The 57,671-nt window shown below is 51.3% G+C and carries 49 protein-coding genes and 1 pseudogene (1 of these 50 running past the window's edge); 46 read left to right on the plus strand and 4 right to left on the minus strand.

Going from position 1 to position 57,671, the window contains the following annotated elements; genetic code table 11:
* Positions 1-122 precede the first annotated feature (122 nt).
* The 17 genes from LIZ87_RS09740 (at position 123) to LIZ87_RS09825 (ending at position 20,381) form a co-directional block, all read left to right on the plus strand.
* On the plus strand, positions 123-1,286 hold the full coding sequence (locus tag LIZ87_RS09740; RefSeq protein ID WP_227146665.1) for an aminotransferase class V-fold PLP-dependent enzyme: 1,164 nt from the start codon (positions 123-125) through the stop codon (positions 1,284-1,286).
* A gap of 43 nt (positions 1,287-1,329) precedes the next feature.
* The gene (locus LIZ87_RS09745; RefSeq protein ID WP_178317072.1) at positions 1,330-2,556 is read left to right on the plus strand and encodes a dicarboxylate/amino acid:cation symporter; all 1,227 of its coding nucleotides are present in this window, start codon (positions 1,330-1,332) and stop codon (positions 2,554-2,556) included.
* Positions 2,549-3,352 (plus strand): aspartate dehydrogenase domain-containing protein, encoded by an 804-nt coding sequence (locus LIZ87_RS09750; RefSeq protein WP_227146667.1) that lies wholly within the window; start codon positions 2,549-2,551, stop codon positions 3,350-3,352. Before LIZ87_RS09745 ends, LIZ87_RS09750 begins: the two co-directional genes overlap by 8 nt.
* 194 nt (positions 3,353-3,546) lie before the next feature.
* A complete protein-coding gene (locus LIZ87_RS09755) occupies positions 3,547-4,530 on the plus strand; it encodes an NAD(P)-dependent oxidoreductase (RefSeq protein WP_178317070.1) in 984 nt (327 codons plus the stop codon).
* A 378-nt stretch (positions 4,531-4,908) separates the two neighbouring features.
* Positions 4,909-5,880: a reverse transcriptase family protein gene (locus tag LIZ87_RS09760; RefSeq protein WP_178317069.1), complete on the plus strand. Its 972-nt coding sequence runs from the start codon at positions 4,909-4,911 to the stop codon at positions 5,878-5,880.
* An 18-nt stretch (positions 5,881-5,898) separates the two neighbouring features.
* A complete protein-coding gene (locus LIZ87_RS09765) occupies positions 5,899-6,363 on the plus strand; it encodes a C-GCAxxG-C-C family protein (RefSeq protein WP_330664578.1) in 465 nt (154 codons plus the stop codon).
* Between the two features lie 145 nt (positions 6,364-6,508).
* On the plus strand, positions 6,509-7,516 hold the full coding sequence (gene plsX, locus LIZ87_RS09770) for a phosphate acyltransferase PlsX (protein WP_178317068.1): 1,008 nt from the start codon (positions 6,509-6,511) through the stop codon (positions 7,514-7,516).
* 44 nt (positions 7,517-7,560) lie between these two features.
* The gene (gene acpP, locus LIZ87_RS09775) at positions 7,561-7,791 is read left to right on the plus strand and encodes an acyl carrier protein (RefSeq protein WP_021870576.1); all 231 of its coding nucleotides are present in this window, start codon (positions 7,561-7,563) and stop codon (positions 7,789-7,791) included.
* A gap of 153 nt (positions 7,792-7,944) precedes the next feature.
* Positions 7,945-8,676 carry a ribonuclease III gene (gene rnc, locus LIZ87_RS09780; protein ID WP_178317067.1) on the plus strand — a complete coding sequence of 244 codons (732 nt, stop codon included), beginning with the start codon at positions 7,945-7,947 and terminating at the stop codon, positions 8,674-8,676.
* Positions 8,667-12,224 (plus strand): chromosome segregation protein SMC, encoded by a 3,558-nt coding sequence (gene smc / locus LIZ87_RS09785; RefSeq protein WP_227146669.1) that lies wholly within the window; start codon positions 8,667-8,669, stop codon positions 12,222-12,224. The genes rnc and smc overlap by 10 nt, the downstream gene beginning before the upstream one ends.
* A gap of 90 nt (positions 12,225-12,314) precedes the next feature.
* Positions 12,315-13,241: a signal recognition particle-docking protein FtsY gene (gene ftsY / locus LIZ87_RS09790; RefSeq protein WP_178313574.1), complete on the plus strand. Its 927-nt coding sequence runs from the start codon at positions 12,315-12,317 to the stop codon at positions 13,239-13,241.
* Between the two features lie 236 nt (positions 13,242-13,477).
* Positions 13,478-14,710 (plus strand): threonine ammonia-lyase, encoded by a 1,233-nt coding sequence (gene ilvA, locus LIZ87_RS09795; protein WP_227146671.1) that lies wholly within the window; start codon positions 13,478-13,480, stop codon positions 14,708-14,710.
* Between the two features lie 60 nt (positions 14,711-14,770).
* On the plus strand, positions 14,771-16,024 hold the full coding sequence (locus LIZ87_RS09800; RefSeq protein WP_178317237.1) for a chloride channel protein: 1,254 nt from the start codon (positions 14,771-14,773) through the stop codon (positions 16,022-16,024).
* Positions 16,025-16,036: 12 nt separating this feature from the next.
* Positions 16,037-16,327 (plus strand): hypothetical protein, encoded by a 291-nt coding sequence (locus tag LIZ87_RS09805; RefSeq protein ID WP_178317236.1) that lies wholly within the window; start codon positions 16,037-16,039, stop codon positions 16,325-16,327.
* Between the two features lie 341 nt (positions 16,328-16,668).
* Positions 16,669-18,366, plus strand: a complete 1,698-nt coding sequence (locus LIZ87_RS09810) for an ammonium transporter (RefSeq protein ID WP_319638576.1) — start codon at positions 16,669-16,671, stop codon at positions 18,364-18,366.
* 200 nt (positions 18,367-18,566) lie between these two features.
* Positions 18,567-20,009, plus strand: a complete 1,443-nt coding sequence (locus tag LIZ87_RS22580) for a DUF4454 domain-containing protein (RefSeq protein WP_227146673.1) — start codon at positions 18,567-18,569, stop codon at positions 20,007-20,009.
* Between the two features lie 30 nt (positions 20,010-20,039).
* Positions 20,040-20,381 carry a hypothetical protein gene (locus LIZ87_RS09825; protein ID WP_227146675.1) on the plus strand — a complete coding sequence of 114 codons (342 nt, stop codon included), beginning with the start codon at positions 20,040-20,042 and terminating at the stop codon, positions 20,379-20,381.
* Between the two features lie 183 nt (positions 20,382-20,564).
* Here the strand turns inward: LIZ87_RS09825 and LIZ87_RS09830 are convergent, their stop codons facing one another.
* The 3 genes and pseudogenes from LIZ87_RS09830 to LIZ87_RS22870 form a co-directional block, all read right to left on the minus strand.
* The gene (locus LIZ87_RS09830) at positions 20,565-20,837 is read right to left on the minus strand and encodes a DUF3795 domain-containing protein (protein ID WP_178317414.1); all 273 of its coding nucleotides are present in this window, start codon (positions 20,835-20,837) and stop codon (positions 20,565-20,567) included.
* A 113-nt stretch (positions 20,838-20,950) separates the two neighbouring features.
* Positions 20,951-21,847 carry an RNA polymerase sigma factor gene (locus tag LIZ87_RS09835; RefSeq protein ID WP_334300999.1) on the minus strand — a complete coding sequence of 299 codons (897 nt, stop codon included), beginning with the start codon at positions 21,845-21,847 and terminating at the stop codon, positions 20,951-20,953.
* Positions 21,821-22,132, minus strand: a pseudogene (locus LIZ87_RS22870) (winged helix-turn-helix transcriptional regulator); the annotation flags it as partial. The pseudogene LIZ87_RS22870 and the gene LIZ87_RS09835, both read right to left, overlap by 27 nt.
* Before the next feature lie 286 nt (positions 22,133-22,418).
* Here LIZ87_RS22870 and LIZ87_RS09845 point away from each other — a divergent pair.
* From LIZ87_RS09845 to LIZ87_RS09870, 6 genes are all read left to right on the plus strand, one after another.
* Positions 22,419-23,294: a DUF368 domain-containing protein gene (locus LIZ87_RS09845; protein WP_319638577.1), complete on the plus strand. Its 876-nt coding sequence runs from the start codon at positions 22,419-22,421 to the stop codon at positions 23,292-23,294.
* Between the two features lie 16 nt (positions 23,295-23,310).
* Complete coding sequence (locus LIZ87_RS09850; protein WP_227146676.1) at positions 23,311-24,831, plus strand: serine hydrolase; 1,521 nt, start codon at positions 23,311-23,313, stop codon at positions 24,829-24,831.
* Positions 24,832-24,844: 13 nt separating this feature from the next.
* Entirely contained in the window at positions 24,845-25,495 is a 651-nt protein-coding gene (locus tag LIZ87_RS09855; protein ID WP_227146678.1) for a precorrin-2 dehydrogenase/sirohydrochlorin ferrochelatase family protein, read from the plus strand.
* Entirely contained in the window at positions 25,488-26,417 is a 930-nt protein-coding gene (gene hemC / locus LIZ87_RS09860) for a hydroxymethylbilane synthase (RefSeq protein WP_227146680.1), read from the plus strand. Before LIZ87_RS09855 ends, hemC begins: the two co-directional genes overlap by 8 nt.
* A gap of 2 nt (positions 26,418-26,419) precedes the next feature.
* On the plus strand, positions 26,420-27,970 hold the full coding sequence (gene cobA / locus LIZ87_RS09865) for a uroporphyrinogen-III C-methyltransferase (protein WP_227146682.1): 1,551 nt from the start codon (positions 26,420-26,422) through the stop codon (positions 27,968-27,970).
* A 188-nt stretch (positions 27,971-28,158) separates the two neighbouring features.
* Entirely contained in the window at positions 28,159-29,832 is a 1,674-nt protein-coding gene (locus LIZ87_RS09870; RefSeq protein ID WP_227146684.1) for a carbon starvation CstA family protein, read from the plus strand.
* A gap of 116 nt (positions 29,833-29,948) precedes the next feature.
* On the opposite strand, the gene LIZ87_RS09875 is transcribed toward LIZ87_RS09870, so the two are convergent.
* Complete coding sequence (locus tag LIZ87_RS09875) at positions 29,949-31,409, minus strand: aminotransferase-like domain-containing protein (protein ID WP_227146686.1); 1,461 nt, start codon at positions 31,407-31,409, stop codon at positions 29,949-29,951.
* A gap of 174 nt (positions 31,410-31,583) precedes the next feature.
* Between LIZ87_RS09875 and LIZ87_RS09880 the strand changes: the two genes are divergently transcribed.
* From LIZ87_RS09880 to minE, 23 genes are all read left to right on the plus strand, one after another.
* Positions 31,584-32,204, plus strand: a complete 621-nt coding sequence (locus tag LIZ87_RS09880) for a LysE/ArgO family amino acid transporter (protein ID WP_178314966.1) — start codon at positions 31,584-31,586, stop codon at positions 32,202-32,204.
* 337 nt (positions 32,205-32,541) lie between these two features.
* Positions 32,542-33,990: a Wadjet anti-phage system protein JetA family protein gene (locus tag LIZ87_RS09885; RefSeq protein ID WP_227146688.1), complete on the plus strand. Its 1,449-nt coding sequence runs from the start codon at positions 32,542-32,544 to the stop codon at positions 33,988-33,990.
* Positions 33,974-34,684, plus strand: coding sequence for a DUF4194 domain-containing protein (locus LIZ87_RS09890; protein ID WP_178317369.1), 711 nt, complete (start codon positions 33,974-33,976; stop codon positions 34,682-34,684). Before LIZ87_RS09885 ends, LIZ87_RS09890 begins: the two co-directional genes overlap by 17 nt.
* Positions 34,674-38,063, plus strand: a complete 3,390-nt coding sequence (locus tag LIZ87_RS09895) for an ATP-binding protein (protein WP_227146797.1) — start codon at positions 34,674-34,676, stop codon at positions 38,061-38,063. The genes LIZ87_RS09890 and LIZ87_RS09895 overlap by 11 nt, the downstream gene beginning before the upstream one ends.
* Positions 38,064-38,200: 137 nt before the next feature.
* The gene (locus LIZ87_RS09900; protein ID WP_227146690.1) at positions 38,201-39,754 is read left to right on the plus strand and encodes a nitrite/sulfite reductase; all 1,554 of its coding nucleotides are present in this window, start codon (positions 38,201-38,203) and stop codon (positions 39,752-39,754) included.
* A 191-nt stretch (positions 39,755-39,945) separates the two neighbouring features.
* Complete coding sequence (locus LIZ87_RS09905) at positions 39,946-41,304, plus strand: citrate/2-methylcitrate synthase (RefSeq protein WP_178314614.1); 1,359 nt, start codon at positions 39,946-39,948, stop codon at positions 41,302-41,304.
* Between the two features lie 100 nt (positions 41,305-41,404).
* Complete coding sequence (locus LIZ87_RS09910) at positions 41,405-42,880, plus strand: SseB family protein (protein ID WP_227146692.1); 1,476 nt, start codon at positions 41,405-41,407, stop codon at positions 42,878-42,880.
* 70 nt (positions 42,881-42,950) lie between these two features.
* Complete coding sequence (gene ylxM / locus LIZ87_RS09915; protein WP_178316506.1) at positions 42,951-43,295, plus strand: YlxM family DNA-binding protein; 345 nt, start codon at positions 42,951-42,953, stop codon at positions 43,293-43,295.
* 27 nt (positions 43,296-43,322) lie between these two features.
* Positions 43,323-44,699, plus strand: a complete 1,377-nt coding sequence (gene ffh, locus LIZ87_RS09920; RefSeq protein ID WP_227146694.1) for a signal recognition particle protein — start codon at positions 43,323-43,325, stop codon at positions 44,697-44,699.
* 68 nt (positions 44,700-44,767) lie between these two features.
* Positions 44,768-45,010 (plus strand): 30S ribosomal protein S16, encoded by a 243-nt coding sequence (gene rpsP / locus LIZ87_RS09925; protein WP_178316504.1) that lies wholly within the window; start codon positions 44,768-44,770, stop codon positions 45,008-45,010.
* 19 nt (positions 45,011-45,029) lie between these two features.
* The gene (locus tag LIZ87_RS09930; protein WP_178316503.1) at positions 45,030-45,257 is read left to right on the plus strand and encodes a KH domain-containing protein; all 228 of its coding nucleotides are present in this window, start codon (positions 45,030-45,032) and stop codon (positions 45,255-45,257) included.
* Between the two features lie 104 nt (positions 45,258-45,361).
* Positions 45,362-45,874 carry a ribosome maturation factor RimM gene (gene rimM / locus LIZ87_RS09935; protein ID WP_178316502.1) on the plus strand — a complete coding sequence of 171 codons (513 nt, stop codon included), beginning with the start codon at positions 45,362-45,364 and terminating at the stop codon, positions 45,872-45,874.
* Between the two features lie 32 nt (positions 45,875-45,906).
* Positions 45,907-47,862: a DNA mismatch repair endonuclease MutL gene (gene mutL / locus LIZ87_RS09940; protein WP_227146696.1), complete on the plus strand. Its 1,956-nt coding sequence runs from the start codon at positions 45,907-45,909 to the stop codon at positions 47,860-47,862.
* A 44-nt stretch (positions 47,863-47,906) separates the two neighbouring features.
* Complete coding sequence (gene miaA / locus LIZ87_RS09945; protein ID WP_178316500.1) at positions 47,907-48,866, plus strand: tRNA (adenosine(37)-N6)-dimethylallyltransferase MiaA; 960 nt, start codon at positions 47,907-47,909, stop codon at positions 48,864-48,866.
* 313 nt (positions 48,867-49,179) lie between these two features.
* Positions 49,180-50,475, plus strand: a complete 1,296-nt coding sequence (locus tag LIZ87_RS09950) for a methionine gamma-lyase family protein (protein ID WP_227146700.1) — start codon at positions 49,180-49,182, stop codon at positions 50,473-50,475.
* Between the two features lie 64 nt (positions 50,476-50,539).
* Entirely contained in the window at positions 50,540-50,791 is a 252-nt protein-coding gene (locus LIZ87_RS09955; RefSeq protein WP_227146703.1) for a DUF4321 domain-containing protein, read from the plus strand.
* A 76-nt stretch (positions 50,792-50,867) separates the two neighbouring features.
* Positions 50,868-51,563: a RadC family protein gene (gene radC, locus LIZ87_RS09960; protein ID WP_227146706.1), complete on the plus strand. Its 696-nt coding sequence runs from the start codon at positions 50,868-50,870 to the stop codon at positions 51,561-51,563.
* 93 nt (positions 51,564-51,656) lie between these two features.
* Positions 51,657-52,502, plus strand: a complete 846-nt coding sequence (gene mreC, locus LIZ87_RS09965) for a rod shape-determining protein MreC (RefSeq protein ID WP_227146709.1) — start codon at positions 51,657-51,659, stop codon at positions 52,500-52,502.
* Complete coding sequence (gene mreD / locus LIZ87_RS09970) at positions 52,499-53,029, plus strand: rod shape-determining protein MreD (RefSeq protein WP_178315370.1); 531 nt, start codon at positions 52,499-52,501, stop codon at positions 53,027-53,029. The genes mreC and mreD overlap by 4 nt, the downstream gene beginning before the upstream one ends.
* A complete protein-coding gene (locus LIZ87_RS09975; protein ID WP_227146712.1) occupies positions 53,022-55,943 on the plus strand; it encodes a penicillin-binding transpeptidase domain-containing protein in 2,922 nt (973 codons plus the stop codon). Before mreD ends, LIZ87_RS09975 begins: the two co-directional genes overlap by 8 nt.
* A 50-nt stretch (positions 55,944-55,993) precedes the next feature.
* On the plus strand, positions 55,994-56,662 hold the full coding sequence (locus LIZ87_RS09980; RefSeq protein ID WP_178316854.1) for a septum site-determining protein MinC: 669 nt from the start codon (positions 55,994-55,996) through the stop codon (positions 56,660-56,662).
* Positions 56,663-56,744: 82 nt separating this feature from the next.
* Positions 56,745-57,536, plus strand: coding sequence for a septum site-determining protein MinD (gene minD / locus LIZ87_RS09985; protein WP_178316853.1), 792 nt, complete (start codon positions 56,745-56,747; stop codon positions 57,534-57,536).
* A 15-nt stretch (positions 57,537-57,551) separates the two neighbouring features.
* Positions 57,552-57,671: the beginning of a cell division topological specificity factor MinE gene (gene minE, locus LIZ87_RS09990; protein WP_178316852.1), read on the plus strand. Its footprint extends 162 nt past the window's final position; only the first 120 of its 282 coding nucleotides appear in the window; it begins with the start codon at positions 57,552-57,554; its stop codon lies beyond the right edge, outside the window.

Raw genomic sequence — 57,671 nt, forward strand, 5'->3', positions numbered from 1 at the left:
ATAGACCATGTCTATTTTTATGAAATTGAATTTGCGAAACTAATTATACGTTATCAAGATATAATTGTGACAACAGGATGCTGCCCAGTATTATTTTAATGAAACTTGAAAGGAGGAAAAATGTGCTGAATGCAGAATTAATCGAAGCGGAATATGGCTATTTGGGAGATGCCATATTTTTAAACACCAGTTCTGTAGCTGTGCCGCCATCCAGAGTGCGGAACGCATGCCGCAGATGTATGGATGATCTTGCGCAGGCTTATGGTATTCCGGCTTATGATGAATATGATAATATTCGCAGCCAGACAAAAAGTTTGCTTGGAAGTTTGATTCACTGTCAGCCGGACGAGATTGCTTTTACGAAAAATACTACCGAAGGAAATTCCCTTTTGGCCAGAGGTTTGGACTTAAAAGGCGGGGATAGTGTGATTATCTGCGATATGGAGCACCCGTCGCTTCTCTATCCATGGCTTTACAGTCAAAGAAGGGGCATTGATGTCCGCATTGTGAAATCACACAACGGTTCTTTTTCGTTGGAGGATATCGCCGCATTAACCGACAAAAGTACCAAAGTAATTGCTGTCTCAGCGGTTCAATATGGCAGCGGTTATTTGGCGGATCTGAAGGGAATCGGAACGTTCTGTGCAGAGAATCATATCATTTTTGCTGTAGATGGGATTCAGGCTGTAGGAAAAATTCCTATAGATGTTCAGAAAATGCATATTGATTATCTGACCTGCGGAGCCTTTAAAGGGCTTTTAGGTTCTCTTGGTATTGGATTTTTGTATTGCAGACGTGACCTGATCCCGCATATTGAACCCTGTAATATTTCATATCATACTGCAGAAAACTACGTTGACGCCCCCGACATTTTGCAGGATTTTTCACCTCCTCTGCTGAGGACAGATATCCATCGTTTGGAGGCCGGTTCTTCAAATACATATGGAATTATATCCCTCAACAAAGGTGTTGAATTGATTCTTGAACTTGGAGTCAGCAACATCTTTTTTCATATTATGGAGCTGGAAAAGCAGCTGCGTGGCCGGCTTTATGGTTCTGGATATGAATTTTATGAACATGATCCTAATGTGGGTTTTTCAGGAATTATCAGTTTAAGATTCCCGGAAAACGGCACAGAATTGCTGAAAAAGGCCTTTGCTGAAAATAGGGTTTATGCTACCGTAAAAAAGGGATATGTACGTATGGCACTTGAGTTTTTTAATACAGGGGAACAAATGGATCGATTGGCACACATTCTGTTGGATTGCAGGAAGCAAATGAAGTGAGTATAAAAACGGCGCAGAAAATGCGCAGAAAAGAGGAATGAGTATGAATTTATATCAAAAGTACAAGGCTATTTCACTGACTACAAAAATATTTGCCGGTATGTTTGTCGGTTTGGTATTAGGGGTTCTCTTTGGTCCTCGTATTCTCGTTATTAAAACAGTGGGAAACCTATTTTTAAGCCTGCTGATGATGGTAGCGATTCCTATGATTGCCGTAAATATTATCTATGGTGTTTCTTCACTGGGCGATGCGAAATCCTTTGGGCGTATGGGTGCTAAAATATTAATTTATTACAGTGTGACAACGCTGTTTGCGACTGGCGTAGGAATTGCAGTTTCCTATTTTGCTAATCCCAGCAAAGGATTTGAAGTGCAGGGCACTGCTTATGAGGGAATTATTTCGGAGGTACCCGGTTTTGGAGATATTATTCTTTCCTTTATTCCTTCTAATATTTTTGCTGCATTTTCCAATGGAGAATTGCAGAAGGTTGTAGTCTTCTGCGCATTTTTAGGTGTTGCTGTTATGCTTCTTCCAGAAAAGGAACGAGTAAAAACGTACAATGTAATTGAAACATTGGTGAAGCTTTTCGGAGCTTTTATGGGTATTGTTCTGGGCTTTTCTCCATTTGGTATCTGTGCTTTGATCGCATGTACAGTAGGGGAATACGGATCTATGCTCTTTGGCTTTGCATTTAAATATATTGCAGTCAATTACATTTCTTATGGAATTATGATGATTATTTATGGTATTCTTTTATTTGTGTTTACCGGAAGGGAGGCCGTATCCCTTTACAAAAAAGCTCTTCCCGGATTTGCTATGGCTTTCAGCACCAGCTCCAGCGTGGCAACCATACCTACGAATCTGAAATGTGCTGAAGATATGGGAATCCCCCACTCTGTAGCCGATTTTTCGATTCCCTTAGGTGCCCAGATCAATAAGGATGGGACTGCGATTATCTTTGCATCAAATCTGTTTTTTGCAGCTGCCCTGGCTGGTATTTCCCTGACCCCATCTATGATAGCCAGTGCGCTGTTCATGATTCTGGTGCTGACAGCAGGCCAAAGCGGCGTCCCGGCCAGCGGTTCCTCCTCAACTGTTATCATGCTGAATGCTTTAAATCTTCCTCTTGATTTGACAGGTGTATTCTCAGGCCTTGTTCCCGCAGTAGATATGGGCAATACGGCAATTAACTGTTTCGGTGATCTGGTCGGATCCGCCATTGTTGCCAAAACAGAGAAAAAGCATGGGAAGGATGGAAAGCATGCATAAGGTGGGTTTTTGGGGATGTGGAAATCTGGCAAAAATCATTGCGGAAAAATTGTCGGATGGAACTGTGACAGGATATCAGATCGTAGGAGCATATGATATTGATCCTGACGCTGCTGGTAAATTATCCCAAATATGCGGCAGCAAGGCCTGCGGCTCTATGGATGAGCTTATAGAATTAATGCCTGAATATATCATTGAAGAGGTTTCTCCTGTTGTATTAAAGAAAGAGGCATTTCGTATCATTAGGAGAGGAATAAACCTGATCGTCCTTTCCTGTGGTGCGATGGCCGATGACTCATTTGCCAGCCGCCTGGCAGAATATGCAGAAAAATCAAAGGCAAAGGTTTATCTGGCTTCCGGTGCTATCGGCGGTTTTGATATTATGGGTGCAGCCAGACTGATGGGGAACCTGAAAGCTTCCGTTATCAATGAGAAAAGTCCGGAGGCTCTCAACGGGGCTCCTTATCTGAAAGGGCGGCTTCTTGACAAAGAAAAGGAGGAGCTTCTATTTTATGGTACGGCCAGGGAAGCCATTGATTTTTTTCCGCAAAATTTAAATGTAGCCGTAGCTGCTGCAACAGCTACCAGCGGAGTGGACAACACATCCGTTTGTTTAAAAAGTGTTCCCGGTATGGCATTAAATACTCATATTATTGAATTGGAGGGGAATTTTGGAAATGCTTCGTTAAAGATTTCTTCTTATCCGTCGGCAAACAATGCGAAATCAAGTGAAATCGCGGCTTGGAGTGTCCTATATATTCTTTGGAAGCTGCGGCGTTCTATTGTGTTTTATTAATGTGTCCCGGCAGCGCTGGATATCTTTGAATGGTGCTATAGTGTTGCTGTGAACAGTAATGTTATCGTTTTATGCTTCCATGCCCTCTTCGTAAATATTCTTGTGAGAGGAATAAAACTGTTATATAATGGGTGAAGAAGGTATTGTACTGGCGGAGTTTTAAGCCTGAATCTCACAAATGAAAGGAACTGGACATGAAGCTGATAGCATACGATGTAATTGATTTTGAAGAAAAGGTGTTGGAGCAGGTAAGGGAGGAGCTGGGAGTAGAGCTGATCCTGGAACACCGCTCCCTGACGCCTGAGACACTGGCGCTGGCTGAAGGGTGTGAGGGTGTTTCTGTGATCGGCTACAGCCGCGTGACAAGGAACATACTGGAGGGATTGAAGTCCATGGGAATATTCCAGCTGTCCACCAGGACTGTCGGCTTTGACCATATTGATGTAAAGGCGGCAAAGGAGCTGGGGATCCATGTCAGCAATGCCAGGTATGAGCCCTACAATGTGGCTGACTTTACGGTGATGATGATGCTGATCCTGCTGCGCAAGGCAAAGATCTCCATCTGCCGTGCTCTTGTAAATGACTTTTCACTGGACGGCTTAAAGGGAAGAGAGCTGCGCAGCCTGACAGTGGGGATTATCGGCACGGGGCGCATTGGCTCCACTGTGATCCATAATTTAAGCGGCTTTGGCTGCCGGATACTGGCCTGCGATTCCTATATGAACCCTGCGATCAGAGATATGGCGGAGTATGTGGATCTGGATACCATTTACCGGGAGGCTGATATTATTTCCCTTCATGTGCCCATGACAGAGGAAAATTATCATATGATAAATAAGGACTCCATCGCCAAAATGAAGGATGGTGTGATACTCATTAATACAGCCAGAGGCGCGCTGATCAATTCCGAGGATCTGATCGATGCCCTGGAGAAGGAAAAGATAGGCGGAGCCGGAATTGATACCGTTGAAGATGAGGAGGGTATTGTCCATGTACACGTGGGAACCAATATTGTGGAAAAGCGATCCCTCCTCTATCTTAAGCAGTTTCCCAATGTGGTATTTACACAGCACTATGCGTTCTTTACGGAGGAGGCTTCGGAATCCATGGTGCGCTGCGGCATCCAGTCGATCTATAATGGAGCCTCCGGCATGGAAAATCCTTTTGAAATCAAATGACGGCAGTAGATAATTTCCACACAATATGTTAGAATAGCCTTCAGGGCAGCTTTATGCAGCAGCGAAGCCGGTTAAGCCAGGAGAAATTGTACCGGAATGACCGGACGGACGGCGAGTCGCCGCCCGGAAGAAAATAGTAATGGGACAGACCGTAATCAGCTCCGAGGTACATCAGCACATTTCATGTGCTATGCTGCTGACGCAGCTTGTACATCTGCGCAGCTTACGGTATCGGGAATCAGTGCTGCGGGCTGCCCTTTTTTGTCTGCGGCCTGATGGGGCCGGGCAGACGGGATCTCTGCAAGGTCCGGGACAGGCGGAATCCTCACTGCTGGCCCTTGATCGGATAATCTATGTGACGGAAAGGAAGACTGCAACATGCCTGAGCATTTGGGGCTGTGGAAATATTGTGATAAAGAGCAATGTAAGGACATGCTGTTATCTTTTCGCCTGGTTGGCAGTGATAGCTGGACGGACGGGAAGATCATAGCATGTCTTTATGCGCTGAGTAACCATGCAAAAGAGCATTACCATAAGACAGAGCTTCCGAAAAAAAGGGGCGGAAGGCGTATCCTTATGGTGCCGGATCCGCTCTTAAAGCAGGTTCAGAGGAATCTGCTCCATCATGTACTGGAGGGATTTTCGGTGTCACCAGCTGCCTGTGCCTACCGAAAAGGTGCATCGCCCCTTGCCAATGCTTCCCTGCATACGGGGAAGCGTCTGGTGCTTAAGCTGGATATCCGTGATTTTTTCGGCAGTATTACCTTTCCTATGGTGCTTCACCATGTATTTCCCAGTACCTATTTTCCGCCGGCAGTGGGGACGCTTCTTGCCAGCCTGTGCTGCTACAGGGACCGCCTGCCCCAGGGCGCGCCCACATCTCCGGCTGTTTCTAATCTGGTGATGAAGCCCTTTGACGATCATATGCTGGAATGGTGCAGAAGCCGCCGGATCACCTACAGCCGCTACAGCGATGATATGACCTTTTCCGGGGATTTTGATCCGGGAGAGGTTATCAGGAAGACAGAAAGCTTCCTTCGTGCCATGGGCATGGAGCTGAACCGGGAAAAGACAAGAGTGTGCGCCGCAGGCGGACGACAGAGCGTAACAGGAATCGTAGTGAATGAGAAGCCTGGACTTCCCAGAGATTACAGGAGGGCGCTGCGCCAGGAGCTCCATTATTGCATGATATATGGGGTGGAGGAAAAGAGCGCTGCCTGCCTTCGGTCCCTGTTGGGAAAGACGGTATATCTTCTGTCAGTCAATCCGGAGGACCAATGGTTTCAGGGAGCGGAAGCCTTCCTTCGGGAGGAATTAAAGAAAATAGAGGAAAAGGGAGAGGAAAAATGATTGGGAGGGTATCACACAATGATGGAAAACACAGATCATGAGAAAAAGGCAAGGGAGCTGTTCCTGTCAGGCTGCAGCTGTTCCCAGGCACTGCTTTGTGCATTTTCAGAGGAAACAGGACTGGATAATAGCCTGGCACTAAAGCTGTCCTCCTCCTTTGGCGGAGGCATGGGAAGGCTTAGGGAGGTCTGCGGGGCCGTGTCAGGCATGTTTATGGTTGCCGGGATCCTTTATGGCTATGATAATCTGGAGGACAAGGCCTTAAAAACTGCTCATTATAAGCGCATCCAGGAACTGGCCGCCCGTTTTAAGGAGGAAAACGGCGCCATCATCTGCCGTGAGCTTTTGGGGCTGCGTGAAAAACACAGCAGGCCGGAGCCGTCTGACCGCACAGCTTCCTACTATAAGTCCAGGCCCTGCGCCGATATGGTGGGGAGCGCTGCCAGGATTTTGGAGGAATATATGAGGGAACATCCACTTTAGATCGTTCCATATGCAGGAAGGACCAGACCGAAATCTGGGAAAACCATCCAAAAAAACCCCCTGTTTCTCGTCAAAAATCTTATTGATTTATAGGGGGATATCTAGTATATTATAAAATGTATATGGGACCGAAAGGAGAGTCTTTATGATTAGAGTAGCGGTAGACGCCATGGGCGGTGATTACGCGCCGGACCAGATGGTGGCGGGAGCCGTGGAAGCGGTGAACAAAAAGCCTGGGATCCAGGTACTGCTTGTAGGACAGGAAGAGAAGGTCAATGCAGAGCTTTCGAAGCACACCTACAAGAAGGATCAGATACAGGTAGTGAACGCCACGGAAGTGATTGCCACGGAAGAACCGCCTGTCAATGCGATCCGAAAGAAGAAGGACTCCTCCATTGTGGTCGGCATGAACCTGGTTAAGAAAGGGGAAGCCGATGCCTTTGTTTCAGCCGGAAGCTCCGGCGCCATCCTTGTAGGGGGGCAGGTGATCGTTGGACGCATCAAGGGCGTGGAACGGCCTCCTCTGGCGCCGCTTATTCCTACGGAAAAGGGCGTATCACTGTTGATCGACTGCGGTGCCAATGTGGATGCAAGATCCTCCCATCTGGTACAGTTTGCCAGAATGGGCTCTATTTACATGGAGCATGTGGTAGGGATCAAGAATCCGCGGGTAGCGATCGTCAATATCGGTGCGGAAGAAGAAAAGGGCAATGCCCTGGTAAAGGAGACCTTCCCATTGCTGAAGGAATGTCAGGACATCAACTTTATCGGAAGCATTGAAGCCAGGGAGATCCCCCACGGAGGAGCCGATGTCATTGTCTGTGAGGCATTTGTGGGCAATGTCATTTTAAAGCTCTACGAGGGAGTGGGTGCCACTCTGATCAGCATGGTCAAGAAGGGCATGATGGCAAGCCTCAGGAGCAAGATAGGAGCGCTGCTGGTAAAGCCGGCGTTGAAGACAACGTTAAAGGCCTTTGATGCCAGCCAGTACGGTGGTGCGCCGCTCTTAGGACTGAATGGCCTGGTAGTCAAGACCCACGGAAACTCGAAGCACACAGAGGTGTGCAATTCCATTATTCAGTGTGTGACCTTTAAGGAGCAGGAGATCAATGACAAGATCCGTCAGTCCCTGACCATCAGCAAGGAAGCATGAGCACACGGTGAAAAGAAAACGATATGAGAAAGAGGAGCTAGGATATGGAATTTGAGAAATTACAGGGTATTATCGCAGAAGTGTTGAACATTGAGCCGGAGGATGTGACAATGGCAGCTACATTTGTAGATGACCTTGGCGCTGACTCACTGGACATTTTCCAGATCATTATGGGAATTGAAGAGGAGTTCGATATCGAGATTCCAAATGAGGCTGCAGAACAGATCGTAACAGTTGGTGACGCTGTAGAGCAGATCAAGAATGCATTAAACTGATGAAGGTGCACGGGGGCTGTAGGAACAGCCCTTTTGTGCGCTTTATTACGAAGTATCCAGTAAAACGCGCCAGTGACGCGTTTTATCGGATTTGCCAAGCATGCCGAAAAGCCGCCAGTGGAGGGTTTTTCGGTTGTGAAAGAAGGAGACAGCATGAACGCCCATTTAAAAGAACTGGAAGAAAAAATCGCATATGAGTTCCATGACAAGCATCTGTTTGCCCAGGCGCTGACCCACAGCTCCTATGCCAATGAGCACCGCCTCGATCACAGCAGGTGCAATGAGCGTCTGGAATTTTTAGGTGACGCTGTGCTGGAGATCGTCACCAGCGATTTCTTGTACCATAAGTATGAGAGTCTGCCGGAGGGAGACCTTACAAAGATCCGCGCAAGCATTGTATGTGAGCCCACTCTGGCTTACTGCGCAGGGGATATCCATCTGGGAGCTTATCTCTATCTGGGAAAGGGAGAGGACGCGACCGGAGGACGGAACCGCAATTCCGTTGTGAGCGACGCCATGGAGGCGCTCATCGGTGCGATTTATCTGGATGGTGGTTTTGCTAATGCAAAAGAGTTCATTCACCGCTTTATTCTGAATGACATTGAGCACAAGCAGCTCTTTTATGATAGCAAGACTATCTTACAGGAGATGGTGCAGAGCCGTCAGGCAGCGCCTTTGTCGTATGAGATCCTGAAGGAGGAGGGACCGGACCACAACAAGACCTTTGAGGTATGCGCCCTGATGGGTGAGGAGGAGATCGGCCGCGGAACGGGACGCACCAAAAAGGCGGCAGAGCAGGTGGCCGCCTACAATGGCATCCTGAAGCTGAAAGCTCAGGAGGAGCAGCTGCACAGACAGAATGAAGCAGGTGAAATATGTATTTAAAAAGTATAGAGATCCAGGGGTTTAAGTCCTTTGCCAACAAGCTGGTGTTTGAGTTCCACAATGGCATCACAGGCATTGTAGGGCCAAACGGAAGCGGCAAGAGCAATGTGGCGGACGCCGTCCGCTGGGTGCTGGGCGAGCAGCGCATCAAGCAGCTGCGCGGTGCCAGCATGCAGGATGTGATCTTCGCAGGAACGGAGCTCAGGAAGCCCCAGGGCTTTGCCTATGTGGCAATCACCCTTGACAACAGTGACCATCAGCTTGCCATTGCATACGACGAGGTAACGGTGTCAAGAAGGCTTTACCGCTCCGGTGAAAGCGAATATATGATCAACGGCAGCGCCTGCAGGCTGAAGGATATTAATGAGCTTTTCTACGATACGGGTATCGGAAAAGAGGGCTACTCCATTATCGGCCAGGGACAGATCGATAAGATCCTAAGCGGCAAGCCGGAGGAGCGCCGAGAGCTCTTTGACGAGGCGGCCGGGATCGTCAAATTTAAGCGCCGCAAGGCCATTGCGCAGAAAAAGCTGGAGGATGAACAGGCAAATCTGGTGCGTGTAAGCGACATCCTGTCGGAATTGGAAAAGCAGGTAGGGCCTCTGGAGCGCCAGTCAAAGGCGGCAAAGGAGTATCTGCAGTTAAAGGACAGCTTAAAGATCTGCGATGCCAACCTGTTTTTGATGGAGACAGAGGGCATACAGCAACAGTTAAAGGAGACAGAAGGGCGCAAGAGCCTTTTGGCAGGAGACCTGGAGGAGAGCCAGAAGGAGTCTGACCGCATAAAGGAGGAGTACAGCCAGCTGGAGACAGCCCTTTCCCTTTTGGAAAGCCAGATATCGGCTGACAGGGAGGCTTTAAACCAGGAGGCCATGAAGAGAAGCAGCCTGGAGGGCCAGGTCAATGTCCTGAAAGAACAGATACATACAGAGGAGATGAACCAGGAGCATCTGGAGAACAGAAAGAAAGCAGTCCTTTCGGAGCAGAAGGAGAAAAAGGAGCAGCTTTCTGCCTATGAGGAGGACTTTTCCTCCATGGATGACCAGGTCCATCTGGTAAAGGAACGTCTGGACAGCGCCCAGTTTAAGCTGAACACAGAGGAAGGACAGATACAGAGCTTAGAGGAGGAGATCGAATCCGCCAAAAGCGGCATGATCCAGTCCCTCAATGAGCGGGCTTCCATCACAGCAAAGCAGCAGCGCTACGATACCATGCTGGAGCAGGTGAACCTGCGCCGCAGCGAGGTGTCCCAGAAGCTCTTAAAATATAAAAGCGATGAGTCTGTCCAGGACGAACAGATCGAGAGGGAGCAGGCAGCCCTTGCAGAGATCCTGGATCAGCTGGAGGAGAACCAGTTTAAGGCCCAGGAGGCGGAAGAAAGCCTTCAGGCAGCAGACCAGGAGGTGCGCCGCTTAAACCGCAGGCTGAACGATACCCAGCAGGAATACCACATGGCCTACACCAAGCTGGAATCCTTAAGGAATCTGGCAGAAAGATATGACGGATACGGAAACAGCATCCGCAGGGTCATGGAGGTCCGGGGACGGGTCCATGGGATCCACGGAGTGGTGGCCGATATCATTACAACAAAGCAGGAGTATGAGACAGCCATTGAGACTGCTCTGGGCGGAAGCATCCAAAATATTGTAACGGATTCTGAGACAACAGCAAAGCAGCTGATCGAATATTTAAAGAAGAACAAATACGGAAGAGCCACCTTCCTGCCCCTCACAAGCATGAGCAGCGGCCAGGCCTTCCCGAAGCCGGAGGCATTAAGGGAAAAGGGCGTATTAGGCCTTGCAAGCGAGCTGGTGCAGGTGGAAAAGCAGTACGAAGGCCTGGCGAAGTACCTGCTGGGCCGTGTGGTAGTGGCGGACAACATTGACAACGCCATTGCCCTGGCAAGAAAATACCGCTACAGCCTGCGCATTGTCACCCTTGAGGGGGAGCTCTTAAGCGCAGGAGGCTCCATGACAGGAGGCGCATTCAAAAACTCCAGCAACCTCCTGGGACGGCGCAGGGAGATCGAGGAGCTGGAGGGACGCTGCCAAAAGTTCCTGGTGCAGGCAGAGGAGATCCAGAAGGATCTGAACCTCCAGGAGAACCTTTCCCGTGAGAAGAAGGAGGAGTTAGAGCAGCGAAAGGGCGAGATCCAGAGGCTGGCTTTAAGGGAAAATACGGTCCGCATGAACATTTCCCAGCTGGAAGATAAGAAGGCGGAGATCGCAGAGTCTTCCTCCGACCTGGTGCGGGAGCACGGGCAGCTGGAGGAACAGGTGCGGGAGATCAATGAAAGCCGTGCCTCCTTAAAGGTAGACCGGGAGGGCCTGGAGGAGCGCAATGAAGCGGTCAGCCGGGAGATTGAGGAAAAGACTGCCCTTTTAGAGCAGTCCAGGCAGTTTAAGAATACCTACGCCTCCGAGCTGCTGTCCATTCAGATGGAATACGCCAACTTGCGCCAGAAGCAGGATTTCATAAAGGAAAATGCAGGACGTGTAAAGGGAGAGCTCTCAAAGCTGTCAGAGGAAGAGCACTCCCTGGAGTCCGGCAAGGAGCAGGCAAAGGAGGCCATCGGAGAAAAGCTGAGAGAGATCGAAGCCATTGAGAAGCAAATGGAAGAGGCAGGATCCCACAGGGAGGAGCTGGAGGGAGCCATTTCCAGCCGGACAGCGAAGAAGGAGGAACTGGCGAAAAAGCAGAAGGGCTTTTTCGAGGTGAGGGAAGAGCTCTCCGCCAGGATCTCTGCCCTGGATAAGGATATGTTCCGCCTCCAGGCTCAGGAGGAAAAGCTGGAGGAGCGGCTTGAGTCTGCCACAAGCTATATGTGGACAGAGTATGAGCTGACGTTTTCCAGCGCCCAGGAATATAAGCGGGAAGAGTACCAGTCCATGACGGAGGTGAAACGCCAGATAGAGGATCTGAAGGCAAAGATCAAGGCGCTGGGCAACATCAATGTCAATGCGATCGAGGATTACAAGGAGATATCTGAACGGTATGAGTTTTTAAAGAGACAGCACGAGGATCTGGTGCAGGCCCAGGCAGAGCTTGAGAAGATCATCGAAGAGCTGGATACCGGCATGAGGCGGCAGTTTGAAGAAAAGTTCTCCGAGATACGGGCGGAGTTCGACAAGGTGTTCAAGGAATTGTTTGGCGGAGGCCGGGGTACACTGGAACTGATGGAGGATGAGGATATCCTGGAGGCAGGTATCCAGATCATCGCCCAGCCGCCAGGGAAAAAGCTTCAGAACATGATGCAGCTTTCCGGCGGTGAGAAGGCCCTGACAGCCATTGCCCTGCTGTTTGCCATCCAGAACTTAAAGCCATCCCCCTTCTGTCTGCTGGATGAGATCGAGGCAGCCTTAGACGACTCCAACGTTGACCGCTTTGCCGGCTATCTTCACAAGCTGACAAAAAACACACAGTTCATTGTCATCACACACCGAAGGGGAACCATGGTTTCCGCTGACAGGCTTTACGGTATCACCATGCAGGAAAAAGGCGTATCCACACTGGTTTCTGTGAATTTAATAGAGAATGATCTAAAGTAACAGTTCAGGACGGCTTATTGACCGGCTTTTTGGTCAGGGAGATGGGCCGTCATGAACAGATGCAATTAAAAAAGGAGAGGAGAGAGCATTATGGCTGAAGGAAAAAAGGGGTTTTTTGGCCGCCTGGTAGAAGGACTTACAAAGACCAGGAACAACATTGTGTCAGGGATTGATTCGATTTTCAGCGGTTTTTCTGCCATTGACGATGATTTTTATGAGGAGATCGAGGAGACCCTGATCATGGGAGATCTGGGCATTGAGACCACCATGTCTATTGTAGAGGATCTGCGCCGGAAGGTGAAGGAGCAGCACATCAAGGAGCCGGAGGAGTGCAAGGAGCTGCTGATAAGCAGTATCAAGGAGCAGATGGATCTGGGTGAAAATGCCTATGAGTTTGAGAATAGGAAGTCTGTTGTGCTGGTGATCGGCGTCAACGGTGTGGGAAAGACCACCTCGGTGGGAAAGCTTGCAGGGCAGTTAAAGGATTCCGGACACAAGGTGATCCTGGCTGCTGCTGATACCTTCCGCGCTGCTGCCATCGAACAGCTCACAGAGTGGGCCAGCAGGGCCGGCGTGGACATTATTGCCCAGCAGGAGGGCTCTGACCCGGCAGCAGTGATCTATGACGCTGTGGCTGCTGCGAAGTCCAGGAAGGCGGATGTGCTGATCTGCGATACCGCAGGAAGGCTCCACAACAAGAAGAACCTGATGGAGGAGTTAAAGAAGATCAACAGGATCATTGACAAGGAGTACCCGGATGCCTACAGGGAGACCTTAGTGGTATTGGACGGTACCACAGGACAGAATGCCCTTGCACAGGCAAGGCAGTTTATGGAGGTGGCTGACATTACCGGCATTATCCTCACAAAGCTGGACGGTACTGCAAAGGGCGGCATTGCCGTTGCCATCCAGTCAGAGCTTGGCATTCCGGTGAAATACATCGGTATCGGAGAAAAGATCGATGATCTGCAGAAATTCAATGCAGATGACTTTGTAAATGCCTTGTTCCATGTGTAACTATTCAGCCATGCCATCTTCTTGTTTTCAAAAAGCATGAAAACAAGAAGCCTTGGCTGTGCGCCATATATCAATTTGGACAGAAATATGCTTATGCAAACCAGTTTGCAACGCATATTCCTGCACAAATTGCCGCATGGCTGAATAGTTACCATATAAATTTCTTGAATGTGACAGATTAAAGTGGTATAGTTGTAGTTGCGTAATTTATATTCAAAAAAGAGAGAGGGACTCCAATGGAAGAATTGACATTAGAGAAATTTGAAGAGGCTTCTGACCTGGTGAGGGAAGTCACTTTGGAGACAAAGCTTATTTACAGCGAATATTTTTCAGCCCAGACAGGAAACAAAGTCTATTTCAAGCCGGAAAATATGCAGTATACAGGGGCTTACAAGGTCAGGGGCGCTTATTATAAGATCCATACCTTAAGCGAGGAGGAGCGGTCCAGAGGACTGATCACTGCATCTGCAGGAAACCATGCCCAGGGCGTGGCCTATGCGGCAAAGCTGGCCGGGGTGAAGGCAACGGTGGTGATGCCCACCACCACACCGCTTATAAAGGTGAACCGCACAAAGGGCTATGGCGCTGAGGTTATCCTGGAGGGCGATGTATTTGACGAGGCCTGTGCCTATGCCTATAAGCTGGCAGAGGAAAAGGGCTATACCTTTGTACATCCCTTTGATGACCTGGATGTGGCAACCGGACAGGGAAGTATTGCCATGGAGATCATTAAGGAGCTTCCCACCGTAGATTATATCCTGGTGCCTATCGGCGGCGGCGGCTTGTGCACCGGCGTGTCCACCCTGGCAAAGCTGCTGAATCCGAAGATCAAGGTGATCGGTGTGGAGCCGGCAGGTGCCAACTGTATGCAGGAATCCCTGCGCCAGGGACAGGTTCTTACCCTTCCTGAGGTGACGACCATTGCAGACGGCACAGCCGTAAAGCGCCCAGGAGAGAAGCTGTTCCCCTATATCCAGGAAAATATGGACGATATCATCACCATTGAGGACAGCGAGCTTATTGTAGCCTTCCTTGATATGGTAGAGAACCACAAGATGATCGTGGAAAATTCCGGTCTTTTGACAGTGGCCGCCTTAAAGCACCTGAATGTACAGAAAAAGAAGATCGTGTCCATTTTAAGCGGCGGCAATATGGATGTGATCACCATGTCCTCCATTGTACAGCATGGACTGATCCAGAGAGACAGAATATTTACTGTCTCCATCCTTCTGCCGGATAAGCCGGGCGAGCTTGCAAGAGTCTCTTCCCTTCTGGCTGGGGAGCAGGGCAATATCATCAAGCTGGAGCACAATCAGTTTATCAGCATTAACCGCAATGCGGCTGTGGAGCTGCGGATCACCCTGGAGGCCTTTGGAACGGAACACAAGAATCAGATCGTGGCAGCCCTTACAAATGCAGGCTACCGTCCGAAGCTGGTGAAATTTAAGGGAACCTACAGCGAGATGTGAGAAAAATAGTGAATAAGCTGTAAGCGCAAGCGGCTGTTCGGAGATAATGGGGGAGTACAGATGAAGCTTGAGGAGACAAGAGCAGGATTGATCAACAATATTCATTATTTCATCAAATGGATACTGATCGCGGCGGTGATCGGTTCCATCGGCGGTGCCTGCGGTACGGTGTTTTCTTACGGAGTGACCTGGGCGACCCAGGTGCGCACAGAGCATGACTGGATGCTGTTTCTCATGCCCCTGGCAGGCCTTTTGATCATATGGATGTACCGCACCTTCCATGAGGAGGGAAACCGGGGGACCAATATGGTGATCGATGCCATTTCCTCTAATGAGAAGGTGACGGCGGCCACGGGCCCTCTGATCTTTGTGGCAACCATTCTGACACATCTGACGGGAGGCTCCTCCGGACGCGAGGGCGCGGCCCTGCAGCTGGGCGGAAGTATCGGAAACTCTCTGGGAAATTTGATGAGACTGGATGAAAAGGATAAGAAGATCGCTATCATGTGCGGCATGAGCGCTGTCTTTGCGGCATTGTTTGGCACGCCTGTGGCTGCCGGGATCTTTTCCCTGGAGGTGGTGAGCATTGGCGTGCTCTATTATGCAGCCCTTGTGCCATGTATTTTTTCCTCCTACATCGGAGTGGGCATCGCGAGATGGGCAGGGCTTCCGGGGGAGAGCTTTCCGGTAAGCCAGGTTCCGCCTATCAGCATTCCTACCGTGGCCTTTATCATCCTTTTGGGCATTCTCTGCGCCTGTGTCAGTATCTGCTTCTGCATTCTGCTGCACAGTGCGGAGCATACATACAGAAAGGTATTTCCCAATCCCTATCTGAGGATCCTGGCAGCCAGTGCTGTTTTTATCGTCCTTACGCTTCTCATAGGAACCAGGGATTACTGCGGAGGCAGTATGCAGCTGATCGAGGGAAGCATAGAGGGAGAAGTGCGCTATGAGGCCTTTCTCATGAAAATGCTCTTTACCGCCATTGCCCTGGGGGCTGGCTTTAAGGGCGGTGAGATCGTGCCGACTCTGTGCGTGGGCGCTACCTTTGGCTGTACCGTGGGAACACTGACCGGATTTTCGCCGTCCCTCTGCGCCGCCTGCGGCATGGCGGCATTATTTGCAGGCGTGACAAACTGTCCGATCACCTCTCTGGTGATCGCTTTGGAGCTCTTTGGATATGAGGGAATGGAATATTTTTCCATTGTTATTGCTGTTTCTTTTGCCCTTTCAGGATATTATGGGCTGTATGCGAGTCAGAAGTTTGTCTATTCAAAGATACGGACAGAGTTTATCAACAGGAAGTCAAATTAAGGAGAACTGCCTATGCTGGAATTGAAGAATTTTATGCCCATCCAGTTCTTAAAAAAGGAGAAATTCACAGGGAGCCATCACGGGATGCGCTTCCGGATGGAAAAGCTGGAAACAGAAGGGGAGGACGGACCCCGCTTGGGAGTGACGGTCTGGCCGGAGCCTTATAATTTTGACGTTACTCCTGATGAGGAAAAGGAGAAAGCCAGCTTTGATTTCTCTGCAGATGGGATCGCTGAGGGCGTGGCCTGGATCAACCAGCAGTATGAGGAGCAGCGGGCGAGATGGGATAAGGTCAGCAGATGAGAAGAAACATTGGGTTGAGATAGGGCATTGGCGGAAGCCCATGAGGGCAGCTTATGAGGGCAGCCTCAAATGGAGAATTCGCTGAAATTATCATAAAATTTATGTTTATTTTATATTTAATTAACGAAATTTTAATTTCCAATAGATTTGTGATTGACAGCGAGAAAATTGGACATTATAATAACCCACATAGAAAGCGCCGGTGCTTAACAGCTGGCGCTTTTTCTGTTTATAGAAACATGTTTCTGTACACAAAGGGGTGTACTGCCATACCAGGTACCGGGTAGGCAGCACACCCCTTTGGCATCCCCCCACAAAACATCCGTAAAGGAGGCAGTATTATGGAATACTCAGCAGTTAATACGATTTGGATTTTATTGGGCGCAGCCCTTGTGTTTTTTATGCAGGCAGGCTTTGCCATGGTGGAAACGGGCTTTACAAGGGCAAAGAATGCGGGCAATATCATCATGAAAAACCTGATGGACTTTGCCATCGGCACACCGCTTTACTGGTTTACAGGCTTCGGGATCATGTTTGGAGGGTCAGGAGCACTGATCGGCGGCCTTGATCCCCTTGTCCGGGGTGATTACAGCGGGATCCTTCCCTCTGGCGTTCCCCTTCCGGCATTTCTGATCTTCCAGACCGTTTTCTGTGCAACAGCAGCCACCATTGTATCCGGAGCTATGGCAGAGAGAACAAAATTTATCTCTTACTGCATTTACAGTGCGGTTATCAGCGCAGTGGTCTATCCGATCTCCGGGCACTGGATCTGGGGCGGCGGCTGGCTGGCTCAGATGGGCTTCCATGATTTTGCAGGCTCTACAGCTGTTCATATGTGCGGCGGCGTGGCAGCCCTCATAGGAGCAAAGATCTTAGGGCCCCGTATCGGAAAGTATGACAAGGACGGCAATCCAAAGGCAATCTTAGGACACAGTCTGACACTGGGAGCTCTGGGTGTATTTATTCTCTGGTTCTGCTGGTTTGGTTTTAATGGCTGCTCCACCGTTGCCATGGACAGCGATGAGGTGATCTATTCCGCAGGCAATATTTTTGTAACAACCAATCTGGCTGCAGCAGTAGCTACAGTGGCAACTATGATCATCACATGGATCCGTTACAAAAAGCCGGATATTTCCATGACCTTAAATGGATCCCTGGCAGGACTGGTGGCGATCACGGCCGGCTGTGATGTGGTGAGCCCTGTGGGAGCATTTTTCATCGGACTGATCGCAGCGTTTATCGTTGTATTTGGAATTGAGTTTATTGACAAGGTTTGTAAGATCGATGACCCTGTAGGCGCTGTGGGCGTACACTGCCTGTGCGGTGCCGGAGGAACTCTCTTAACAGGCGTGTTTGCACTGGATGGCGGCCTTGTATACGGCGGCGGTCTCCATATGCTGGGAGTGCAGTTTGTTGGTGTGATCGCTGTGATCGCATGGGTGACATTTACAATGGTGATCACATTTAACGTATTAAAGAACACGATCGGATTGAGGGCCAGCGTGGAGGAGGAGACAAAGGGCTTAGATGTGACAGAGCATAACCTGGCAAGCTCCTATGCGGATTTCATGCCGGTTGTGTTCATGGGCAAGGGAGAAATGGCAGCTCCTGCAGCTGGTGTTTCTGTTGAGAAGGCTGTGACGGTGGAGCATTTCCCATCTGCAAAGCCAGTATCAAAGGAGGCAAAGCTCACAAAGGTGGTAATGGTATTCAACCAGGCCAGGTTTGTGGCGCTGAAAGATGCTCTCACAGAGCTGGGCGTTACCGGAATGACGATCACACAGGTAATGGGCTGCGGCACCCAGAAGGGCCACAGCAACTTCTACCGCGGCGTCAAGGTGGAGGAGGTTGCCCTTCTTCCGAAGATCAAGCTGGAGGTCGTAGTGAGCAAGGTTCCCGTGGAGGACGTGATCGAAACCGCAAAGAAGGCGCTCTATACAGGAAATATCGGCGATGGCAAGATCTTTGTGTATGATGTGGAAAATGTGGTGAAGGTACGCACCGGGGAGCAGGGCTTTGACGCGCTCCAGGGTGAGTAAGAGACAGGAAGAAAACACGGATAGAATGGCACCAGTGATCATGTAAAGCATGGTTGCTGGTGTTTTTTCGTCATATAGTTATAGAAAGTTCTTATACAAATGGATCTGTGATGTAAGAAATTATTACTGGAAAAGTAAGATATGTATGCAGATTCCATGGTAGACTAAAAACAGATATGGGAAGAAGGGGGAGAGAAAGAGTGGTAAAGGTAAAAATGATCAGCGTCCTGCTCATTCTGGCAGTCTTGTCCGGCTGCAGCCAGGCAGGTGTGGAACATTCATTAGAGCAGGCAGAGCAGGGGACGTTGGCCGGTCAAAGCTCCATAGGGCTTACAGACAGTGAAGCAGCAGACATACCGGCGATCCCGGAGGGGGTAGGAGCTGGCGGGGCCGTATCAGAGGATGGACTGACCGGGATGGATGAAAGACCGGAAGCGGAAAGCGCTTCTGAATGGTATGGCAGGTATTTCCGAAAGGGTGATTTTTCATGGCAGATGGAGATTTATCCGGAGGGAGCCTTTGAGAGGGATAAGCTTTCTATGGAGGTTTGGGAGAAGGAGCAGGACGGCTTTCACAGAGTTCACAAATTGTCTGTTCCATATGAGCCAGAGGTATCGGAATATGAGAGCCTGGAAATGGATGACGATGGTTCCGTAAGCGCCCTGCCCGTCTTTTCCATCAGGCTTCAGGAGGATGGTTCGGTCCTGCTTTCAGGACGGCCGGTATCCGAAGGGATCTATTATCCGATGAAATCACTCCTTAAGCCCAAAGTATTTACAAAGCCTCTGTATGAGAGCAGCCTTCAGGGGATGGACAGGGAGGAACTGAGATTGCTGCGGAATCAGTTTTATGCAGTTTACGGTTATCCCTTTGGAGCAGAGGACTTAAGGGAGTATTTTGAAAGCCAGCCATGGTATGAGAGGAAAGCAACATACGAGGTGCGGGCAGAGGCAGGCCGGGAGATTGATTTCCATGATGGGGTATTTAACGGGCTGGAAAAGAGGAATATTGAGGCTTTAAAGGCTGCAGAGGAAGGATATGACGAGGAACGCTTAAGCACCTGGAGAGCAGTCTGGAAAGAGCTTCCACTGGCTCCTTATATGCAGTTCCTTTCGGAGAATATGGAAGAACTATCGGTGGACCTTCAGGCCGGGGAGAGCGGCGCAGAGGATAAGGGAATATATTATGAAGTGCAGGGCAGGATCTGCCTGCCAGTTACCCTTGAGCCAGCAGAGATAGAAGCACTTAAAAATGGAGCTGCCATTGAAGTGTGCCTGAATGAGCTGACAGGGGAAACGGGCATTCTGAAAGGAACGGAGGAAGAGGGCGCTTATCTTCTTTCTTATGATGCTGACGGACAGGAAATTTCGGGAGAATGCTATGGATCCTATCATTATGAAAATGATTGCTACACTATCTGGGAAAATAGTGCCGATACCATCTTTAAACCGGTATATGAGGGCCCGATATATGTATTAAAGGGTGCAAGGACAGAATGGTATCAGTATTTCGGCCTGACAGAAGGAGAAGGAATAGCCGCTTCCCAGGAATTGACCTTTGATAAAGATACTTCTTACTGGGGGAATGTTCCGGATTTTGACGAGAAGGGATATCTTAGGGCACTTTATTTTTACGGAGATTAACGGGATATAAGGAGAAATCAGGAGGTTTTTATGGATGCATGTCCTTATTGCGGATGTGAGAAATATACGATTGAAACATTTAATCAGGTGGAAATGAAAAAATGCCAGAGCTGCGGGGCATTTTTTGAGGATGTGGGCAGGGAATTTCCTTATGAGTCCTTTGTACCTGTGTGCGAACGTGATGCAAATGGAGAATATCCATTCTGCCCGAAATGCGGGTACAAAAAAATCAAATATCTATCAATGGATGAGTTGATGGTAAGAGGCAGTCTGGCTGCTTCATTATTGGCAGGAGAGCCTTATGAGAGGTATTCTTTTTTGCGCGGAAGGTATGAATGCCTGAATCCCCAATGCCGTTACAGGTGGAATTAAATGTGTGATAGATCAGGAGAAAAGGAAAGGGAGACGAGGCGTTTGAAGAAAGAAATCCGATATTTGACTGGCCTGCCGGCAGCAGGACTTTTTCTTTCCTCCTGCGGGAAGACCGCTGCAGAGCCGGAAGCAGCGTTACCGGAGCTTCCGGAAATCACAGCGGATCATCACCCTGTACCACGATCATACAGCGGAAGAAGGTTCCTCTGCCCATTTCCTGCACTGAGCGATCTTTGGACCAGGGTCAAAGCCCTGGTCCTTTCCCATGCCGGAAAGAACTTCACAGGGAAAATCAGGACACAGTCCGCAGTGGTCCAGTCCGCGTCCCTCGCAGCAGGACTTTACCGGGCATTTGCCGCCCCAGAAGGGCTTTTCCATGTGAAGGCAGCCCCTGCAGCCCACAGCCTCTTTTCTGGTACATGAATTGCAGCATACGCCGCATCTTGATTCAAACATACGATCATCCTCCTAATGTTTTTTTAGCTGCGTCCCACAGCGTTTGCTCTGGGCGCTTCTGTTTATATAGATGATCGTTTTTATTAGAAGTCACGGGTCAGGGGAAATTATTGTTACTGCCCACCGTTGGAAAATAGCGTTATCACATTGTCAAACCATTCCTGGGGAGGTCTTTTATCCGGCATGCTGCGGTAAAAGTGGAGGAGCCTGCTTCTGGTATCCGGGTCAAAGATGTAGCCCTTTTCGCGGAATTCCAGAGGGGCAAACTGCTGCTTCAGCTGCTTTTGAATGTGGTTCCTGTCTTCCATAAAGCGGATCCAGGCCTGGCAGCGGCAGGGATTTTCGATATCCAGAAAGCTGCAATGGCCCTTGAAAAAGGAATCCAGGTTCATGCGGGCCCGATAGAGAAGTCCCTTTGCAGCCTGAGGGGTGATCTCAAGGGAAAGGGCGGCTTCCGCTGCGGAAAGCCCGAACATATCCACCAACGAAAATACGATCCGCTGCTCCAATGTCAGTTTCCGCGCCATGGCGAGAAAGCAGCCGTCGCGCAGCTTCTTTACCTCCTCAGAAGCCTCCAGCTCAGCGGCAGGAGAGGGGAGAACTTCGGTCAGCAGAGTACCGTCCCGCTCCAGGGCCTCCAAATCATCGGAAAATTCCAGCTTCAGCCTGCCTTCCTTCCGGCATTTCATGCGGAAGCAGTTGATGCAGATGGTGCGCAGCCAGTAGCGGACAGAGCCAGGCTCCTTCAGCTCTGTAATATGCTCCCAGGCCTTCAGCCAAGTCTCCTGGGCCAGATCCTCTGCATCCTGTGGATGGCAGGTAAGCCTTAGGGCCAGGTTATATACGTAGGAACCATGGGCCTTTAGTGAAGCTGTCAGAAGAGAGTGTGAGCTTGAGGCGCTGCTGCACGGGCTGGCCTGTACGGATCCGGAAGCTGTCTGGCAGCAGGGACTTTGTTGGAAGAAGGTTTCCTCCTGTTCCTCCATATACGTTCTCCCCCAGCTGCACATGGCATCCAGCACAGGGATCAGCGTCCTTCCTCTGTCTGTGAGAGAGTATTCCGTCTTTGGGGGCACCACAGGGTATACTCTGCGGGAAATGAGTTTATCCTGCTCCAGCTCTCTGAGCTGCTGGGTAAGCATTTTAGCAGTTGCCTTTGGAACCAGCTTTTGGAGCTGGCTGAAGCGGAGTGTCTGCTCCTTCAAATGCCAGAGGATCAGCGGTTTATATTTTCCTCCCATGAGATGGAGAGTTGCCTCCACAGGGCAGGAGTAAGGCGCATTTGCAGTTCTCATAGGGTACTCCTTTCATTTCTTTTAGATACTTACTTTCTGAAGAAATACTATATATCTTTTAAGTGTATTCTTGCGAAAAATAAATGGGACGGTAAGATTATAACACAGGCTGTTTTGAATGAAAACCATCGATGGAGCAACGATTATTTAAATGTTATGACAATTTTCTTAAGATGGCTCTTAAGATACCGCTTTCACGAAAACCACACTTGAATTTCACGTTATTTCCTGTATAATGTTCAGAGGAACATGCCATAAATACATGTTCCTCTAAGGAGGATTATACATGCTTTTAAATGCAATCAGAGGCTTCTGCATGGCGCTGGCAGACAGCGTTCCGGGAGTATCCGGGGGAACGATCGCGTTTCTTTTGGGATTTTACGATGAATTTATTAACTCCCTCAATGATCTGATGGGAAGAGACAACCGCAGGCGCAGAGCCGCTATTTTCTTTTTGATCAAGCTGGGGATCGGATGGGTGATCGGCTTTTCCATGTCAGTCATTGTTTTGTCCAGCTTGTTCCAGGTCCACATCTATGAGATCAGCTCCGTATTTATGGGGCTTACCCTGTTTGCCATCCCCATGGTGATAAAGGAGGAAAAGCAGGTGATGGCGGGCCGCTATGGGAACCTGGTATTTACCCTGATCGGTACCCTTTTGGTATTCTGCATTTCCTACTTTAATCCTGCAGGAGGCCAGGGAATTAATGTTTCCGTAGAACATCTTTCCCTGGGAGTGGTGCTGTATGTGTTTTTTGCTGCCATGATCGCTATCACGGCTATGGTGCTTCCCGGTATCTCCGGTTCCACCCTTCTTCTGATCTTTGGGCTCTATGTGCCTATATTGGGGGCTGTAAAGGAATTGATGCACCTGAATTTTAGCTATTTCCCGATCCTCGTTGTGTTTGGCCTGGGTGTGATAGCTGGTATTGTTGGGATCATCAAGCTCATCAAGATGTGTTTGGAGCGCTATCGTTCCCAGACGATCTATACCATTGTCGGCCTTATGATCGGTTCCCTCTATGCCATCGTCATGGGGCCAACTACGCTGGATGTGCCCCAGGCTCCTATGGGACTTAAAACCTTCCGCATTCTGTTTTTCCTGCTGGGAGGCCTGATACTGGCCGGGCTGGAGTTCTTAAAGGCAAGGCTGGAGAAGTAGACAAGGGGAGGTACTTATGAGGTGGTTGAAGCGTAGCAAACAGATTACCCGCCTGCTGTTGGCATCCATGGCAGTTTCCGTGCTGTCATCCTTTTCCGTGCTTGCAAGGCCGGATTGGCCTTCGGATACGGGGATCCAATCCGAGGCAGGAATTGTGATAGATATGGACTCCGGGACAGTGCTTTTTGGACAAAATATCCATGAGCAGAAGATCCCTGCCAGCATCACGAAGATTTTGACGGCCCTGGTGGTGATCGAGAACAGCTCCATGGAGGATATGGTGACATTTTCCCATGATGCTGTCTACAATGTGGAGGAGGGCAGCGGCAATAAGCTGAACTTAGAGGAGGGGGATGTCCTGTCTGTGAGGGACTGTCTCTACGTTATGCTGCTCCAGTCCTCCAACCAGGCTGCCAATGCCCTGGCGGAACACGTGGCCGGAAGCAGAGAGGCCTTTGCAGATAAGATGAACGAGAAGGCTCTGGAGATCGGCTGCAGGGAGAGCCATTTTGCCAATCCCTCAGGCCTCAATGACGATACCCAGAGAACCTCGGCTTATGATATGGCATTGATCGCCAGGGCTGCTTATCAGAACGAACAGCTGCTGGAGATCAATTCCACCGTGAAAGCGAGCCTTCCGCCCACGATCAATAACCCGGAGGGAAGAACCTATTCCATGGAGCACCAGCTTCTGTCCACCGAGGATCCTTCCGGGGAAAATTATTATCCGGATGCGATTGCCGGCAAGACCGGCTACACTTCCCAGGCAGGCCAGACCCTTGTCACCTATGCCCGCAGGGGAGACCGCGGAGAGATCGCCGTCACTTTAAAGAGTACGGATTTCACCCATTATTCTGACACAAAGACCATTCTGGATTTTGGCTTTGCCAGGTTTAAAAACGTATCAATCGCAGAAAATGAGACTGCCTGTGTGACGGGGGAGGAGCCCTTTGTGGCAGGCAGTGAAAGCTATGATCCCTCAGAGCTTTATCTGGAGGAGTCCGCTGTCATAACGATCCCGAACAATGCCGAGTTTTCCGATGCGGAGATGTCTCTGGAGGCGCTTCCCGAAAACCATCCAAAACAGGCAGTGGCAAAGCTTGTGTATACTTACAATGAGAGACGGGTAGGAGAGGCCTGGCTTTTTACCACCCGTCCTGTGGAACCGGACGCGCTGGAGGCTGTTTCACCAGCAGGAGAGGCCACTCCCTCACAGGCTGGTACGGGAGAGGCCTTACCAGGGGATGATCCTCCCGGCACAGATACCGGGGACAAGGGATACGGCTCCGGCTTCCAATTTCCTCCGGCTGTGTTCCTGTCTGCCTCACCGGCTGCCATAGCTGCAGCAGGCATTGGCGCAGCCGTTCTTCTCCTGGCAGCGGCAGGCTTCCTTCTCTACCGCCATCAGAGGAAAAGGGAGGAGGAGCTTAAGCGTATTCAGAGGGAAAAGCGGTTAAAGCGTCTGGCAGATATCGGCTGCTCAGAGGAAGAATTTGAACGCCTGCTCAACGAGCGCAGGCAGCGTCACCACGAGTAAACGGGAGGGCGTTATGGGATATTTTCCATTTTTTATGGAGATCGAAAATAAAAAATGTGTGATCGCAGGAGGAGGGACCGTAGCCTTTCGGAAGGTTACGGACCTTCTCCCTTTTGGCGCTGTCATGGATGTGATCGCGCCGGACATGGTGCCGGAGCTGGAGGCCCTGGCCTTAGCGCCTGAGACGGCAGGAAGGGTCTGTCTTATCCGGCGGCCTTTTCAGCCTATTGATATCGGGCAGGCGGATTTTGTAATCGCAGCTACCGGGGATAAGGACTTAAACAGTTCTGTATCTGCATGGTGTAAGGAAAGGCGGATCCCTGTAAATGTGGTGGATGAGAAGGAACTCTGCACCTTCTTTTTCCCTTCGATCGTAAAGGACGGGCCTGTCACTGTTGGCATTTCCACAGGAGGAAACAGCCCTGTGCTTGCCTCCTATGCCAAAAAGCTGATAAAGGAAGCTCTCCCTTCCGGCTTTGGGGAGTTGGCATGGAAGCTTGGAGCATTGAGAGAGCGGGTAAAGGAGGCATTCCCACAGTCATCCGGAGTGCGGGCGGACCTCTTTCACAGCCTGGCAGAGAAGGGGCTGGAAAATAACTGCTGCCTGACAGATGAGATGGCGGAGGATATGATAAAAGAGAGATTGGAGAACAGACATGGGTGATATCATCCGTATTGGCACCAGAAAGAGCATATTGGCAATGGAGCAGACGCGGCTCATTGCAGAGCTGATCAAGGAGACGTATCCTGATATCCAGGTGGAATATGTCACCAGGGATACTCTGGGAGACCGGATACTGGATCACCCCCTCCAGTCCTTTGGAGGAAAGGGTGTCTTTGTCTCTGAGTTTGAACAGGCCATTGCCGGAGACGTTATGGAGCTGGCAGTCCACAGCGCAAAGGACCTCCCCATGGAGTTGGCAGAAGGCCTTACCATAGCGGCTGTATCAGAGCGGGAGGACCCCAGGGATGTGCTTGTAACAAGGAAGGGAGTCTGTCAAAGGGAGCTGGAGCATTTTACCATAGGCACCTCAAGCCTGCGCCGCCAGCTTCAGATCGGGCTTTTATGGGAGGAGCTGTGGCCTGATCTTCATGGAAGCGCAGGAAAAACACCTGCACTTTCCTGTGCCGATCTGCGGGGAAATGTCCACACCCGCCTTCAAAAGCTGGAGGATGGAATGTTTCACGGGATCATTCTGGCAGCAGCCGGCTTAAAGCGCCTGGGGATAAGGTCTGACGGCAGGTATGATTTCCATTTTCTTCCAGCAGACCGTTTTATACCGGCAGGTGGACAGGGGATCATGGCTGTGGAGGGAAAGGAAGGCAGCATGGCCAGCCTTCTCTGCAAAGCCATTGACCACCAAGAAGCCCGCATGTGCCTGGAGCTGGAGCGCAGTGTGCTGAAAGGACTTATGGCTGGCTGCCATGAGCCTGTGGGTATTTATTCCCGGATCTGCAAAGACCGGATCGAGGTGTGGGGAGTGAACCGCAGGAATGGAAGGCTGCGTCAGATCCATCTGACAGGAGAAAACACGGACACAGAGAGAGGCCGTCTTGTGAGAGAGGCTGTGAAAGGATTGAGATAGCAATGAAACATCAGGGAATGGTTTATCTGGTGGGAGCAGGCCCCGGCGCATGGGGGCTTATGACAATAAAGGGGCTTAAGCTGCTTGAGAGCTGCGATGCGGTTGTCTATGACCATCTGGCCTCCCACCATTTTCTATCCTGCTTAAAGCCCGGCTGCAGGAAGGTCTATGTAGGAAAGCAGGCTGGCCGCCACTCTATGAGCCAGGAAGAGATCAGCGGGCTGCTTGTCCGTCTGGCGAAGGAGGGGCTTACGGTAGTCCGTCTGAAAGGCGGAGATCCCTTTGTGTTCGGAAGGGGCGGGGAGGAGATCCTGGCTCTGGAGGAAAATGAGATCCCCTGGGAGATCGTGCCCGGTGTCACCTCTGCGGTGGCCGTGCCTGAGCTGGCTGGTATCCCTGTCACCCACAGAGGAGTCAGCCGCAGCTTTCATGTGATCACAGGCCATACCATGGGAGGAGAGGGGGCCACTCCGGATATGAGGCCTTATGCTGCACTCTCAGGAACGCTAGTATTTCTCATGGGCTTTGGGCAGCTTTCGTCAATCGCAGCAGGGCTTATTGCGGGCGGAAAGAGCCCCGATACTCCGGCGGCTGTTATTGAAAACGGAAGTCTTCCAAACCAGCGAGTCCTCAGAGCGCCTTTAGGCTCCTTGGCCGGGGAGGCCATAAGGGCCGGTCTCGGTACGCCTGCCATTATCGTAGTAGGTGAGGTGGCTGCCTTTGAGCTATGCCCCAAGGGGGCCCTTCCGCTGTCAGGCACCACCATAGGGATCACAGGTACTCCCTCCTTTGCCGCCCGTCTGCGGCAGGCCCTGGAGAGAGAGGGGGCTGATGTCAGAAATGTCCTGGAAATGAAGGTGATCCCCTACGAGAGCTCCGATGAGGTACAGAGGGCATACCGGGATCTGGAGGGCTACACCTGGCTGGTACTCACCAGTGCCAACGGTGTCCAGTGCTTTTTTGAGGGCTTGTACCGCTCAGGACGTGACTTCCGGGCAGTGGGCCATCTGAAATTTGCGGTGATTGGTAAGGGAACAGCCGGAGAATTGGAAAAATATGGCTTCCGTCCTGACTTTATACCGGAGTCCTACTGTGCCCGAAGCCTGGGAGAGGGACTGGTAAAGCTCCTTGGCAAAGAAGATAAGGTGCTGCTGGCAAGAGCCGCCATGGCCTCTAAGGAGCTTCCGGCCGTCCTCTCAGAGGCTGGCATTGCCTGGGAGGATGTCCCCCTTTACGATGTGATGCCGGAGCGCAGAGAGCCGGAGGGAGAGACAGGGGCTCTTCCTGCGCCACTTGATTATCTGGTTTTTGCAAGTGCCTCAGGCGTCAGAGGCTTTTTCGGGGCAATGGAGAGCAGATTGGCAAGCTTTGGCGGCACAAGGAGAAAGCCGCGGCTGGCCTGCATTGGAGATATCACTGCCAAAGCATTGGGAGAGCATGGACAGCATGCGGATGTGGTTGCTTCTTCCTATGATATCGATGGCATTGTCCGTTCCTTGGAGGAGGATGTCAGCTTAAGAAACGAAAGTATGACTCATTTGGATATAACTTGAAGTTATAAAGAATATATAAATAAATCATAAAATAATCATAAACATATTGTTGCTTTCTTCTGTTTATAGTGGTAAACTTCAAAGAATCAAAGGCAGCGCTGGAAGGCACTGAAGGCAGTGCAGCCAGGCTGCCTTTTGATATTGGGGGCTTTACGGAAATCACTTTATTACGTAAGGAGACGAGAGATATGAATGGTTTATTAATGATGCTGATCGCCATCGTGGTATTAGGCGGAGCCTATCTGATCTATGGCCGGTATCTGGAGAAAAAGTGGGGCATTGACCCTGAGGCGAAGACGCCGGCTTATGAGCTGGAGGATGGTGTTGACTATGTTCCTGCAGATACTAATGTGGTATTTGGACACCAGTTTGCCTCCATTGCAGGAGCAGGCCCGATCAATGGTCCGATCCAGGCCGCCATGTTTGGCTGGCTTCCCGTTATGCTGTGGATCCTTCTGGGCGGCGTATTCTTCGGAGCAGTGCAGGACTTTTCTTCCATGTATGCTTCAGTAAAGAGCAAGGGACGTTCCATTGGCTATATTATCGAGCTCTACATAGGAAAGCTGGGAAAGAGGCTCTTTCTCCTGTTTACCTGGCTGTTCTCCATCCTGGTAGTTGCTGCCTTTGCCGATATCGTTGCCGGTACCTTTAATGGTTTTGACGCGGCAACCGGAGAGAAGATCGCTGCCAACGGAGCTGTGGCAACCACCTCTCTGTTATTCATCGTATTTGCAGTGGCCCTTGGCTTCTTCCTCAAGTACAGCAAATGCGGCAAGGCTGTCAATACAGCCGTCGCTGTCGTGCTCCTGGTGGTTGCAGTGGCATTGGGACTTGCCTTCCCGGTATATGTTCCGCAGCATGCATGGCTGATCTTCGTATTTGTATACGTTATCATTGCCTGCGTTACCCCTGTATGGGCCCTGCTCCAGCCGCGTGACTATCTGAACAGCTACCTGCTCCTTGCCATGATCGCAGGTGCTGTTGTGGGAATCTGTGTATACAATCCGGCGATCAACCTGCCGTCCTTTACATCCTTTGTCTATACGGATGCAAAGGGAAATATTTCCTACCTGTTCCCAACACTGTTTGTTACCATCGCCTGCGGCGCTGTATCGGGCTTCCATTCCCTGGTATCCTCCGGTACTGCCAGCAAGCAGATCAAAAATGAGAAGAACATGCTGCCTGTATCCTTTGGCGCCATGCTGCTTGAGAGCCTTCTGGCCATCACTGCGCTGATCGCTGTCGGCGCTTTGGCTACCAGCGAGGGACTTCCCACCGGAACACCTCCTCAGGTGTTTGCCAAGGCCATTGCCATGTTCCTGACCACATTAGGACTTCCGGACTCCATCAGCTACACGCTGATCACACTGTCCATTTCCGCATTTGCACTCACAAGCCTTGACTCTGTGGCACGTGTGGGACGTATCGCCTTCCAGGAGTTCTTTACCAACGACGAGATCGCTCCTGAGAAGCAGGGTTCCCTGAACAAGGTACTTACAAACAAATACTTCTCCACCGTCCTGACCCTGGCTCTCTGCTACGCGCTGTCAAGGGCCGGATATGCAAGCATCTGGCCGCTGTTCGGCTCTGCCAACCAGCTGCTTTCTGCCCTGGCGCTCATTGCCTGCGCCGTATTCCTGAAGAGGACCCACAGGCAGGGGATCATGCTTTGGGGCCCCATGGCGATCATGCTGTGCGTAACCTTCACTGCCCTGGTATTAAAGATCCAGTCCCTGGTAACTGCTCTGTCTGCCCAGTTTGTATTCGGCAATGCCCTTCAGCTGGTATTTGCAGTCCTTCTTCTGATCTTAGGCTTTATTGTGGCATTTGAGGGGATCAGGAAGCTGATGGAAAAGAATTAACCCCCATGTTCTAACCGTGCAAAATAAATGCAAAACGCAGGATGCTCTGTTTTGATCAGAGGTCCTGCGTTTTTGTTTAAGGAGCTTCTGCCAAGCAGCTTATATGCCAAAAGCCCTCAGAGTTCTTTTACGATCCTGGCAAGCTCTCCTGCGCCCTTCCTGAACTCCTCACAGGATACATAGGAATAGGAGAGCCGAAGGGAATTGCTTTTCTTAAAATCATAGATATCCCCTGGATTTAACAGGATATGGGCCCTTGCGGCTTTTTCAAAGAGTGCGTCCACAGATATTTCACGAAGAAAGGTCAGCCATATAAAAAAGCCGCCGGTGGGGATATTCCAGGAGGCAATGCCCTTAAAATGGGTTTCCAGGGAGGCCAGGGCATTGTCCCGGCGCCTGCGAAGCTCCCCTTTCAGATCAGCCAGATAGGCATCGTAGAATCCCCTTGAAAGAAACTCCGCAAATATCCACTGGGAAATGGAGCTGGCTCCATAGTCCATCTGCATTTTTACATCTCCCAGCCTCTGGACAATGGGCTCATCTGCAGCTACCCAGCCGATCCGAAGGCCTGGTGCCAAAGCCTTTGAGGCGCTTCCCAGATAGATCACATTTCCTGTTTTGTCCGATGCCTTTAAGGGCTTTAGGGGAGCATCGTCAAAGGAGAGCTCCTCATATGTGCCGTCCTCAATGATAGGAAGCCTGTTTGCGGCGCAGAAGCTTTTCAGCTCCTGTCTTCTTCTGTCCGTCATGGTGATCCCAGTAGGATTGTGGTTGGTGGGAATGGTATAGAGAACAGGGGAGCCGGAAGACCGTCCGGCCTTTAAACGCTGCTCCAGGGCAGGAATGGATATCCCCTGTTTGTCCATGGGAATGCCTGAAAGGCACATTCCCTCTGACTGGAATATGTGAAGGGATTTTAAGTAGGAGGGTGCCTCTGTAAAAATGGTGGAGCCTGTTTTTAACAGACACACGGAGATCAGCTGCAGTGCCTGGAGGGAGCCGGAGGTGATCAGGATGGAGGAGGGCGGTACATGGATATCCAGGACCTTCATATGCTCAGAGATCGCCTGGCGGAGGGGAAGATGGCCTAAGGGCTCCAGATACCCCAGAGAATCGATGCGCCCCTTAAGGCCGGAAAGCGTCTCCTCCCAGAGCTTCTTTGGAAACAGGCGGGGATCCGGCTCCCCTGTGCCCAGACAGATCATGTCCGGGACAAATTCCAAATGGTTGATGGCCTGTATGGCAGCCTGGTTGGCCTGGAAATAGCCGGAGGATACGTACTGGTTCCAAGTGGAGGGAAGAAGAAGGGACCAGGTGTTGGAGGCGATCTGTGTTCCTGCACCATAGCTGCTTTTTAAGATACCATAGGAGGCAAGCTCCTCCAGTGCCGCCGTTATAGTGCTTCTATTGACGCCAAACATCCCCGCAAGTGTTCTCTGGGAGGGGAGGCGGCTTCCGATCGGCCATCTCCCTGAGGCTGCCTGTTCGCATATATAAGCAATGATCTGTTTATAGACCGGGATATTCTTGTTCCTGTCCGGCTTCCATTCAATGGTGATGGGGGTACTGCGCTTCATTATGTCTGTCTTACCTGCCTTTTATAAGAGCGTTTTCAGGGTTAGGAGGACCAGGTTTGGCTGGGCCGGCATATGGCTTTTGGCTGGTTACAAGCCTCCGTGATTCCTGTATAATGCAGATATCATAGCATAAGATTGGCTGGTATGCCAGCTGTTTTAAGGAGGAAATATGGAATGACGTACTACCTGCAGGGACTTACCATGGGGCTTGCCTATGTGGCTCCCATTGGAGTTCAAAATTTATTTGTCATCAATTCTGCTTTGAGCCAGAAGCGCTCCAGGGCAGTTCTCACAGCGCTCATTGTCATTTTTTTTGATGTCACCCTGGGGCTGGCCTGCTTCTTCGGCATAGGGGCATTGATGGAGCGTTTCCAGTGGCTTCAGATGGCGGTCCTTTTGGCAGGAAGCCTGGTGGTGCTCTATATCGGCTTTGGCCTGCTGCGCTCAAAGGAGGTGGAACTTTCCAGGACAGAGGAGAACACCTCCCTGGGCAGGACAGCGGCCTCTGCCTGCATTGTCACCTGGTTTAATCCTCAGGCCATTATAGACGGAACCATGATGCTGGGAGCCTTCCGTGCATCCTTCCCGCCCTCAAAGGCCTTTCCGTTTATCGCAGGAGTGGCCTCTGCCTCCTGCCTGTGGTTCATGGGCCTTACTCTGGTCATTTCCATCTTCCGCAGTCATTTCCGGCCCTCCATCCTCAGAAAGCTGAATATTGCCTGCGGGCTTGTGATCCTGTTTTATGGAGCAAAGCTGTTTCTCCATTTTGTCTCTATGGCAATAGAATTGAAGTGAATGGAGCTCCCGCATTTTGTATCGCGGCTGACAGGGGGATGTCCGGTTGCTCCGGTTTCGGACATAAGAAGCACTAAGACACCTGATTTTTCCTAAAAGCCAGAGCAGCATCAACGCAATTCGCTGCGCTCAAACAATCATTGATGCTGCTTTGAACGGAAAAACCAGCTGTCTAAGTGCTTCTAATGCCCTGCAAAGTCGCACCGGACATCCCCCTGTCAGCCGCGATACAAAATGCGGGAGTTCAAGAGAAAATGGAAGATTGCCATCCGCCCTCTTTCCTGCTATAATGATACGGATAACCGCTTTCAAACAAGGAGATTTCCGGAGGCAAGGAATGATATTAATGAATGAGATACCGGACCGGTTCTGGAGCCTTTTCCGCTCCATCAACCGGTCCACTTACATAGGCGCACTGTTAAAGATCAACGAAGAATATGAGTACAGCAACTACTTTCTCAGCAGAGAGATGTGCATCCAGCTGCTGGCAGAATATTTCCGGGACCAGCAGTGCGTCATCTGGCAGGAGGACAGCGAGGAGGAGGGCGATTCCTTAGAGCCCCCTGCCACAAGAGTGTTAAACTGGCTCTTAAAAACAGGCTGGCTCCGGAAGGTGGACGATTATTCTGCCATGACGGTCAATATTGTGATCCCTGACTATGCAGCCGTGATGATCGAGGCCTTTGGAAGGCTTTTGGGGGAGGATGAGAACGAGGCCCAGATCTATATTCAGAACGTCTATGCCATTTTATTTTCCCTGAAAAATGATCCCAGAGCAGGGGTCGGACTCCTCAATACGGCGCTGATAAACACCAAAAAGCTGAACAAATCCCTGCAGGATATGCTGCACAACATGGATAAATTTTTCACAAGTCTTTTGGAGCAGGAGAGCTACAGCGATCTGCTGAGGGATCATTTGGAGGGCTATGTGGAGGAGATCGTCAACCGGAAATACCATATTCTGAAAACCTCGGATAATTTTTATCTCTACAAAACCGATATCAAAGCCTGGATCGCCGCCATGAGGGAGGATGGCCGGTGGATCGAGCGTATATGTGCAGGAGCTGATCCTGGTGCCTCTGCCAGTATTTCCGGGATCACTTCGTCTCCGGCGGTCTCCGGCACCCGTAAGCGCACTGTCACTCCTGCGGATATCCTTGAAAAGCTGGACCAGCTGGAGCGGGGCTTTGAGGACATCGAACACCGCCTTGCCAATATGGACAGGGAGCACACCCGCTATGTCCGCGGCACAGTGACCAGGCTGGGGTACCTATTGAACCGGGAGGACAACACAAAGGGCCTTGTGATCCAGCTGCTCAATCACCTTTCCCAGTCTGAAGACCAGGAAAAGGATATCCGGGAAACAGGCCTGCGGATGAATCTTTCCCGCACCTCCATTTTGTCAGAAAGATCCCTTTATAAGCGCAGAAGGACAAAGGCTGCCTTCACGGAGAAGCTGCAGGATGAGGAGGAGACGCCTGAGCTCACCGCAGAGCAGATCCTGGATCTGAACAAGGTGAAAAACCGCTACAGCCCGGCAGAGATCGAGGCATTCGTAGAAAGCCGCATGACAGGCGGGCAGATGAGAGTGGATGAGACTACCATAAACTCAGATGAAGAATTTGAAAAGTTGATCCTGGCCTACGACTATTCTACCAGGAAGAAGAGCCCCTTTGTGACCGATGAGTCTGCCCCGCCCATGATCCAGAACGGCCCTTATCGTTATCCGGGCTTTACCTTTACCGACATCTCACAAAGGAGGAAGAAAAATGTCCCAGGAGAATGACCTTTATCCGGTATCCACAGGCGTGGGTATACCATATATTGACAACATGCTGCAGGAGGAGCAGCTGGAGGTGACGGGAGTCCTGCGCCTTCTTTTAAATCAGACCTTTGTGCTGGAACGCAAATACGATAAGCGCACAGGCCGCCTCCAGTACACCAGGGAATACCGCATATGCAGTAAGCATCTGGAATTTATCAAAAAGTATTTTTCTATATTGGGAATCGATGTCATAGAGAGCAGTCATATGGGCATGATCTACATCCAGGGAGAAAATCTGGCAGGTGATAAGCTTCCCCGCCTGGCAACCCTGTACCTGCTTGCGTTGAAGCTGATCTATGATGAGCAGATGGAGACCGCCTCCACCAGCATCCAGGTCTATACCAGTCTGGGGGAGATCCATGAAAAGCTGGGGAGCTACCGTTTATTCAGGAAACAGCCTTCGCCCACAGACATCCGCAGGACGGTCACCCTTCTGAAAAAATACCAGATCATCGAGCCGCTGGAGCTCTTAGAGGATCTGGACAGCGCCAGCCGCCTCATCATCTATCCATGTATCAACGTGGTGCTCATGGGCGATGACATCCGTGCCCTCATAGCCACCTTTGAGGAGGAAAACGGAGAGCGGATCGAAGAAGGCCCGGAGGAGAGAACAGAGACAGCAGAGGAGGACATTGATGGAACAGATGAAATATAGAGAAGAAGCAGCAGGCGATGCCTTCCTTTCCTTAAATCGTATCTGCTTGAACAATTGGCATTATATCTCAAAAAAGACACTGAGCTTTAACCGGGAGATCAACTTTTTCACAGGCCATTCAGGAAGCGGAAAATCCACGGTGATCGACGCCATGCAGCTGGTGCTCTATGCCAATACTGACGGCCGCGGCTTTTTCAACAAGGCAGCCGCAGATGACTCGGACAGGAGCCTGATCGAATACCTGAGGGGAATGGTGAATATCGGTGAGAACAACGAGTTTTCCTACCTGCGGAATCAGAACTTTTCCTCCACCATTGTCCTGGAGCTCAAGCGTACAGATACCGGACAGTGTCAGTGTGTGGGCATCGTATTCGACGTGGAGACCGCCTCCAACGAGATATCACGCCGCTTCTTCTGGCACAAGGGACCTCTGTGGGAGAATGAATACCGAACAGGGACGCGTACCATGTCCATTAAGGAGGTGGAGCGCTATCTGGACGCCCATTACGGGAAGGAGGAGTATTTTGCCACCTCTCACAACGAGAGGTTCCGCCGGGTGCTCTATGACTGCTACCTGGGAGGACTTGACAGCGAGAAATTTCCTCTGCTCTTTAAGCGTGCCATTCCCTTCCGCATGAATATCAAGCTGGAAGATTTTGTAAAGGAATATATCTGTACGGAGCAGAACATCCACATCGAGGACATGCAGGAGAGCGTGCTCCAATACGGGCGTATGCGAAAGAAGATCGAGGACACCTGCCATGAGATCGAGGAGCTGACGCAGATCAGACAGGCACACAGGGAGTACGAACAGCTGGAGGAGAGCATTGAAAAATACACCTGGTTCACAGAACAGCTGGGACTGTTGGACATCAAAGACCAGATACGCCACCAGCGCCTGAAAACAGAAGCAGCGGAAGAATCCTTAAAGCAGCAGGAGCAGGCCAGGGAGGCGGTAGAGGGGCAGATCGCAGAGCTGACTGCACAGAGCGACGAGCTTCTTTGCCAGATCGCCTCCACAGGCTATGAGGAGTTAAAGGATCAGCTGGTTTCCTTAAATGAGCTGATCGAGCGCCTGGGCCACAGCGAAGCCAGGTGGCAGAAGACGGCTGCGGCCTTAAAGCAATGGGAGGAGGAGGAAACAGCCTCCAACCAGACCTTGTGGGATATCGAGGAATTTGAAAAACGCACCATCACACCGGAAGATATGGAACGGCTGAAAAAATCCCTGGAGGCCATCCGAAGGGACACGGAAAAACAGCGTCAGGAGGCTTCCTCTGCCTTAAACAGCTTAAAGAAGCAGGAAAAACAGCTTCTTGAGGAGCTGGAGCAGCTTCGCAGCGGAAGCAAGGCCTATCCGCGCCATCTGGAACAGGCCCGTTCCTATATCCAGCGCCGCCTTCTGGAAGAAACCGGAAAGGGTGTGGAGGTATACGTGCTGGCTGATCTTCTGGACGTGCAGAAGGAAGAGTGGAGAAATGCTGTGGAGGGCTATCTTGGAAGCAACAAGCTGAACCTGGTGGTTCCTCCGGGATATGCAAAGGCCGCCATTCAGATCTATGGGGAGCTGGACAAGGAAAAATACCACAGCATCGCCGTCCTGGACACAGAGAAGGCCTCTGCCTATAAGGCATCCCCGCAGCAGGGCTCTCTTTCTGAGGAGGTGGCAGTAAAAGAGTCCTATCTCCGCCCCTATGTGGATTTCCTCCTGGGAAAGGTCATAAAATGCCGCAGCACAGAGGAGCTTCGGAACTGCCAGATCGGCATCACGCCAGACTGTCTTTTATACCACAGCTTCCGGCTGCAGTATATTAATCCGGATAATTATACAAAATATGCCTATATCGGAAAGGACAGCCTGCGAAGGCGCATACGGCTCTTAGAGCAGGAGCTGGAGAACCTTAGGACGGGCCGGCTTCCCCAGGAGGAGATCATAAAGGACTGCGGGCGCATTATGGGATTAGAATATCTTTCCGGTGATACCGGGGAATACCTGCAGTGGCTTGAGGATATCCGGATATGGCAGGAAAAGCGGAAGGACAAGAAACGGCTGGCAGACAAGCTGGAGCGCTTAAAGGCCCAGAATGTGTCAAAGCTGGAGGAGGAGAGGTCTTCCCTCACTGCCCTCTGCGATGGAAAGAAACGGGAGAGGGACAGCCTCCAGGAGCTGATCGCAAACCGCCGTCAGGAAATTCTCCATCTGCGTGAAAGTGCAGGTCAGCTGGAGGCCCTTCTTCTGGAAAGGGAGAGGGCGGCCGCCTTAGCAGATGTCCCCGGAAAAGAGCAGTACGATAAGGAGCTTTCGGCCTATCTCTCCGCCAAAGACAATCCGCGCTACGACAGAGAACGAGAGGCATACAGCGAAAAATGCCTGAAGCTCTACCAAAAGCGGGATAACGCAAGGGAGCGGCTTTTAAGCGTGCGTGGAGAATACCTGCGCCGGTATCCCAGCCGCAATTTTTCTTTAAGCGCCAGGGACAACGCGGCCTATGACCGCCTTCTCGACGCTCTTTCCTGCGACCGGCTGGAGGATTACAGAAAAAGGGCGGCCGAGCAGGCAAAGGCGGCCGTCCTCCACTTTAAAGATGACTTCATATATAAGATCCGAAGCGCCATCAAGGAGGCCATGGTACGGGGAGATGAGTTAAACCGCATCTTAAGCCGGCTGGATTTCGGAAAGGACCGCTACCAGTTTGTGATCACAAAAAGCCGCGGGGCAGAGGGCCGCTATTATGACATGTTCATGGATGAGGCCCTGGAGGTCAATCCCTCTGATCTGAGCCAGTCCTTTGAGAACCAGATGAATCTGTTCACCATGGAGCATGAGAACCAGTACGGCGAACAGATGAATGAACTGATCAGTATGTTCATTCCGCCGGAAAATGCTACGGCAGAGGAGATGGAGGAGGCAAAGCGGAACATGGAACGGTATGCGGATTACCGCACCTACCTTTCCTTTGACATGCAGCAGCTCATACAAAATGAGGACGAGGTCATAAAAATACGCTTAAGCAGGATGATAAAGAAGAATTCCGGCGGCGAGGGCCAGAACCCCTTATACGTAGCTCTTCTTGCCAGCTTTGCCCAAGCCTACCGCATTAACCAGACAGGCCGCTTAAGGAGCCATCCCACCATACGCCTGGTGGTACTGGACGAGGCCTTTTCCAAAATGGATGCGGAAAAGGTGGCCAGCTGTATCGAGCTGATCCGGGGGCTGGGCTTCCAGGCTATCATCAGCGCCACCAACGACAAGATACAGAACTATGTGGAGAATGTAGACAAGACCTTTGTATTTGCAAATCCCAATAAGAAATCCATCTCCATCCAGGAGTTTGAGCGGAGGCAGTTTAAGGATCTCATAAAGGATCTGGAGTTTTAAGAGGGGAGGTAACTGTGAGGGGACCAAACAGTTACGAGAGGAGAAAATCCGTTGACTCCCCCCAAAAACCGTGCTATATTTTTTTTAGAAAATGGAAGAAAGCCCCTATAAAGGGCTTTAGGAAAGGAAGAGAAACTATGCCAGCAGAAACCATTACCCCCAGCCAGTGGAAGGAAGATTACAAGGACTTTGCGGAAGCAACAAGAAAATTTTACGCAAAGGAAATTGATGCGAAAACATACAAGGGAATCTCCGGAGGCTTTGGAAGCTATGCCCAAAAGGGCGGGGCGGCAAGCATGCTCCGTCTCAGGATGCCCGGCGGCCGCATCAATAAGGATAAGCTGAAATTTATTGCAGATTCCATTGAAACCTATCACATTGACAAAGTGCATTTTACCACCTGTCAGACAGTGCAGCTCCACAATTTAAATGAGAGCACCGTCTGCACCCTGGCGGTGGAGGCTCTTTCCCACGGCATCGTCACCCGCGGCGGCGGCGGTGATTTCCCCAGAAATGTCATGGTATCTCCGCTGGCAGGAGTGGAGGAGGGAGAGTATTTCGACGTCCTTCCCTATGCCATGAAGGCCTCGGATTTCCTTATGGGTTATATCCGCGGGCCGAAGCTTCCCAGAAAGCTAAAGGTTTGCTTCTCCAATACACCGAAAAACGTGCCCCATGCAACCTTCCGTGACCTGGGCTTTGTGGCAAGGCCTGACGGCAGATTTGATGTCTACAGCGCAGGCGGCCTGGGCAACCGTCCGGCCTTTGGCGTAAAGGTAGCAGAGGCAGTGGAGCCCTCCAGGATCCTCTACTATATCCAGGCCATGTACGAGACCTTCCTTGCCTACGGAAACTACGAGAACAGGGCAAAGGCCAGGACGCGCTTTATGCAGGAGGCCTTAGGTGGACCTGAAAACTACAAAAAGGCCTATCTGGAAAAGCTGGATGGCGTGATGGCATCCGGCCGTGATCTCACTCTCACAGCAGAGGAGATGCCAGTGACAAAGAAGGGCGAGGGAGAGGCACCGAAAAACCGCCGCATCCTGGCCCAGAAGCAGCCGGGACTCTACACTGTGAAATATCATCCCGTAGGCGGAAGCCCGAAGCCGGAATTTTTTGGAAACCTTTACCAGGTGATCAAGGATATGGACCAGGTAGAGCTGAGGCTTTCACCGGACGAGGCTCTCTATATCATAAACTGCACAGCCCCGGAGGCAGAGCAGGTGCTTGAAGTCACAGCAGACAGCGCATCCACCACCTTTGAGGAGTCGGTGGCATGTATCGGCGCATCCATCTGCCAGCAGGGCGTCCGGGATTCCCAGGGCCTGATAAAGAAGCTGGTGGAGATGGAGCAGGCAGAGGGCTTTGCAGACGGCATCCTTCCGCAGATCCACATTTCCGGCTGTCCGTCCTCCTGTGGAACACACCAGACAGGCATCCTGGGCTTCCACGGCGGCGTCAAGGTGATCGATAAGGTGGCAAAGCCTGCCTTTACCCTTCATTTTGGGGGCTGTGACCTTCAGGATAAGGAACGCATGGGCGACCAGCTGGGCGTAATGCTGGAGGAAAATATCCCTTCCTTCCTGCGCACCCTTGGCCAGGCAGTTGCAGCCAGCGGAAAGGACTTTGAGGGCTGGCTTTCTGAGAATCCGGAGGGCGTAAGGGAGCTGGCAGCGGGCTATCTTTGCTGATGCGGCAAGGTGCCTTTATAAAATGAAATATTGTTTTTTAAACAGCCGGAGTGCCAGAAAGCCTCTGGCTGTTTTCTGTTCCGGGAGACCCGTTCATAAAAAATTCATTTGCAAATGATTTCCAGATGTACTAAAATAGATACAATACGTTGCTGATAGGAGGATAACATTATCGAAAGGAGAATACGTGTATGATTCAGACAAAGGATTTTATGGACAACCTGGGGCATTGGGCAGATATCTGCCTGAATGACGACAGGATCGATCTGGGGCTCTATGAAAAGTATGATGTGAAGAGAGGGCTCCGTGACAAAAACGGAAACGGCGTTGTGGCCGGTCTCACAAAGGTTTCAAAGATCGAAGCACATAAGATGGTAGACGGCGTAAAAACCCCCTGTGAGGGAAAGCTCTTCTACCGGGGCTACAATATCAATGACCTGATCAGCGGTGTCGTAAAGGACAGGCGTTTTGGCTTTGAGGAGATCAGCTATCTGCTGCTGTTCGGCGAGCTGCCAAATGCGAAGGAGCTTAAGCAATTTACAGACAGCCTGGCCTACAGCCGCACCCTTCCGACGAATTTTGTGCGGGACGTGGTAATGAAGGCTCCCACAAAGGATATGATGATGTCCTTAAGCAAGAGCATTCTTACCCTTGCATCCTATGATGAGATGGCTTGGGACATTTCAGTTCCTAATGTGCTGCGCCAATGCCTGATGCTCATCAGCGTCATGCCTATGTTAGCCGCTTATGGCTATCATGCCTACAATCACTATGAGCGGGATGGAAGCATGTACATCCACCGTCCCGATGAGAACCTGTCTACGGCTGAAAACCTGCTTCGCCTGCTGCGGCCTGATATGAAGTATTCTATGGTAGAAGCCTCTGTTCTGGATCTGGCGCTTATCCTCCATATGGAGCATGGAGGCGGCAACAATTCCACCTTTACAACCCATGTAGTTACATCCTCCGGAACGGACACCTATTCCGTTATTTCTGCTGCCCTTGCCTCCCTCAAGGGGCCAAAACACGGCGGGGCCAACATCAAAGTGGTGGAAATGATGGAGGATCTCAAGGGCGAAGTCCGGGATCTGAAGGACAGGGACGAGGTGGAAAGCTACCTAAAAAAGCTGCTCCACAAGGAGGCCTTTGACAAAAAGGGCCTGATCTACGGCATGGGCCATGCGGTCTACTCCAAATCAGATCCACGTGCGGAGATCTTTAAGCGCTTTGTACGCCAGCTCTCTGAGGAAAAGGGGCGTGTGGATGATTTTGAGCTCTACTCTATGATCGAGGAGCTGGGGCCAAAGGTGATCGCAGGCGAACGCCGCATGTATAAGGGTGTCAGCGCCAATGTGGACTTCTACAGCGGTTTTGTTTACAGCATGCTTGACATCCCCGTAGAAATGTTCACCCCGATATTCGCCATTGCAAGGATCGTGGGCTGGAGCGCCCACCGCATCGAAGAGCTGATCAACATGGACAAGATCATCCGCCCTGCTTACACCAGCGTGATGAAGGAGGAGGAGTACCGGCCTTTAAGCGAGCGGTAATTTTTTCTGCTTCCTTTTCATAGAGACCTGGTGTATAATGTCCATGTGAACAGTAACGGATCGGCTCAATGATCAGACAACATCTGTTTAGGAGGATACAATGGGATTATTTTCATTTGGCAAGAAGAAATTAACAGAGGGCTTTGAGTTTTCCATCGAGGAAACCTTTGCCCTAAAGGACAATAACAGCATCGTTGTTACAGGAAAGCTCAGCCAGGGCAGGTTTATCCCTGGGACAATGGCGGTCTGCCTGGATGCAGACAGGCGGCCGGTATTCCGCTGCCGCATCGAGGGCATCGAGCAGGGGACGAAAATCTTAAAGATCGCTACGGCGGACGCAAAGGGAACCTACGGCTCACGCTACGGCCTGAAGCTGGGCGGCGTAAAAAGGGAGCAGGTGCCGGAGGAGGGCGTTCTCGTCACCGAGACAGAGGAGCTGTTAGAGGAGCTGAAGGAGAGGATGGATGAGCTGGCAGTCCAGGCCAGAGCGCGCGCCCAGGCCCGGGTGGAGAAAACAACTGCACCAGAAACCGAAGCAGAGGATCCCATGGCTGCAGCCAGACATGAAGCAGCCCAAAGGGAAGAAGAGAGAAAACGGGCGGAGGAGATGGCCGGCCCCTTGGGCTATGAGCGTGAGGAGGAGCTGGCTGCCCTGCTTGCGGGAGATGCCGTGGACACTGCAAAGCTTGCAAAGCTCACCATTCAGGAGAGCATTTTCCTGCTCTGCAGGCTCCAGAGCGCCAACCGCCGCAGTCCGGTAGAGCATTACGAGGAAAAGGGACAGACCCTGTTTACGGAGATCCTGGAGAAGCTGCGCAGTGCAGACTCCCTGTTCGTACTCCTGGATGAGGGCTCCAGCCTTCCATTTATTCTGGGAGATACGGTGGATGTGTACTCCACAAAGGAGCTGGCAGTCCAGGCGGCCTCCTTCTATGAGAAGCAGTACCGCCACCTTCTTGTAAAAGAGGTGCCGAAGGGCAGAACTGATCTTCCTGGGAGACTCAGCCTCTTTGCGTGGCTTTATTACCTGGGCATGGAGCGTATCCTGGTGGACAACGGCTCCTACCAGCTGATCGTAAAGAGAGCCGACATCCTGCCGTCCGCCGCAGAGACGGCTGCAAAGGACGCTGTCCCCGTATGCAATCCCTCTTTCCGTTTCGCTATGGCCGATTTCCTGGAGGAGACCAGATGGCATGTGGACTACCCGGAGCGTGAGGAGAACATCAAGACGAAAAATGAGCGCATGATGAAGGAGCTGAAAAAGGCCCGCTTCCTGGTGCCCATGAAATACGAGGGCGGGGCCTTAAAGCGTGGAGAGAACCACATTTCCCTGTCAAAGGGAGGCTCCATGACCTTCCCGAAGGTCCAGAACAACAAGGGGACCTATTTCCTTCCATTATTCACTGACTGGCCTGAGTTCCAGAGGGCCTACCGGAAAGAGGAGTGGAGCGCCACGGTATTTACCATCAACGATGGCATCCACGTGGCAGGAAAAGACGGAATCGTCATCAATCCGCTGACCGAAAATCTTGTCATTAAGAACGAAATGTTCGCAGAAATAAAAGAATCGCATTAATTTTCATATTGTCAAGGAAAAATGCTTGACAATATGGAGCCCATCGTGTATGATATCACAGGTGGTTGAAATGGAAAAGATTGTGGCACAAGGATTGCTTTATGATTTTTATGGAGAACTGCTCACGGAGCATCAGCGCCGTATCTATGAGGCTGCGGTTTTTGATGATCTGTCTCCCAGCGAGATTGCAAAAGAGCAGGGGATCAGCCGTCAGGGTGTCCATGATCTGATGAAGCGGTGTGATAAGATACTGGAGGATTACGAGGCAAAGCTCCATCTGGTTGCCAAATTTCTGAAGATCAGGGATATGGCCGAGGAGGTCAAGACTCTGGCCGGCGAATGTGCCCGCACAAAGAATATGGACCTGATCGGGCAGATCTGGGAGATATCAGACAAGATCACCAGCACACTCTAGTCCAGTGTGCAGCTTTGGGAGGTATTCATGGCTTTTGAAAGCTTATCCGATAAATTGCAGAATATATTCAAAAACCTGCGGGGCAAGGGCCGTCTGACAGAAGCGGATGTCAAAGCCGCCTTAAAGGAAGTCAAGATGGCGCTCCTTGAGGCAGACGTCAGCTTCAAGGTGGTAAAGCAGTTTATTAGCTCCGTACAGGAGCGTGCCGTAGGTGAGGATGTATTCGGAAGCCTGACACCGGGCCAGACTGTTATCAAGATCGTAACAGAAGAGATGATAAAGCTCATGGGCTCCGATACAACGGAGATCGCCCTTAAGCCGGCGAATGAGATCACGGTCATCATGATGGCAGGCCTTCAGGGTGCAGGTAAGACCACTACCACAGCAAAGATTGCAGGGAAGATGAAAGCAAAGGGAAGAAAGCCTTTGCTGGCCGCCTGCGATGTCTACCGTCCGGCTGCCATCAAGCAGCTGCAGATCAACGGTGAAAAGGTAGGGATCCCCGTATTTTCCATGGGCGATAAGAACAGCCCCGTGGACATTGCAAAGGCTGCAGTGGAGCATGCCGCAAAGAACGGCATGAACGTTGTGATCCTGGATACCGCCGGCCGCCTTCACATTGATGAGGGCATGATGGATGAGCTGGTGAATATCAAGGAAGCAGTGAGTGTCCACCAGACGATCCTGGTAGTGGACGCTATGACAGGACAGGATGCTGTCAATGTGGCGGGGACATTTAACGACAAGATTGGTATAGACGGCGTCATCCTGACAAAGCTGGATGGTGATACCAGAGGCGGCGCAGCCCTTTCCATCAGGGCCGTCACCGGAAAGCCGATCCTATATATTGGTATGGGCGAGAAATTGTCCGACCTGGAGCAGTTCTATCCTGACCGCATGGCCTCCAGGATCTTGGGTATGGGTGATATCCAGTCCCTGATCGAGAAGGCTGCCGCGGAAGTGGATGAGGAGCAGGCCAGAGAGCTGACCCAGAAGCTGCGCAAGGCAGAATTTGACTACAATGACTTCCTGACCCAGATGCAGCAGATCAAGAAGATGGGCGGCATGGGCAGCATCCTATCCATGATGCCCGGAGTGGGGAACCAGCTGGCTGGCTTTGATATGGATGAGGGCGAGCGCTCCATGCGCCGCGTGGAATCCATTATCCTTTCCATGACAAAGGAGGAACGGGCTAATCCGAACCTTATGAATCCCTCCAGAAAGCAGAGGATTGCGAAGGGAGCCGGGGTGAACATCAGCGAGGTAAACCGTCTGGTAAAGCAGTTTGACCAGATGAAGAAGATGATGAAGCAGATGCCCGGCCTCATGGGAGGCGGCAAGCGCAAGGGCGGATTCGGAGGCCTGGGAGGCCTTATGGGAGGCAAGATGAAGCTTCCCTTCTGACATATTGCTAGTCAAACAGGGATTCCTGTATGTCTAATATAAGAATAACTATAAGGAGGTGAGATCACATGGCAGTAAAGATGAGATTAAGAAGAATGGGACAGAAGAAGGCTCCTTTCTATAGAATCGTAGTTGCAGATTCCAGATCCCCAAGAGATGGAAGATTTATCGAGGAAGTTGGTTACTATGATCCAACCAAGGATCCAAGCGTAATCAAGTTTGATGAGGAAGCAGCTAAGAAGTGGTTAGCAACAGGCGCACAGCCCACCGAGACTGTTGGAAAGCTCTTAAAGATCGCCGGCATTCAGTAATTGTAAATGAGGTGAAGAGATGAAGGAATTAGTCGAAGTGATTGCAAAAGCACTGGTCGATAACCCAGATGAAGTTGTTGTTACCGAATCAATGAAAGGCGAAGATACATTGATCGAACTCAAAGTAGCTCCTGCCGATATGGGCAAGGTCATTGGCAAACAGGGCAGGATCGCAAAAGCAATCCGTTCCGTAGTCAAGGCCGCTGCATCCAAAGAGGACAAGAAAGTAATCGTTGAGATTCAGTAATTCATGAGCAGGGACCGCTGGCCTTTTTGGCTGGCGGTCCATTGTGTTATTACGGAGTATCCAGCAACGCGTTTTGCCGGATTTATAGAAAGGGCTGTAAATTTATGGAACAATTACTCAGAGTAGGAGTCATTACCTCCCCCCACGGTATCCGCGGCGAAGTAAAGGTATTTCCCACTACCGATGATCCAAAGCGGTTTAAGAAGCTGAAAAAGGTGATCCTGGACACGGGAAAGGAAAGACTCCCGCTGGATGTGGAGAGTGTCAAATTTTTTAAGAACATGGTTATCCTGAAATTCAAGGGATATGACAATATAAATGACGTGGAGACCTACCGCCAGAAGGACCTTCTGATCACAAGGGAGCAGGCAGTAAAGCTGGAGCCGGATGAATATTTCATCACGGATCTCATCGGCCTTCAGGTGGAGGATGAGGATGGGAATGCCATCGGCACCATGAAGGACGTGCTGGAGACAGGGGCCAATGATGTCTATGTGGTGGAGCTGAACAATGGAAAAGAGCTCCTTCTTCCGGCCATCAAGGACTGCATCCTCCAGGTGGACATTGAGGGCGGTAAAATGACAGTTCATGTTTTGGACGGCCTTATGGATCTATAAGCCTTCCCTGCACTGTCCAGAAAGGAGCAGACATGCCAACCATTACGGTTTTAGACCAGAATACCATCAACAAGATCGCAGCAGGAGAGGTGATCGAGCGTCCTGCCTCTGTGGTAAAAGAGCTGCTTGAAAATGCCATCGATGCCCAGGCAACTGCCGTCACGGTGGAGATCAAGGAGGGGGGATGCAGCCTGATCCGCATCACAGACAACGGCTGCGGCATTCCAAAGGATCAGATCCCCCTGGCTTTTCTGCGCCATGCCACCAGCAAGATACAAAGGGCAGAGGACCTGATGAGCATATCCTCCCTGGGCTTTCGGGGCGAGGCTTTGGCGAGCATTGCCTCTGTGGCCCAGGTGGAGCTGATCTCCAAAACAGGTGACAGCCTGACCGGAACAAGATATCAGATCGAGGGCGGCAGGGAAAAGAGCATGGAGGAGGTGGGAGCTCCTGAGGGAACCACCATCATTGCCAGGAATTTGTTTTTCAACACACCTGCCAGAAAAAAGTTTTTGAAGACGCCCATGACAGAAGCCGCCCATGTGGCTTCTCTGGTGGAAAAGATCGCCCTGTCTCATCCCGATATCTCCATCCGTTTTATCCAGAACAACCAGAATAAGCTTTACACCTCAGGAAACCACAATTTAAAGGACCTGATCTACACCGTATTCGGCCGTGAGATCGCGGCAAATCTCCTGGAAGTAGATGGAAGCGCTGACGGCATCCGGGCTACAGGCTATATCGGAAAGCCTGTGATCGCCAGGTCAAACAGGAATTACGAGAACTATTTCATCAATGGCAGGTATATCAGGAGCAGTATTATCTCAAAGGCGATCGAAGAGGCCTATAAGCCCTTTATGATGCAGCATAAGTATCCCTTTACCATGCTGCACCTATCCATTGATCCCCAGACCTTAGATGTAAACGTGCATCCGACAAAGATGGAGCTGCGTTTTTCTGACGGAGAGCGTGTCTTCCGGGCCGTCTTCCAGGCAGTGGGACAGGCTCTGGCCCACAAGGAGCTGATCCCGCAGGTGGAGCTGGATGAAAAAAAAGAAGAGAAACGGCCGGGAAGCCCCGCGTTTTCTGTGCCGGAGCCCTTTGAGAGCAGAAGGAAGAGCAGTGTGGCTGAAAGGCCGAAAGAAGGCGCTGCAGAAGAAAAGGTGCGCTACAGCCAGGCGGAGACTCCGCCGAAGCCGTCCCTTGTAAATGAACAAAAGCCAAAATGGTTAAAGGAAATGACACCACCAAAGCCTTCTGAGATGAACAGGGCCAAAGTGCAGCCATATCGCCCATCTGATCTGACAGCCATCCAGGGAAAAGAGCCGGTGCCATCCGACTGCCCCGAACCCTGCGTCCAGCCGGAGCAGCTTGACCTGTTCGACGGCAGGCTGCTGGATCCCAAGGCCAGGAAAAGCCATAAGCTGATCGGCCAGCTTTTTGATACCTACTGGCTGGTGGAGTATAATGAACAGCTTTTCATCATTGATCAGCATGCTGCCCATGAAAAGGTACTGTACGAGAAGACCATTGCCACCTTAAAGACGCGCAGCTATGATACTCAGATGGTGGAGCCGCCCATCATCCTCACCCTGAACATGAACGAGGAGGTGCTTCTGGAGAAATATATGGCCTACTTTACGGGCATCGGCTTTGAGATCGAGCCCTTTGGAGGCAGGGAGTATGCGGTGAGAGGGGTTCCATCCAACCTGTTCTCCATTGCCAAAAAGGAACTCCTTCTTGAGATGATAGACGGGCTCTCCGAGGATATGGCAGTGCGGGGAGCTGACAGCATCTACGAAAAGGTGGCCTCCATGTCCTGCAAGGCAGCTGTGAAGGGCCGCCATTCCATGTCCGCTGTGGAGGCCAATGAGCTGATCGACCAGCTTCTTACTCTGGATAACCCCTATGCCTGCCCCCACGGCAGGCCCACTATCATTTCCATGACAAAATACGAGCTGGAAAAGAAATTCAAGCGCATTGTATAACAGTTACTAACAGATATTGAACGTGCCGGGAGGAGGAAAATCACATGAAGCCGCCTATCATCATACTGACAGGCCCCACTGCGGCCGGAAAGACAGCCCTGTCCATCCGCCTTGCAAAGGCCATAGGAGGAGAGATCATAAGCGCTGATTCCATGCAGGTCTACCGCCATATGGACATTGGCTCCGCTAAGATCACCCGTGAGGAGATGGAGGGTGTCCCACATCATCTGATCGATGTGCTGGAGCCCGATGAGGAGTTTAATGTTGTCACCTTTCAGGCCCTGGCGAAAAAGGCCCTGGAGGATATCCGGCGCCGGGGGGCCATCCCCATTGTGACCGGAGGCACGGGCTTTTACATCCAGGCCCTTCTCTATGACATTGATTTCAAGGAAAATGAGGAGGAAAGCCCCATCCGCCGGGAGCTGGAGGAATTTGCCAGAGAAAAGGGAGAGGAGGCTCCGGCTCTGCTCCATCGCATGCTGGCGGAGATCGACCCGGAATCCGCCGCGCAGATACATGCCAACAACGTAAGGCGCGTCATCCGCGCCATTGAATACTACCGGCTGACAGGAGAGAAGATCTCCCTTCACAACGAGGCCATGCGGAGGAAGGAATCGCCCTACAATTTCCTTTACTACGTCATCCACATGGAGAGAGAAGTCCTCTATGAACGCATTGACCGCCGGGTGGACCTGATGCTTGAGAATGGACTGGTGGAGGAGGTAAAAGCCTTAAAGGCCATGGGCTGCCACCGGGGCCAGACCTCCATGCAGGGCCTGGGCTACAAGGAGATCCTTGACTATCTGGAGGGACGCTGCAGCCTGGAGGAGGCCGTCTATATCCTGAAACGCGACACCCGCCACTTTGCCAAGCGCCAGCTCACCTGGTTCAGGAGAGAGCGGGATGTCCGGTGGCTGAACCTGTCCGAATGGGAGAATGGGCTGGAGGGAGCGCTTGCAAAGATATTAGAGGATTGCAAGAGCGCCGGGATTGTGCTACAATAACAAACCGTTGGCAGAAACAAACAGCAACCATACGAAATTTGAGGTTTCCGCAGTTTGCGCCGGGCCTGCCGGAAGGAGGGCTGGAGGCTCCGGGTTTCGGACCTAAGAAGTGCTAAGACACCTGTTTTTTTCTAAAAGCCAGAGCCGCATCAAAGAAACTCGCTGCGCTCAAACAGTCATTGATGCGGCCCTGAACGAAAAAACCAGCTGCCTAAGCACTTCTAAGATCCTGCAAAGTCGCCCCAGCCTTCCTTCCGGCAGGCCCGGCGCAAACTGCGGAAACTCAAGTACGAAATGAGAATGGAGACAGACAATGGAACATCATGTATTAGACCAGATGTATGAGAACCTGGGCATCAGCAGCCAGGTACTGGAGTTTGCATCTGAGATAGAAGAGCAGTTAAAGCCGCGCTTCCAGGAGATTGACGAGCGGGCAGAGTACAACCAGCTGAAGGTCATAAAGGGGATGCAGGACAACCGCGTCAGCGACATCCATTTTGCAGCTACCACAGGCTACGGCTACAACGACCTTGGACGCGATACCTTAGAGGAGGTCTACGCCAGCGTATTCCATGGCGAGAGCGCCCTGGTGCGCCCGCAGCTTATCAGCGGGACCCACGCCCTCCATATTGCCCTTTCCGGCAACCTGCGTCCGGGAGATGAGCTTCTTTCCCCTGTGGGAAAGCCCTATGACACCTTAGAGGAGGTTATCGGCATCCGCGATTCCGTGGGCTCCTTAAAGGAATATGGCGTTACCTACCGCCAGGTGGACCTTCTGCCGGACGGCAGCTTTGACTATGACAACATCAAAAAGGCCATCAATGAGCGCACAAAGCTGGTAACGATCCAGCGCTCCAAGGGCTATGATCCGCGCCCGACTCTCTCTGTTTCTCAGATCGGGGAGCTGATCTCCTTTGTTAAGAGCATAAAGCCTGAGGTCATCTGCATGGTGGATAACTGCTACGGCGAGTTTGTGGAGACCATAGAGCCTACTGATGTGGGCGCTGACATGATCGTGGGCTCCCTGATCAAGAATCCGGGAGGCGGCCTTGCACCTATCGGAGGCTATATTGTAGGCCAAAAGGACTGTGTGGACAGGGCATCCTACCGTTTAAGCGCTCCGGGACTGGGCAAGGAAGTGGGAGCAAGCTTAGGCTTAAACCAGCAGCTGTACCAGGGACTGTTCCTGGCTCCCACCGTAGTGGCCGGAGCATTAAAGGGAGCGATCTTTGCGGCTAATATTTATGAGCGCCTGGGCTTTGCCGTTGTCCCGGATGGCAGCCAGTCACGCCATGACATCATCCAGGCCATCACCTTCGGCACACCGGAGGGTGTCATTGCTTTCTGTAAGGGCATCCAGGCAGCTGCCCCTGTGGACAGCTTCGTCACCCCTGAGCCTTGGGATATGCCGGGCTATGACAGCCAGGTCATCATGGCAGCCGGAGCCTTTGTACAGGGCTCCTCCATTGAGCTGTCCGCCGACGGCCCCATTAAACCTCCATATGCTGTGTATTTCCAGGGAGGGCTTACCTGGTATCACGCAAAGCTGGGGATCCTAAAGTCTTTGCAGCAGCTGCTGGATGATGGAGTTTTGAAAAGTTTAAGATGACAGCCCAGGAAACTTATGGTAATATGAATTAGTTAGGTATACAATATACCGGAGGAGAGCGCATATGAGATACAAGAATTTCTGGATCCTTCTGATCATGCTGTTGGCAGGCATCGTGCTGGGCGGCTTTATGGGACAGCTGGCGGAAGGGATTTCCTGGCTGGGCTGGCTGAACTTTGGGCAGTCCTTTGGCCTGAATTCCCCTCTTGTCATCGACTTCGGCATACTGGTCATCACCTTCGGGCTCACCATCAAGATCACTATGGCAAGCATCATTGGGATCGCGGTGGCCCTCATCATATACCGGCTGATCTGACCGGCTGGCATTGATGTATGTGTTACTGTTCCATTCCCCAGAATGTACTTGGAGAGGTGCGTAGACTGGAGGATATATGGAAAGAATACGTATGAAGGATTTACCAAATGAAGACCGCCCCTATGAGAAATGCCTGCGCCAGGGCCCGGAAGCCCTGGAGGATGCAGAGCTTCTGGCGGTTATCATACGAACGGGCAGCCGGGAGGAGAGCTCCTTAGAGCTGGCCGGAAGGATACTAGCCCTTGGAAGCCCTGGTGAGGGCCTGCTGGGGCTTTTGCACCATTCTCTGGCGGATTTTTCCTCGATCAAGGGCGTGGGTACGGTGAAGGGCGCACAGCTTCTGTGCATTGGTGAGCTTTCCCGCCGTATCTGGAAGCGGAAGGCCAGGGAGAACGCCCTGACCTTTGAGGGCCCGGAAGAGATCGCCGCTTACTATATGGAAGATATGCGCCATCTGGAGCAGGAGGAGATACGGGTCATGTTCCTGAACACAAAGCAGGCGCTCATACGGGAGCTTACCCTGTCGAAAGGCACGGTCAACGCCTCTGTCATCACTCCCAGGGAGATCCTCATCGAGGCCCTGCGCTGCCTGGCAGTGGGCATGGTGCTGGTGCACAATCATCCCAGCGGAGATCCGGCCCCCAGACAAGCCGACAAGCTGCTGACACAGCGTATCCGGGAGGCAGGGGAATTAGTCGGCGTAAGCCTATTGGATCACATTATCATCGGAGACAAAGAATACTTAAGTTTCCGGGAACAGAACATCATATGAGGATTGCGGGAGCACGTAGTGCGAAGCAATCCGGTATCGGAGGGGTCAAAATACCTTTTGCCCCCAACATCATCATTTAAAGGAATCAAATCCATGGAATCAAAACGCAGCAGATATATATTGATTGTCCTGACAGTGCTTTGTGTGCTGTTAATTTCCGTCACCTCTCTGAAAGACGGCATCATGGAGCCTCTGCGCACCGGCGTGGGCTATTTCCTGATCCCCATCCAGTCAGGCGTCAACAAGGTGGGGACAGGGCTCTACAATGAGCTCACAAACTACGGCAAGTTAAAGGATGCTTTGGCCGAAAATAAAGCCCTGCGGGAGCAGGTGGCCCAGCTGACAGAGGACAACAACCGCCTCCAGGCAGAGCAGTTTGAGTTAAACCGCCTGCGGGAGCTCTACCAGTTAGATCAGACATATATGCAGTATGAGAAGATCGGAGCCAGGGTCATTGCCAGAGACTCCGAGAAATGGTTCCAGGTATTCCGCATCAATAAGGGCTCTGCTGACGGCGTGGCCGTGGATATGAACGTGGTGGCAGACGGAGGCCTGGTGGGGATCGTAACGGACGTGGGCGCCAATTATGCTACGGTCCGTTCCATCATCGATGACTCCAGCCGTGTGGGAGCCATGTCAGTGGATTCCTCCTACAACTGTATTGTGGCAGGAGATCTGACACTCTACGCGGAGGGAAGGCTGAAGCTCACGGACTTTTCAAAGGATGCCGTACTCCGGGACGGGGACCAGATCACTACCTCCAATATCAGTACGAAGTTTCTCCCGGGTATCCTGATCGGCTATGCGGTGGATGTCACCATGGACCCGGATCATTTGACCCAGTCAGGCTATCTGATCCCTGCCGCTGATTTCGACAATCTTCAGGAGGTCCTGATACTGACGGATGTAAAGGAACTGGAAGAGGTGGAAAGCCGTTGAAGAATGCAAAGATAAAACAGATGTTCATTAATGTCCTGTTCATTGTGCTGGCATTTACGGTGCAGAACTGTGTGTTCCCGCTGCTTCCATTTTTGGCTGCTACGCCTAACCTGCTGCTGATCCTGACTTTTTCCTTCGGCTTTATCCATGGCCGGAATGCGGGCATGGCCTACGGCGTGCTGTCCGGCCTGCTGTTAGACCTGTTCTACAGCGGCCCCTTTGGTTTTTATACCTTGATCTATCTCTATATCGGATACGTAAACGGTATCTTCACAAAGTACTATTATGAGGATTACATCAACCTTCCACTGATCCTCAGCGTGCTGAACGGATTATGGTACAGCATGTACGTGTACGTATTCCGTTTTCTGATCCGCGGGCGGCTGGATCTTCCCTATTATTTCAGGAATATCATGCTTCCTGAGATCATTTTTACCTCTGTTACGACGCTTTTGATATACAGGCTGTTCTTATCCGCCAGCAGACGCGTGGAGGATATCGGAAAAAGGAGAGACACCATTGTTTGATGAACTGCTTGAAATTATACAGGACTTTTTTAAAAAGCTTTTAGGCTCAAGGCTCTTTGCCCTTTCTGTCATCTTCACCCTGATGTTTTCAGGGCTGATCGTAAAGCTGTTCCACATGCAGATCCTGGACGGCAAGAAATACCAGGACGAATACATGCAGCAGACAGAAAAGAGCGTGACCTCTCCGGGCACAAGAGGCAACATTTATGACCGGAACGGAACGATCCTGGCCTACAATGAGCTGGCTTACTCCATCACCATCCAGGACATGGGAGATTATCCCAGGCCCGCTGACCGCAACGCCATGCTCCTGCGCCTGGTGACGATCCTGGACCGCCGCGGGGAGAAGGTGGAAGGAAAGCTGGAGATTGCCATGGATGCAGACGGGGAGATGGTGTTCACCTGCTCCTCCGATGCAGCCAAGAAGCGGTTCCTTCTAAACTTTTATGGCCTTTCCTCCTCAGACAAGCTGGATGACGCAAAGGGAAAATACCCGTCCGACATTACTGCCAGGGAGGCATTTGAACAGAAAAAGCAGTCCTACGGCCTTGATAAGATGAAGGACGAGAAGGGAAATGCCCTTGTCCTCCCGGATGATATTGCCCTGGATATCATCAATATCATATACACTATGAACCTGACCAGGTATCAGAAATACGAGACGACCACGGTAGCCACCAATGTAACGCAGGAGACCATGACGGAGATCAATGAAAACATGCCTTATCTGAAGGGCGTTTCCGTGGAGCAGTCCTATGTGAGAAAATACATGGACAGCATCTATTTTGCTCCTATCATCGGCTACACGGGAAAGGTCCAGGAGGATCAGCTGGCGGAACTCAATGAGCAGTGGAGGCAGACAGAGGAGGGCAGGAAGGCTCCTGCAGACGGGGAGGACAAGTACAACTTAAATGATGTGGTAGGGCGCACCGGCATTGAGAAATCCATGGAGCTGGAGCTTCAGGGAAAAAAGGGCTTCTCCAGAATGTATGTAGACAATATGGGACGGCCCAGGGAGATCATCGAACAGATCGATGCAAAGGCGGGAAATGACGTCTATCTCACCATTGACCATGATCTGCAGATCGCAATATACAATCTGATCGAGCAGCAGCTGGCAGGTATCCTTGCTTATCACCTGGTAAATGAGGACGTGGATGTGACAAAGATCACCGACTCCTCCAAGGTGCCCATCCCGGTAAAGGATGCCTATTATCAGCTCATCAATAACAATGTGCTCTCTCTTTCCGACATGGCAAAGGACGACGCATCCCCCATTGAGAAGGAGATCTATGGCACCTATACTGCTTCCAGGGACCGCATCCTTGCCTCCATACAAAGCGAGCTCATGAGCAGCCATCCGGCGCCCATGAACAGCCTTCCCGATGATATGTCCACCTATATGAACTATATTTACAGTTATCTGTCAGACTCCTCTGTTGGCATTATCCAGAGGGATAAGATCGACCAGACCTCGGAGGAATACCTGGCCTTCCGCGAAGGGACCATCAGCCTCAGAGAGTATATTTACAGCGGCATCGCAGGAAGCTGGGTGGATACCACAAAGCTGGATATTGCCAGCAAATACTCTGACGCGGACGATATCTTTGCCCAGCTGGTGGATTACATCATTTCACAGCTGGAGCAGGATACCAAATTTACAAAGCGCATGTTCCGCTACCTTGTGAATGACGGAGTCATCACAGGAAACCAGCTGTGCCTGGCTCTCTTTGCACAAGGCGTACTTGCTCAGGATCCCCAGGCCATTGCTGCCCTGGAAACAGGGGACAGCAGCTATGCCTTTGCCTTTATAAAGGAAAAAATATCAAACATTGAGCTCACACCGGCCCAGCTGGCCTTGGATCCCTGTACGGCAGGCTGCGTTGTCACAGACGTGCGCACCGGGGAGGTCCGGGCTCTTGTGACCTATCCCAGCTATGACAACAACCAGATGTCGGGAAGCGTGGACGCCGCCTACTTTGCCCAGCTCCAGGACGACTTATCAAGGCCTCTTTACAACAATGCCACCCAGGCTCTGAAGGCTCCCGGCTCTACCTTTAAGCCTATTACGGCAGTAGCCGCCCTGGAGGAGGGTGTGATCTCAACAACGGATACCATTGACTGTACGGGTATTTATGACCTGGTCTCCAAGGCGATCCGGTGCTGGATCTTCCCGGGCCGCCACAATGCCCAGACAGTGGAAGAGGGAATCCAGAATTCCTGCAACTATTTCTTCTCAGAGCTGGCCCACCGCCTCTCTACAAAGGAAGACGGCACCTACTCGCCGGAGCAGGGACTGGAGACTATCCGCAGATACGCCTCCATGTTCGGTTTGGATCACACCTCCGGCGTAGAGATATCAGAAAATGCCCCGCAGCTTTCCACAGAGGACCCGGAGCGTTCTGCCATGGGACAGGGCACCCATTCCTTCAACAATGTGCAGCTCTCCCGCTATGTGGCAGCCATTGCAAACAGGGGTACCGTATTTGAGCTGAGCCTTTTAGATAAGCTGACAGATTCTGACGGCAACCTGATCACAGACTATACGCCGGCTGCCAGCAACCATGTGGAGGCAGCTGACAGTACCTGGAGCGCAGTGCAGACAGGTATGCGCCGGGTGATTACGAACAGCTCTGCCAGAAGCATTTTCTCAGACCTTGTGGTGGAGGTGGCGGGAAAGACCGGTACGGCCCAGGAGGACAGGACGCGTTCCAACCATGCGTTCTTTATCTCCTTTGCCCCCTACAGCCATCCTGAGATCGCGGTGACGGTGAATATCCCCTTCGGATATGCGGGAACTAACGCTGCGACCCTTGGCAAAAAGGTCTATGAGTATTATTATGGATATACGACTCTGGAGCAGATACTGGGATCCGGAGCCTTAGGCGTATCAAATGTAACTATTGGTGATTAAACCTTCATGCGCCCGGCTGCGGACGCTTTGCAAAAAAATGAGGTGATTGTATGCACAATTCGGTAGTGATCAAGAGCAGCAGAGCAGGTATGACGGTGATCCTGGATCCTGCGATCCCCTTTGAGGAGCTTCTTGATGCAATAGGCAAAAAATTCAGGGAGAGCGCCCGTTTCTGGGGCTCTGTACAAATGACCCTGACTCTGGAGGGCCGTCCGCTCACTCCCAGCCAGGAATTTGCGATTGTTGATACGATTACGAGAAATTCACAGATCGAGGTGCTCTGCCTTCTGGACACAGACGCAGAGCGCATTGAGCGATGTGAAAAAGCACTGACTGACAAATTAATGGAATTAAACTCCCAGACAGGGCAGTTCTACCGGGGTGTGCTGAAAAGGGGAGATACCCTGGAGTCGGAGGCCAGCATTGTCATCATCGGCGATGTGGAGCACGGTGCCAGGGTGACTGCCAAAGGAAACATCATTGTCCTGGGAGAACTGAAAGGCACTGTGACAGCAGGAGTGGCAGGAAATATGGACGCGGTGGTGGTAGCCTTTGAAATGGCTCCCCTGCAGATACGGATCGGAAACCTGACAAACCGTTTCAATGAAAAAAACAGGCGTCTGGGCCGCGGACCGATGATCGCTTCTGTCCAGGACGGGGAGCTTACAATACGCGCCATAAAAAAGACATTTCTAAACAATATGTTAAATTTCACCTGATACCAAAAAAATACTGGTAAATTTACGAAATTTAATGTACAATGGGAAAGTAAAGCTAATGTTTATTTTTCAGGAGGTTCCTATGAGTGAAGTCATTGTGATTACTTCTGGAAAAGGCGGGGTAGGCAAGACAACTACTTCTGCCAATGTGGGAACAGGACTGGCTATCCTGGGAAAGCGGGTAGTGCTGATCGACACAGATATCGGCCTCCGCAACCTGGACGTGGTCATGGGACTGGAGAACCGCATTGTCTACAATCTTGTAGACGTGGTAGAGGGAAGCTGCCGTATGAAGCAGGCCCTGATAAGAGACAAAAGATATCCGAATCTTTACCTTCTGCCCTCGGCTCAGACGCGGGACAAGTCCTCTGTCAGCCCGGAGCAGATGATCAAACTGGTAAATGACCTGAGGGAAGAGTTTGACTACATACTGTTAGATTGTCCCGCAGGCATTGAACAGGGCTTTTACAATGCCATTGCCGGAGCAGACCGGGCGTTGGTAGTAACAACGCCGGAGGTTTCGGCTATCCGTGATGCAGACCGCATTATCGGCCTTTTGGAGCATGCCCAGATGGAGGAGATCGACCTGATCGTCAACCGTATCCGCGGCGATATGGTGAGGAGAGGAGATATGATGTCCCTGGGGGATGTGACAGACATCCTGGCAGTAAACATCATCGGCGCTGTGCCGGACGATGAGGACATTGTAGTTTCCACTAATCAGGGGGAGCCCCTCGTAGGCATGGGGTCTCCGGCAGGACAGGCGTATCTGGATGTCTGCCGCAGGCTGTTGGGCGAGAGCGTCCCGATGGCGGATCCAGGACAGGCTGACACCTTTTTTGCAAGGCTGCGAAGAGCTCTTCGCCGTGCCTAGAAGAGGAGGTGTATCGTGAGATGGTTTGTGCGGTATGCGGCAGGCCCCTCCAAGGAGACGGCCAAGACGCGGCTTAAGCTGCTTCTGATATCAGATAAGGCGGGCTGCTCGCCTGAGATGATACGGATGATAAAG

Source organism: Lacrimispora sp. 210928-DFI.3.58, assembly GCF_020554865.1.
Lineage (GTDB): Bacteria > Bacillota > Clostridia > Lachnospirales > Lachnospiraceae > Enterocloster.

Excerpts from the sequence above, each read along its gene's own strand:
- LIZ87_RS09950 (WP_227146700.1), top strand. The coding sequence starts at position 49,180 with ATGGAACATCATGTATTAGACCAGATGTATGAGAACCTGGGCATCAGC.
- hemC (WP_227146680.1), top strand. The coding sequence starts at position 25,488 with ATGGGTGATATCATCCGTATTGGCACCAGAAAGAGCATATTGGCAATG.
- rpsP (WP_178316504.1), top strand. The coding sequence starts at position 44,768 with ATGGCAGTAAAGATGAGATTAAGAAGAATGGGACAGAAGAAGGCTCCT.
- ilvA (WP_227146671.1), top strand. The coding sequence starts at position 13,478 with ATGGAAGAATTGACATTAGAGAAATTTGAAGAGGCTTCTGACCTGGTG.
- LIZ87_RS09745 (WP_178317072.1), top strand. The coding sequence starts at position 1,330 with ATGAATTTATATCAAAAGTACAAGGCTATTTCACTGACTACAAAAATA.
- LIZ87_RS09900 (WP_227146690.1), top strand. The coding sequence starts at position 38,201 with ATGCCAGCAGAAACCATTACCCCCAGCCAGTGGAAGGAAGATTACAAG.
- LIZ87_RS09880 (WP_178314966.1), top strand. The coding sequence starts at position 31,584 with ATGACGTACTACCTGCAGGGACTTACCATGGGGCTTGCCTATGTGGCT.
- LIZ87_RS09850 (WP_227146676.1), top strand. The coding sequence starts at position 23,311 with ATGAGGTGGTTGAAGCGTAGCAAACAGATTACCCGCCTGCTGTTGGCA.
- LIZ87_RS09955 (WP_227146703.1), top strand. The coding sequence starts at position 50,540 with ATGAGATACAAGAATTTCTGGATCCTTCTGATCATGCTGTTGGCAGGC.
- acpP (WP_021870576.1), top strand. The coding sequence starts at position 7,561 with ATGGAATTTGAGAAATTACAGGGTATTATCGCAGAAGTGTTGAACATT.
- plsX (WP_178317068.1), top strand. The coding sequence starts at position 6,509 with ATGATTAGAGTAGCGGTAGACGCCATGGGCGGTGATTACGCGCCGGAC.
- LIZ87_RS09875 (WP_227146686.1), bottom strand. The coding sequence starts at position 31,409 with ATGAAGCGCAGTACCCCCATCACCATTGAATGGAAGCCGGACAGGAAC.
- LIZ87_RS09895 (WP_227146797.1), top strand. The coding sequence starts at position 34,674 with ATGAAATATAGAGAAGAAGCAGCAGGCGATGCCTTCCTTTCCTTAAAT.
- cobA (WP_227146682.1), top strand. The coding sequence starts at position 26,420 with ATGAAACATCAGGGAATGGTTTATCTGGTGGGAGCAGGCCCCGGCGCA.
- LIZ87_RS09810 (WP_319638576.1), top strand. The coding sequence starts at position 16,669 with ATGGAATACTCAGCAGTTAATACGATTTGGATTTTATTGGGCGCAGCC.
- radC (WP_227146706.1), top strand. The coding sequence starts at position 50,868 with ATGGAAAGAATACGTATGAAGGATTTACCAAATGAAGACCGCCCCTAT.
- mutL (WP_227146696.1), top strand. The coding sequence starts at position 45,907 with ATGCCAACCATTACGGTTTTAGACCAGAATACCATCAACAAGATCGCA.
- LIZ87_RS09805 (WP_178317236.1), top strand. The coding sequence starts at position 16,037 with ATGCTGGAATTGAAGAATTTTATGCCCATCCAGTTCTTAAAAAAGGAG.
- ffh (WP_227146694.1), top strand. The coding sequence starts at position 43,323 with ATGGCTTTTGAAAGCTTATCCGATAAATTGCAGAATATATTCAAAAAC.
- ylxM (WP_178316506.1), top strand. The coding sequence starts at position 42,951 with ATGGAAAAGATTGTGGCACAAGGATTGCTTTATGATTTTTATGGAGAA.
- LIZ87_RS09870 (WP_227146684.1), top strand. The coding sequence starts at position 28,159 with ATGAATGGTTTATTAATGATGCTGATCGCCATCGTGGTATTAGGCGGA.
- LIZ87_RS09930 (WP_178316503.1), top strand. The coding sequence starts at position 45,030 with ATGAAGGAATTAGTCGAAGTGATTGCAAAAGCACTGGTCGATAACCCA.
- LIZ87_RS09765 (WP_330664578.1), top strand. The coding sequence starts at position 5,899 with ATGATGGAAAACACAGATCATGAGAAAAAGGCAAGGGAGCTGTTCCTG.
- LIZ87_RS09750 (WP_227146667.1), top strand. The coding sequence starts at position 2,549 with ATGCATAAGGTGGGTTTTTGGGGATGTGGAAATCTGGCAAAAATCATT.
- mreC (WP_227146709.1), top strand. The coding sequence starts at position 51,657 with ATGGAATCAAAACGCAGCAGATATATATTGATTGTCCTGACAGTGCTT.
- LIZ87_RS09800 (WP_178317237.1), top strand. The coding sequence starts at position 14,771 with ATGAAGCTTGAGGAGACAAGAGCAGGATTGATCAACAATATTCATTAT.
- LIZ87_RS09755 (WP_178317070.1), top strand. The coding sequence starts at position 3,547 with ATGAAGCTGATAGCATACGATGTAATTGATTTTGAAGAAAAGGTGTTG.
- LIZ87_RS09830 (WP_178317414.1), bottom strand. The coding sequence starts at position 20,837 with ATGTTTGAATCAAGATGCGGCGTATGCTGCAATTCATGTACCAGAAAA.
- LIZ87_RS09885 (WP_227146688.1), top strand. The coding sequence starts at position 32,542 with ATGATATTAATGAATGAGATACCGGACCGGTTCTGGAGCCTTTTCCGC.
- LIZ87_RS09890 (WP_178317369.1), top strand. The coding sequence starts at position 33,974 with ATGTCCCAGGAGAATGACCTTTATCCGGTATCCACAGGCGTGGGTATA.
- LIZ87_RS09910 (WP_227146692.1), top strand. The coding sequence starts at position 41,405 with ATGGGATTATTTTCATTTGGCAAGAAGAAATTAACAGAGGGCTTTGAG.
- smc (WP_227146669.1), top strand. The coding sequence starts at position 8,667 with ATGTATTTAAAAAGTATAGAGATCCAGGGGTTTAAGTCCTTTGCCAAC.
- LIZ87_RS09760 (WP_178317069.1), top strand. The coding sequence starts at position 4,909 with ATGCCTGAGCATTTGGGGCTGTGGAAATATTGTGATAAAGAGCAATGT.
- LIZ87_RS09825 (WP_227146675.1), top strand. The coding sequence starts at position 20,040 with ATGGATGCATGTCCTTATTGCGGATGTGAGAAATATACGATTGAAACA.
- LIZ87_RS09845 (WP_319638577.1), top strand. The coding sequence starts at position 22,419 with ATGCTTTTAAATGCAATCAGAGGCTTCTGCATGGCGCTGGCAGACAGC.
- rnc (WP_178317067.1), top strand. The coding sequence starts at position 7,945 with ATGAACGCCCATTTAAAAGAACTGGAAGAAAAAATCGCATATGAGTTC.
- LIZ87_RS09905 (WP_178314614.1), top strand. The coding sequence starts at position 39,946 with ATGATTCAGACAAAGGATTTTATGGACAACCTGGGGCATTGGGCAGAT.
- rimM (WP_178316502.1), top strand. The coding sequence starts at position 45,362 with ATGGAACAATTACTCAGAGTAGGAGTCATTACCTCCCCCCACGGTATC.
- LIZ87_RS09855 (WP_227146678.1), top strand. The coding sequence starts at position 24,845 with ATGGGATATTTTCCATTTTTTATGGAGATCGAAAATAAAAAATGTGTG.
- LIZ87_RS09980 (WP_178316854.1), top strand. The coding sequence starts at position 55,994 with ATGCACAATTCGGTAGTGATCAAGAGCAGCAGAGCAGGTATGACGGTG.
- LIZ87_RS09835 (WP_334300999.1), bottom strand. The coding sequence starts at position 21,847 with ATGTGCAGCTGGGGGAGAACGTATATGGAGGAACAGGAGGAAACCTTC.
- minD (WP_178316853.1), top strand. The coding sequence starts at position 56,745 with ATGAGTGAAGTCATTGTGATTACTTCTGGAAAAGGCGGGGTAGGCAAG.
- miaA (WP_178316500.1), top strand. The coding sequence starts at position 47,907 with ATGAAGCCGCCTATCATCATACTGACAGGCCCCACTGCGGCCGGAAAG.
- ftsY (WP_178313574.1), top strand. The coding sequence starts at position 12,315 with ATGGCTGAAGGAAAAAAGGGGTTTTTTGGCCGCCTGGTAGAAGGACTT.